This window comes from Streptomyces griseus subsp. griseus (assembly GCF_000720255.1).
GTDB classification, from domain to species: domain Bacteria; phylum Actinomycetota; class Actinomycetes; order Streptomycetales; family Streptomycetaceae; genus Streptomyces; species Streptomyces griseus_I.
On the sequence record NZ_JOJE01000021.1, the window covers coordinates 56,605 to 114,275 of the forward strand.

The 57,671-nt window shown below is 73.3% G+C and carries 38 protein-coding genes (2 of these 38 only partly in view); 21 read left to right on the plus strand and 17 right to left on the minus strand.

The genetic code is table 11. The features are described 5' to 3' along the window. The 4 genes in view from IG99_RS26860 to IG99_RS26875 are tightly spaced (at most 56 nt apart) and all read left to right on the plus strand, a layout consistent with a single transcriptional unit that may run on beyond the window. Positions 1–1,915, plus strand: partial view of a SpoIIE family protein phosphatase gene (locus IG99_RS26860; protein WP_037677951.1) — the 3' portion only. Its footprint begins 1,211 nt before the window's first position; the window shows 1,915 of its 3,126 coding nt (coding positions 1,212–3,126); its start codon lies beyond the left edge, outside the window; it ends in the stop codon at positions 1,913–1,915. A gap of 56 nt (positions 1,916–1,971) precedes the next feature. Further along, positions 1,972–3,486: a sugar ABC transporter ATP-binding protein gene (locus IG99_RS26865; protein ID WP_037677952.1), complete on the plus strand. Its 1,515-nt coding sequence runs from the start codon at positions 1,972–1,974 to the stop codon at positions 3,484–3,486. Next, positions 3,483–4,550, plus strand: a complete 1,068-nt coding sequence (locus IG99_RS26870; RefSeq protein ID WP_037677953.1) for an ABC transporter permease — start codon at positions 3,483–3,485, stop codon at positions 4,548–4,550. Before IG99_RS26865 ends, IG99_RS26870 begins: the two co-directional genes overlap by 4 nt. 50 nt (positions 4,551–4,600) lie before the next feature. Next, the gene (locus IG99_RS26875; RefSeq protein ID WP_037677954.1) at positions 4,601–5,764 is read left to right on the plus strand and encodes a substrate-binding domain-containing protein; all 1,164 of its coding nucleotides are present in this window, start codon (positions 4,601–4,603) and stop codon (positions 5,762–5,764) included. Between the two features lie 10 nt (positions 5,765–5,774). On the opposite strand, the gene IG99_RS26880 is transcribed toward IG99_RS26875, so the two are convergent. From IG99_RS26880 to IG99_RS44290, 3 genes are all read right to left on the minus strand, one after another. Further along, positions 5,775–8,297: a SpoIIE family protein phosphatase gene (locus IG99_RS26880; RefSeq protein ID WP_037677955.1), complete on the minus strand. Its 2,523-nt coding sequence runs from the start codon at positions 8,295–8,297 to the stop codon at positions 5,775–5,777. 80 nt (positions 8,298–8,377) lie between these two features. After that, complete coding sequence (locus tag IG99_RS26885; RefSeq protein WP_037677956.1) at positions 8,378–9,277, minus strand: amidohydrolase family protein; 900 nt, start codon at positions 9,275–9,277, stop codon at positions 8,378–8,380. Between the two features lie 215 nt (positions 9,278–9,492). Beyond that, the gene (locus tag IG99_RS44290) at positions 9,493–11,241 is read right to left on the minus strand and encodes an ROK family transcriptional regulator (protein ID WP_158973241.1); all 1,749 of its coding nucleotides are present in this window, start codon (positions 11,239–11,241) and stop codon (positions 9,493–9,495) included. A 242-nt stretch (positions 11,242–11,483) separates the two neighbouring features. Here IG99_RS44290 and IG99_RS26900 point away from each other — a divergent pair, with 242 nt between their 5' ends. The 6 genes from IG99_RS26900 to IG99_RS26925 all read left to right on the plus strand — a co-directional run bounded on the left by IG99_RS26900 (position 11,484) and on the right by IG99_RS26925 (position 20,139). Further along, on the plus strand, positions 11,484–12,818 hold the full coding sequence (locus IG99_RS26900) for an ABC transporter substrate-binding protein (RefSeq protein ID WP_158973242.1): 1,335 nt from the start codon (positions 11,484–11,486) through the stop codon (positions 12,816–12,818). Between the two features lie 21 nt (positions 12,819–12,839). Continuing rightward, positions 12,840–13,790, plus strand: coding sequence for a carbohydrate ABC transporter permease (locus IG99_RS26905; protein ID WP_037677959.1), 951 nt, complete (start codon positions 12,840–12,842; stop codon positions 13,788–13,790). After that, positions 13,787–14,611, plus strand: a complete 825-nt coding sequence (locus tag IG99_RS26910) for a carbohydrate ABC transporter permease (protein WP_037677960.1) — start codon at positions 13,787–13,789, stop codon at positions 14,609–14,611. The genes IG99_RS26905 and IG99_RS26910 overlap by 4 nt, the downstream gene beginning before the upstream one ends. Positions 14,612–14,624: 13 nt before the next feature. Further along, the gene (locus IG99_RS26915) at positions 14,625–15,641 is read left to right on the plus strand and encodes a Gfo/Idh/MocA family protein (RefSeq protein WP_037677962.1); all 1,017 of its coding nucleotides are present in this window, start codon (positions 14,625–14,627) and stop codon (positions 15,639–15,641) included. Then, positions 15,638–16,690, plus strand: a complete 1,053-nt coding sequence (locus tag IG99_RS26920; protein WP_051865909.1) for a Gfo/Idh/MocA family protein — start codon at positions 15,638–15,640, stop codon at positions 16,688–16,690. Before IG99_RS26915 ends, IG99_RS26920 begins: the two co-directional genes overlap by 4 nt. Positions 16,691–16,764: 74 nt before the next feature. Further along, positions 16,765–20,139 (plus strand): pyruvate carboxylase, encoded by a 3,375-nt coding sequence (locus IG99_RS26925; protein ID WP_037678031.1) that lies wholly within the window; start codon positions 16,765–16,767, stop codon positions 20,137–20,139. A gap of 224 nt (positions 20,140–20,363) precedes the next feature. Here IG99_RS26925 and IG99_RS26930 read toward each other — a convergent pair whose 3' ends face one another. From IG99_RS26930 to IG99_RS26945, 4 genes are read right to left on the minus strand one after another with little or no spacing between them, the layout of a single operon-like run. Next, entirely contained in the window at positions 20,364–21,569 is a 1,206-nt protein-coding gene (locus tag IG99_RS26930; protein WP_051865910.1) for an ATP-binding protein, read from the minus strand. A 50-nt stretch (positions 21,570–21,619) separates the two neighbouring features. Continuing rightward, the gene (locus tag IG99_RS26935; protein ID WP_037677963.1) at positions 21,620–21,895 is read right to left on the minus strand and encodes a hypothetical protein; all 276 of its coding nucleotides are present in this window, start codon (positions 21,893–21,895) and stop codon (positions 21,620–21,622) included. Positions 21,896–21,899: 4 nt separating this feature from the next. Next, complete coding sequence (locus tag IG99_RS26940) at positions 21,900–22,214, minus strand: hypothetical protein (RefSeq protein ID WP_037677964.1); 315 nt, start codon at positions 22,212–22,214, stop codon at positions 21,900–21,902. Between the two features lie 31 nt (positions 22,215–22,245). After that, positions 22,246–22,671 carry a hypothetical protein gene (locus IG99_RS26945; protein ID WP_037677966.1) on the minus strand — a complete coding sequence of 142 codons (426 nt, stop codon included), beginning with the start codon at positions 22,669–22,671 and terminating at the stop codon, positions 22,246–22,248. A gap of 265 nt (positions 22,672–22,936) precedes the next feature. Here IG99_RS26945 and IG99_RS44295 point away from each other — a divergent pair, with 265 nt between their 5' ends. Further along, on the plus strand, positions 22,937–24,136 hold the full coding sequence (locus IG99_RS44295; RefSeq protein ID WP_051865913.1) for a LuxR C-terminal-related transcriptional regulator: 1,200 nt from the start codon (positions 22,937–22,939) through the stop codon (positions 24,134–24,136). A gap of 171 nt (positions 24,137–24,307) precedes the next feature. Next, on the plus strand, positions 24,308–25,789 hold the full coding sequence (locus IG99_RS26955; RefSeq protein WP_037677967.1) for an MFS transporter: 1,482 nt from the start codon (positions 24,308–24,310) through the stop codon (positions 25,787–25,789). 17 nt (positions 25,790–25,806) lie between these two features. Here IG99_RS26955 and IG99_RS26960 read toward each other — a convergent pair whose 3' ends face one another. The 3 genes from IG99_RS26960 to IG99_RS26970 form a co-directional block, all read right to left on the minus strand. Further along, positions 25,807–28,608 (minus strand): ATP-binding protein, encoded by a 2,802-nt coding sequence (locus IG99_RS26960; protein WP_234311960.1) that lies wholly within the window; start codon positions 28,606–28,608, stop codon positions 25,807–25,809. 245 nt (positions 28,609–28,853) lie between these two features. Further along, positions 28,854–29,834 carry a (-)-alpha-amorphene synthase gene (locus tag IG99_RS26965; protein WP_234311961.1) on the minus strand — a complete coding sequence of 327 codons (981 nt, stop codon included), beginning with the start codon at positions 29,832–29,834 and terminating at the stop codon, positions 28,854–28,856. Between the two features lie 10 nt (positions 29,835–29,844). After that, positions 29,845–31,353 carry a cytochrome P450 gene (locus IG99_RS26970; RefSeq protein ID WP_078947921.1) on the minus strand — a complete coding sequence of 503 codons (1,509 nt, stop codon included), beginning with the start codon at positions 31,351–31,353 and terminating at the stop codon, positions 29,845–29,847. Between the two features lie 261 nt (positions 31,354–31,614). On the opposite strand from IG99_RS26970, the gene IG99_RS26975 reads away from it, so the two are divergent. From IG99_RS26975 to IG99_RS27000, 6 genes are all read left to right on the plus strand, one after another. Next, positions 31,615–32,577 carry an NAD-dependent epimerase/dehydratase family protein gene (locus IG99_RS26975; protein ID WP_037677972.1) on the plus strand — a complete coding sequence of 321 codons (963 nt, stop codon included), beginning with the start codon at positions 31,615–31,617 and terminating at the stop codon, positions 32,575–32,577. A gap of 206 nt (positions 32,578–32,783) precedes the next feature. Then, complete coding sequence (locus tag IG99_RS26980) at positions 32,784–34,445, plus strand: carbamoyltransferase family protein (RefSeq protein ID WP_037677974.1); 1,662 nt, start codon at positions 32,784–32,786, stop codon at positions 34,443–34,445. Next, positions 34,445–35,512, plus strand: a complete 1,068-nt coding sequence (locus tag IG99_RS26985; protein WP_078947922.1) for a glycosyltransferase family 2 protein — start codon at positions 34,445–34,447, stop codon at positions 35,510–35,512. Before IG99_RS26980 ends, IG99_RS26985 begins: the two co-directional genes overlap by 1 nt. A gap of 64 nt (positions 35,513–35,576) precedes the next feature. Beyond that, on the plus strand, positions 35,577–36,839 hold the full coding sequence (locus tag IG99_RS26990) for a glycosyltransferase (protein ID WP_051865914.1): 1,263 nt from the start codon (positions 35,577–35,579) through the stop codon (positions 36,837–36,839). 88 nt (positions 36,840–36,927) lie between these two features. Next, complete coding sequence (locus IG99_RS26995) at positions 36,928–37,557, plus strand: D-sedoheptulose-7-phosphate isomerase (protein ID WP_037677975.1); 630 nt, start codon at positions 36,928–36,930, stop codon at positions 37,555–37,557. Continuing rightward, positions 37,554–38,957 carry a PfkB family carbohydrate kinase gene (locus IG99_RS27000; protein WP_037677976.1) on the plus strand — a complete coding sequence of 468 codons (1,404 nt, stop codon included), beginning with the start codon at positions 37,554–37,556 and terminating at the stop codon, positions 38,955–38,957. Before IG99_RS26995 ends, IG99_RS27000 begins: the two co-directional genes overlap by 4 nt. A gap of 24 nt (positions 38,958–38,981) precedes the next feature. On the opposite strand, the gene IG99_RS27005 is transcribed toward IG99_RS27000, so the two are convergent. Continuing rightward, a complete protein-coding gene (locus IG99_RS27005) occupies positions 38,982–40,244 on the minus strand; it encodes an MFS transporter (protein ID WP_037677977.1) in 1,263 nt (420 codons plus the stop codon). Between the two features lie 423 nt (positions 40,245–40,667). On the opposite strand from IG99_RS27005, the gene IG99_RS27010 reads away from it, so the two are divergent. From IG99_RS27010 to IG99_RS27020, 3 genes are all read left to right on the plus strand, one after another. Beyond that, positions 40,668–40,859 carry a CsbD family protein gene (locus IG99_RS27010; RefSeq protein WP_037677979.1) on the plus strand — a complete coding sequence of 64 codons (192 nt, stop codon included), beginning with the start codon at positions 40,668–40,670 and terminating at the stop codon, positions 40,857–40,859. A gap of 197 nt (positions 40,860–41,056) precedes the next feature. Next, positions 41,057–42,799 carry a glycoside hydrolase family 15 protein gene (locus IG99_RS27015; RefSeq protein WP_037677981.1) on the plus strand — a complete coding sequence of 581 codons (1,743 nt, stop codon included), beginning with the start codon at positions 41,057–41,059 and terminating at the stop codon, positions 42,797–42,799. Positions 42,800–42,875: 76 nt separating this feature from the next. Continuing rightward, positions 42,876–43,895, plus strand: a complete 1,020-nt coding sequence (locus tag IG99_RS27020; RefSeq protein WP_037677982.1) for a sigma-70 family RNA polymerase sigma factor — start codon at positions 42,876–42,878, stop codon at positions 43,893–43,895. A gap of 27 nt (positions 43,896–43,922) precedes the next feature. On the opposite strand, the gene IG99_RS27025 is transcribed toward IG99_RS27020, so the two are convergent. From IG99_RS27025 to IG99_RS27050, 6 genes are all read right to left on the minus strand, one after another. Further along, positions 43,923–45,752, minus strand: coding sequence for a hypothetical protein (locus IG99_RS27025; RefSeq protein WP_037677984.1), 1,830 nt, complete (start codon positions 45,750–45,752; stop codon positions 43,923–43,925). Then, complete coding sequence (locus IG99_RS27030) at positions 45,749–49,372, minus strand: vWA domain-containing protein (RefSeq protein WP_051865916.1); 3,624 nt, start codon at positions 49,370–49,372, stop codon at positions 45,749–45,751. The genes IG99_RS27025 and IG99_RS27030 overlap by 4 nt, the downstream gene beginning before the upstream one ends. Before the next feature lie 4 nt (positions 49,373–49,376). Continuing rightward, the gene (locus IG99_RS27035) at positions 49,377–50,546 is read right to left on the minus strand and encodes an ATP-binding protein (protein ID WP_037677986.1); all 1,170 of its coding nucleotides are present in this window, start codon (positions 50,544–50,546) and stop codon (positions 49,377–49,379) included. 88 nt (positions 50,547–50,634) lie between these two features. Next, a complete protein-coding gene (locus tag IG99_RS27040; protein WP_037677988.1) occupies positions 50,635–55,662 on the minus strand; it encodes a hypothetical protein in 5,028 nt (1,675 codons plus the stop codon). Further along, positions 55,659–56,513 (minus strand): DUF4132 domain-containing protein, encoded by an 855-nt coding sequence (locus tag IG99_RS27045; RefSeq protein WP_037677989.1) that lies wholly within the window; start codon positions 56,511–56,513, stop codon positions 55,659–55,661. The genes IG99_RS27040 and IG99_RS27045 overlap by 4 nt, the downstream gene beginning before the upstream one ends. A gap of 118 nt (positions 56,514–56,631) precedes the next feature. After that, positions 56,632–57,671, minus strand: the 3' portion of a protein-coding gene (locus tag IG99_RS27050) for a serine/threonine-protein kinase (protein ID WP_037678039.1). 577 nt of this gene lie beyond the right edge of the window; 1,040 of the gene's 1,617 nt are visible here — the last part of the coding sequence; its start codon lies off the right edge, out of view — the gene reads right to left on this strand; its stop codon occupies positions 56,632–56,634.

Genomic DNA, 57,671 nt, shown 5'->3' on the forward strand with positions numbered 1-57,671 from the left:
GGTCGCCACCGTGCCCGGGCACCTCTCCACCGACGGCGTGCCGCCGTCCGGTCTGCCCGATCCCGCACCGGGCCAGGCCGTCACGGACGGCAGGAGCGGAAAGGGCGGCAAGCGGGGGAAGGGCGGTCGCGGCAACGGCAAACCACGCAGGACCGTCGCCACCGCCCCGCCCGACGCCACGACGGGCACCGCCCCGGACGCGCCGACCGGGGCGCGGGGGCTCGTGCTGGTGGGAGAGCCCCACGTGGGCGCGTACGCCCTGGACGCGCGCCGCCGCCTGGAGCTGCTGTCGGAGGCCGGCGCCCGCATCGGCACCACCCTGGACGTGCGCCGCACCGCCGAGGAACTCGCCGAGACCGCGGTCCCGCGACTGGCCGACTACGTCACCATCGACCTGTCCGAGGCCGTCCTGCGCGGCGACGAGCCCGTGCACCCGACCGACGACCTGCTCCGCACGGTGGTCCACGGCATCCGCGACGACCTTCCCTTCAGCCCCGTCGGCGCCCGGGTCGGCTTCGGCCCGTCGACACCTCAAGTGCGCAGCCTGGCCAGCGGGGAGGCGGTGCTGGAGCCGGATCTGAAGGCCGCCGCGGGCTGGCTCGCCCAGGACCCCGAGCACACCGACCGGCTGCTGGCCCACGTCCACTCGCTCATCGCGGTCCCCCTGGTCGCCCGTGGTGTCGTCCTGGGCGTCGTCGGCTTCTACCGCGCGCAGGACCCCACCCCCTTCGACGACGACGACCGGTCGCTGGCCCGGGAGCTCGCCGCGCGCGCCGCCCTGTCCGTCGACAACGCCCGCCGTTACACCCACGAACGCGCCATGGTGCTCGCCCTCCAGCGCAGCCTGCTCCCGCACGGCCTGCCCGAGCAGGACTCCGTCGAGGTGGCCCACCGCTATCTGCCCGCCGAGTCCGACGTGGGCGGCGACTGGTACGACGTCATCCCCCTCTCGGGAACCCGCGTCGGCCTCTTCGTCGGTGACGTCGTCGGCCACGGCATGCTCTCCGCCGCCACCATGGGCCGGCTGCGCACCGCCGCGCGCAGCTTCGCCGAGCTCGACTTCCCGCCGGACGAGGTCCTCGCCCACCTCGACAACGTCGTGGGACGCCTGGACCGGGAGGACCCCGCCGCTGGTCCCGGCATCGTCGGCGCGACCTGCCTGTACGCCGTCTACGACCCCACCTCGCAGCAGTGCACCATGGCCCGCGCCGGGCACCCGCCGCCCGCTGTGGTCCGCCCCGACGGCACCGTGTTCTTCCCCGACCTGCCCGCCGGGCCGCCGCTCGGCCTCGGGGGACTGCCCTTCGAGTCCCGCGACGTCGACCTCCCCGAGGGCAGCGAGCTGGTCCTCTACACGGACGGGCTGATCGAGGACCGGCACCGCGACGTCGACGTGGTCCTCGAACAACTGCGCGGAGCTCTGGCCCATCCGGGCCTCGCCCCCGAGGAGATCTGCGAGACGGTCCTGGACACCGTGGCACCCGCGCACCCCTGCGACGACATCGCCCTGCTCGTCGCCCGCACCCACGCCCTGGACCCGCGCCGGATCGCCACCTGGGACCTGCCCGCCGACCCCGCCCTGGTCAGCGAGGTCCGGGCCGGAGCCAACCGTCAGCTCGCCGAGTGGGGACTGGACGAGGCCGCGTTCGCGGCGGAGCTGATGCTGAGCGAGCTGGTCACCAACGCCATCCGGCACGGCGCCGGGCCCATCCGGGTACGGCTGCTGCACGACCGCACCTTGATCTGCGAGGTCTCCGACAGCAGCAACACCGCCCCGCACCTGCGCCGGGCGGCCAGCACCGACGAGGGCGGGCGCGGTCTGTTCCTCGTCGCGCAGCTGTCCCAGAGCTGGGGAACGCGCTACATCCCGGAGGGCAAGGTCATCTGGGCCGAGTGCGGACTGGACGGCGTATGACGCACAGAAGGCAAAATGTCCGGAAACATGTGATGTGACCTCTACTATCCCTCGTGATGAACGTCGGGAAGATCGAACCTCTGGTCCGCGTCCGAGGGCTCCGCAAACGGTTCGGCGGAACCCTCGCGCTGGCCGACGTCGACCTCGACGTCCACGCCGGCAGCGTCCTCGCCCTCCTCGGCCCCAACGGCGCCGGAAAGTCCACGCTCATCAAGATCCTCGCAGGCGTCCACCACGCCGACGCCGGACAGGTCACCGTCGCCGGGCACCCGCTCGGCAGCCACGCCGCCACCAGTGGCATGTCCTTCATCCACCAGGACCTCGGTCTCGTGGAGTGGATGACGGTCGCCGAGAACATCGCCCTGAGCACCGGATACCGGCGCCGCGCCGGACTGATCTCCTGGCGGCAGACCCGCGAGCACTGCGCCGACGCCCTGCGCACCGTCGCCGGACACCTCGACCCCGACGCGCCGATCGCCCGGCTCACCCCGGCCGAACGGTCGCTGGTCGCCATCGCCCGGGCCCTCGCGGCCCGGGCCCGCCTCATCGTCCTCGACGAACCGACCGCCCGCCTCCCCGCCGCCGACTGTGCCCGCCTCTTCCACGTCCTGCACGCCCTGCGCGACCGGGGACACGGCATCCTCTACGTCAGCCACCGCCTCGACGAGGTCTACGAGGTCGCCGACTCCTTCGCCGTCCTGCGCGACGGCCGGCTCGTCAGCCACGGCTCACTGGCGGACCACGACCCCGCCCGCCTCGTGCGCGACATCGTGGGCGAGGAACCCGCCGAGTACCACCCCACCACGGTCCCGGCCGAAGGGCCCGCCCTCCTCACCCTCGACCGCGTCCGGGTCCCCGGCACCGGACCGGTCAGCCTGGAACTCGGGGCGGGGGAGGCCCTGGGGCTGGTCGGCCTCTCGGGCGCGGGGCAGACGGAGCTGGGCCGCGCCCTCGCCGGTGCCCGCCCCCTCCTCGACGGAGAGGTCCTCCTCGGCGGCCGGCGCCACCGCCCCCGTACCGTCGCCGACGCCGTCCGTCTCGGGGTCGCCCTGGTGCCCGGCGACCGGCAGCGGGAGGGCTGCCTGGCCGAGCTGACCGTGCGGGAGAACCTGCTGGCCAACCCCCGTACCGGTGGCCCGCCCGCGGCGCGCTGGACCGGTCCCCGCCGGGAACGCGCCGTGGCCGCCGGCCTGATCGAACGCCTCGCGGTGCGCCCCCGCGACAGCGAGGCCGCCATCGCCACCCTGTCCGGCGGGAACCAGCAGAAGGTCATGATCGGCCGATGGCTCCAGGGCGGCCCGCGCGTGCTGATCCTCGAAGAGCCGACGGCCAGTGTGGACATCGGCGCCAAGGCGGCTGTCCACCGACTGCTCGACGAGGCACTGGCCGCGGGCCTGGCGGTCCTGCTCGTCTCCAGCGACTTCGATGAGGTCACCCGCGTGTGCCGACGGGCCCTGGTCTTCGTCCGCGGGTCCGTCACGGCCGAGCTGAGCGGCGCGGACCTCACCGTCGCCGGGCTCACCCGGGCGGCTTCGGCCATGCCCCCGGCCGGTGCCTCGGCGACCCCATGAGCGCCCCGCGACCGCGACGACGGGGCGTGCCACGCCGGTTCGACAACTTCGGCGGGCACCTCGTCGGCGCCTACGGCCTCCTTGCCCTCACCGCCCTGCTCTGGCTGGTCTTCTCCCTGGCCCTGCCGCGCACCTTCCCCACGCTCGACACCGTCGACTCGATCCTGTCCAACCAGTCCATCCCCGCCGTCCTCGCGCTCGCCGCCATGGTTCCCATCGTGACCGGCTCCTTCGACCTCTCCATCGGCTACGCCCTCGGCCTGGCGCACGTGATGGTGATGCAGCTCGTCGTGAACGAGGGCTGGCCCTGGCCGCCGGCCTGCGTCACCGTGATCGTCGGAGGAGCGGTCGTGGGCGTCCTCAACGGGGTCATCGTCGAGTTCGGCCGCATCGACTCCTTCATCGCCACCCTCGGCACCGGCAGCATGCTGTACGCCGTGACCGGCTGGGTCACCGACGGCGGCAGGATCGTCCCCGGCCCCCAGGGTCTCCCGGCCGCCTTCACCGACCTCTACGACTCCTCGTTCCTCGGCCTGCCCGTCCCCGCCTTCTACGTGCTCGCCCTCGCGGCCGTCCTCTGGGTCGTCCTGGAGCGGCTGCCGCTCGGCCGGTACCTCTACGTGATCGGCTCCAACCCGCGCGCCGCCGACCTCGTCGGCATCCCGACCCGCAGGTACACCGTCTACGCCTTCACCGCGTCGGGGCTGATCGTCGGCTTCGCCGGTGTACTGCTGGCGGCCCAGCAGCAGATCGGCAACCCGAGCGTCGGCCTCGACTACCTGCTGCCCGCCTTCGTCGGCGCCCTGCTCGGCTCCACCGCGATCCGACCCGGCCGGCCCAACGCCCTGGGCACCCTGGTCGCCGTCGCCGTCCTCGCCGTCGGCCTCACCGGCATCGGCCAGATGGGCGCCGACTTCTGGACGGTCCCGCTGTTCTACGGCGGCACCCTGCTCGTCGCTGTCGGCCTGGCCGGTTACGCCGCCCGCCGCAGACTGCGCACCGGCGCCGTCGCGGCCCGTGACTCGCCGCCCGCCGCCCCACCTGGGGACGGCACCCCCGCCTGACCCGCCATCTCGATGCCCCGTAGCTGCCCACCCCTCCGCGAGGAGCTCCCGTGCACGGCAACCGCACAGCCACCCCCGGCGCCCGCACCGTCCGGCTCGTCTCCTGCGCCCTGCTGGGCACGGTGACCGTCCTCACCGGCTGCGAACGCGGCTCGTCGAACGGCCCGGGGGAGTCGGCCACGGGCGCGAGCGGATGTCCCGCGGTCCACACGCGGGCCGAGGCCGCCGTGCGCCAGGCCGAGAAGACCGACATTCCCTGGGACGGGCCGACCAGCGGCCCGACGGCGGTGTCCGGCAAGAACCTCGTCTTCGTCGCCCAGACCATGACCAACCCCGGAGTCGCCGGAGCCGCGAGCGGGGTGAAGGAGGCCGCCCGGGTCATCGGCTGGACGGTCCGTGTGATCGACGGAGGGGGCACCCCGGCCGGCATTCAGGCGGCGATGAGCCAGGCCCTGACCCTCAAGCCCTCGGGCATCGTCATCGGCGGCTTCGACCCCGACTCGACCTCACGCCAGGTCGAGCGGGCCAACGCGGCGGGCATCCCGCTCGTCGGCTGGCACGCGGTCGCCGCCCCCGGCCCCAGCCGCCGGCCCGCGCTCTTCTCCAACGTCACCACCAAGGTCCAGGACGTGGCCGCGATCAGCGCGCAGTGGGTGATCGCGCAGTCCAACGGCAGGGCGGGGGTCGTGCTCTTCACCGACGCCTCCATCCCCTTCGCCCGGAACAAGGCGGAGCTGATCAGGAAGCAACTGCGCACCTGCTCCGGCATGAAGCTCCTCTCCTACGAGAACATCCCCATCCCGGACGCGAGCAGCCGCACCCCTCGGGAGGTCTCCTCCCTGCTCTCCCGCTTCGGGGACAGCTGGACCCACTCCGTCGCGATCAACGACCTGTACTTCGCCGATGCCGCCCCGGCCTTCCGCGCGGCCGGCCGCAAGGGCTCCGGGCCGCCCTACAACGTCGGCGCCGGTGACGGCGACCCCTCCGCCTTCCAGCGCATCGAGAGCCGGCAGTACCAGGCGGCCACCGTGCCCGAGCCGCTGTCCCTCCAGGGCTGGCAGATCGTGGACGAGTTCAACCGCGCCTTCTCCGGCCGTCCCGCCAGCGGCTACGTGGCACCGGTGCACGTGACCACCGCCGACAACAGCGGCGACAGCACGACATGGAACCCGACGGGGTACCGGGAGATGTACCGGAGGATCTGGGGCAAGTAGGCGGGCGGGTTCACGCCGGGGCGTACTCCGTGAGCAGCAGCGCGATGTCGTCCGCCCGGTCGGTGGAGCGGCGGGCCTCGCGCAGCAGGGAGTCGGCCAGGTCCTCCAGGTGGCTGTCGCCCATCCGGGTCAGCGCATCGCGGAGCCGGTCGAGGCCCGAGCCGATGTCGGAGTGGCGCCGCTCCACCAGCCCGTCGGTGTAGAGGGCGAGGACCGATCCGGGCGCGAGGCGCAGCTCGGACTCCGGGTAGGCGGCCGTCCGCTCGACACCGAGCAGCGGGCCGCCGGGGATGTCCAGGATCTCGGCGTGACCGTCGGGCTCGCGCAGCAGGGGCGGGCAGTGGCCGGCGCGGACGACGCGCACGACGCCCGAGCGGGGGTGGACACGGGCGTAGCAGAAGCTGGCGAGCAGGACCGGGTCGAGGTCCAGGTGGAGCCGGTTGGTGCCGGCGACGACCTCGGCGGGGCTGTGACCCGCGGTGACGAAGGCCCTTACCGCGCTGCGGAGTTGGCCCATCACGGCCGCGGCGGCGACATTGTGGCCCTCGACGTCCCCGACGATCAGCGCGACCTCGTCACCGGTGGGTATGACGTCGTACCAGTCACCGCCGATGTCCATTCCCCTGGTGCTCGGAAGATAACGCCCGGTGACGCGCAGCCCCGGCAGGGTGGGCAGCCGGTGCGGCAGCAGCCCGTTCTGCAGGCCGCGGGCGAGGGCGAACTCGGCGTCGTAGAGCCGGGCGCGTTCGAGGGCCTGGGCGATCAGGCCGCCCAGCGCGGTGAGGACGCCGCGCTCCTCCTCGGGGAAGCGGTGCACCTCGTCGAAGCCGAGCATGCAGGCGCCGACCGGCCGGTTGGAGGCGATCAGCGGCAGGAACGCCCAGGAATTGGAATGGGCGGCCAGGATCCCGGGATACGTCTGGACGAGCTGCTCCCGGGACTCCACGAACAGTGGTGCGCCGGAGGTCAGCGCGTCCGTCACCGGCAGCCGGGCGTGCAGCGGGGTGCCCTCGAACCCGGCGAGGAAGCGCTTGGAGTAGCCGCGCTGCGAGATCAGGTGCAGCCGCCCCTCCTCCACCACGGCGATCACCAGCTTCTGGCCCCCGAACGCGGGCAGCAACTGGTCGGCGACGGCATCGCACACCTCGTGCGCGGTGACCGCCTCGGTGAGAGCGCTGCCCAGCTGGAGCACGCGGTAGAGGGCGCCGAGGCGCGGGGTCACGGGCGGAGGGGACGAGGAGACCGGCGGCCCCTCCTCCGCGACGGGCGTACCGGGTCCCGTGTCGGCCGGCACCGGCTGTTTCACGGGCGCCGCCCATCCCGTCATGCCCTGCGCGCCCGGGTGCAGGGAGAAGACCAGCCACTCGTCGGGCGGGTGGCGTACCAGGAAGGAGACCGGTTGCTGGGAGACCACGGCGGCGCGGTAGCGGTCCTCGTACACCGGATCCGCCAGCCACGGCAGGACGTCCCAGGGGCGGTGGCCGAGCAGTTCCTCCTGGCGGACCCCCAGCAGGCTCTCCAAGCTGTGGTTGGCGTAGGACACCCGCCCGTCCGGGGTGAGCGCGAAGAAGCCGTCGGCGAGCCGCTCGATCGCCGCGACGGCGGCCATGCCGCTCCCCGAGTCGAGTACGGCGCCGACCAGGTGGGACGGGGCCCGCCGCTTGTGCGTCCCCCCGGGCACCCGCCCCCACAGCTCCACGAGGCGATGCCCCCCACCGCTGTCCTGGACGCGCAGACAGTGGGCGAGCACCCGTCCCTGCTCGACCGCGGCGCGGGCGGCCGACCGGAAGCCGGGCAGATCGGCCGGTTCGATCCTGGCCGCCAGGGTGTCCGCCCGTCCGTCGAACTCACGCGGCGGGATCGCGAAGATCGTGCACAGCTCGTCGTCGGCCGTGAGGTCTCCGGTATCCAGGTTCCAGTCGAACAGGCCCACCCGGATCACCGGAGCGGACGGCACCGGGACCATCATCGGGGCGGTCTCCTCGTCGTACTCGCCGAGCATCCGGCGCGCGCTCAGGTCGGCGAGGGTCGTGCCCAGCCGGTCGGCGACGGCGCGCAGCTGCCGGCGCTGTCCTCGTGACAGTCCCGTCCCGTGCGGCTCGGACGTCCACACCACGGCCAGCGTGCCGAAGGTCCGGCCGCCGGCTCGTACGGGGACGGAGGCGGAGCCGAACGCGTAGGGCACGGCGAGCGCGAGTTGCGGGAAGCGCCGCATCGTCTCCTCCACGCCGGCCAGGTGGACCATGCGGCCCGACCGGTACGCGTCCGCGACCGGGATACGGCTGTTCACCGGGATCCGGCGCCACCCGCCGAGCAGGGAGGGCGGCGTACCGCAGGCCGCGGTCAGCACGAGCGAGCGGCGGTCACCGGAGACCAGGAAGACGCTTCCGGCATGCGATCCGGTCGCCTCCACGGCCCGGATGACCGCGCTGACCAGTGCGTCGTCGCGCTCGGGCGCCGCGCCGGCTCGCGCGGCGTCGAACGGGTACGCGTGCGATGCCACAGCGTCGGCCGACACGTTGCCTTCGATCACCCTGGACGAGTTTGTCCCATCTTAATGTGGTTCGCCGTTCCCTGGGGGTGGGTCCATCGGACGGGGCGGGCTTGCGGGTGTCAGTCCTTCCCGGTGAGCAGCCGCCGGGGATTGGCTATGCGGAAGGCGTACGCCGCCGCTCCGCCCAGGCCGAAGCCGGGTTGCCCCGGCGGCTGCGCGTAGGGCCGGTCCGAGCCCTGGACGACGGCGTCCACACCGAGGGCGCGGACGACGGCGTCGACGGCGGTCGGGCCGTACGACGACGTCTCGACGAACACGTCAGGGTCCCCGGGACCGCCCCCGTCACCCCGGGCGGCGAACCGCTCACCGTGCAGCGGGGCGAGCCCGGCCAGCAGCGCGAAGCACACCCGCAGCCGTGGATGGCGTGGTCGGCCGAAGGCGCGGAAGGCGAACCAGGCGGCGTGCATCTGCTGGACGTAGGGGACCATCGCGGGCCACCAGGCCGGCCCCGTGGGTTCGGCCGCCGCGGGGCCCGGGTGGACGAACAGCGGGAGGTCACACTCTTCGAGCAGGTCGAGCAGTGGAGCGCACCGGGCGTAACCGGCCGCGTCGGCCAGGGCGTTCGCCGGGAGCTGGAGGCCGACGAAGCCTTGGTCGAGGACGGCCGCCGTGGCCCGGGCGTCGACGTCGCGTACGCAGGCCGCCGCCCAGGCGCCGAACGGCTCGGGCAGGGCGGCCGCGCCATCGTGGTAGGCGTCGAGCAGGGGGCGCGCCTCGGCCGGGGGCAGCCACTCCACGCCGATCGGGGCGGACAGCGAGACCAGCGCCCGTCCGAGTCCGTCGGTGGCGGCGAGTTCCGTGCGCCGTGCGACGTCGTGGTCGGCGGGCCGGATCTCGTAGGGCGGCTCGCCGTCCAGGAACAGCGTCCAGCCGTCCAGGCGGGGCGGTTCGCGGCGGGATCGCAGCGCCGCCACCAGCGAGGGGGTCCACAGATGCTGATGCACGTCCACGTTGGTCATGACGCTCCTCCCGCCGAGGCTGTCGCCTCTCCCATCAAGGCTCATGCCTCTCCCGCCGCGCCGCGCAGTCCGCTCCGGACGTCGTCGGATCCCAGCATGTCGCGGCTCACCCCCTCCCCGTCCACCCCGTTGAGTACTCGGGGTCGCCTGAGGGAGGTCATACGCGGCCCGCGCGGTGCCCGTACACGAGCTCGTCGACCGTGATCCCGTACCTCTCACCGCTGTGTAGGACCGGACTGGAGGGTGTTGAGGCTGGTGGGGCGCGTCCGCAGCACCACCTCGACCGAGGACAGCGCGAAGCGCACGGCACCGGTGAGGACGGCGTCGTCACCCAGCGCGGACAGGTGCCAGCGCGGTGGATCCACGAGGAGGCCGTCGGCGTGGCGCTGGGCCGCGGACAGCAGGGTCCGCGCCGCCGGGAGCAGGGCCGGATCGGGGAAGAGCCCCGTGCCGAGGACGACCAGGGAGGGGGCGAGGGCGAGCAGGACCGGGGCGAGCCCCTCGGCCAGCCGGCGGCCGTAGGCCTCGATCACGGCGACCGCATCGGGGTCGGCCGCTGCCGCGTCCCGGACGGTTTCGGCGGGCAGCGGGTCGAGGCCGGGGCGGTCGGTCGGTCCGCGGCCCGAGAACCGGATGAAGCCGATCTCGCCGGCCGCGCCTCGGTGCCCGCGGAGCAGCCGGCCACCGGTGATGACGCCGGAGCCGAGGCGTTCGCCGAGCAGCACGAAGATCATCTCGCCGGCCGAGGGACCGGGCACGGCCTCCCCAGGCGGCCGCCGGGGCGTGCCTTCGGCTGTTTCTACGGGCCCCCCGATCCCCGCGGGGGTGCCCCCGGCCCCCTTTTCGGCGTTTCCTCCGGCCGTTTGCCGGGCGGTGGTCCCGGGCCCGCGGGGCGTCTTGTCGGCGGTGCTCTCAGTCGCTTCGGGCGTCTGTGGGGCGGTAGTTCTGGGCCCGCTGGGTGTGTTGTCGGCGGTGCTCTCAGTCGCTTCGGGCGTCTGCCGGGCGGTGGTCCCGGGCCCGCTGGGTGTGTTGTCGGCGGTGCTCTCAGTCGCTTCGGGCGTCTGTGGGGCGGTAGTTCCGGGCCCGCTGGGTGTGTTGTCGGCGGTGCTCTCAGTCGCTTCGGGCGTCTGTGGGGCGGTAGTTCCGGGCCCGCTGGGCGGGTCGCCGGCGGTGCCCCCAGTCCCTCCGGGCGTGCCCCCGGCCGTTTCTGGGGGCCCTCCGATTCCCTCGGACGCGTCCCCCGTCATCCCCCCGGCAACCCCTCCGACCCCCCGCCACTGCTCCCCGAGCGCCGCCAGGTTGGCGTCGTTCTCCACGGCCACGGGGCAGCCGAGGAGGTCGCGCAGGATGGTGACGATGTCGACCTCGGTCCAGGTGCGGAGGTTGTCGGCCTGTCGGACGCGGGTGTTGCCCCGGTCGACCAGGCCGGGGGTGCCGACGGTGGCGGCCCAGACCCGGGCGACGCCCACGTCCGCCCGGGCCAGCGCGGCCGTGATCGCCGATGCCACGGTCCGCGCGCGGGCCGGCCCCGTGATGTCGGCGCGGACCGTGCGGCGCTCGACGGCGACCGGCTCGCCGTCGAGGTCGGCCAGACAGGCGGTGACGGACCGCGGCCGCACGTCGACGCCGACGACGAAGCCCGCGTGGGGCTGGAAACGGAAACGGCGGGCCGGGCGGCCGGGGGAGCGCTGGCCCCGGCTGGACGGCGTGGGGGCGACCTCGATCAGGCCCCGCTCGATGAGTTCCTCCGTGATCGCCTCCACCGTCGGCCGGGACAGGCGGGTCGCCCCGGCCAGCTCGGACAGCCGGGGGTGCGGGTCGGCGGAGCGGACGACCGCGAGCACGGCCGCGGCGTTGGTGGCCCGCAGGTCGGCCACGCCCACGACCGAGGGGACCGCCGACGGCGGGCCCGGCTCCGTGGCACCGCTGAGCGGCCAGAGCGCATCCGGTTCCGATGTGGTCAAGGGCCAACCTCCCGTACCGCCGCCCTGCTGTCGGGAACAGTCTGCCGTCTGCTCTTGACGCGCCATGGCCGGAACTCGATTATGAAACGCAACTGCTTTATTAAACACCCGGGGGCCCGCCTCGGCCCGCGCCCCGCGCCCGCTTTTCCCGGCTCCGCCCGCGCCCGCATCTCCATGGCACTCGCCCGCGCAGCCCCCGCAGCTCGTCGCAGCCCCCTCTCCCGCCGTTCCAGGAGTCCGCCATGAGACACCTTCCCGCTCCGCCCTCCAGACGCATGTTCCTCGCGGCCGCCGCCGGCTCCTCGCTGCTCGTCGCCTGCGGCAGCTCCCTCACCCCCGGCGCCAAGTCCTCCGCCGCGGCCGGCTCGTCCGCCGTCTCCACGACAGTCCCGACCGACAAGATCACCCTGGTGGTCGCGGACGCCGACGACACCACCATGACCCCCGGCCTGCTCGCGGCGTTCCGCGCCAAGTACCCCAACATCACTTTCAAGCGCCAGTACACCGGCTGGGACGACTACCTGAAGAGCATCAACACCACGATGTCGGCCGACTCCGCCCCCGACATCGCCCAGTTCGTCTCCGGCATGAACAACCTCGTCAAGGGACACCTGCTGCTCGACGTCGGCGGCTACGGCAAGGCGTACGGCTGGGCGGACAAGTTCCCGGGCCTGGACCAGATCACCCTCAGCGGCGACGGGAAGACGGCCGGCACCGGCGCGCTGTACGGCGTCCCCGGCGGGCTGTCGTTCGAGGGCGTCTACTACAACAAGGCCAAGGTGAAGCAACTGGGCCTGACCGTACCTCCCGCCACGGTGGCCGAGTTGGAGGACCTCTTCGCCCGGGCCAAGGCGGCCGGCGAGACCGCGCTCGTCGCCGGCAACCTCGACGGCGGCCTCAACCACCCCTTCAACGTGCTGTTGTCGGTGTACATGAAGCCGCAGGACCGGGAGGCCTGGGCGTTCGGCCGCAAGGGCGCCACCATCACCGGGCCCGAGGCGGTGACGGCCGCGACGACCCTCAAGCGCTGGGTCGACAAGGGCTACGTCACCCCCAAGGTCAACGGCACCAGCGACAACGACGCCACCGCCGCCTTCGCCAAGGGCCAGGGCGTCTTCCGGATCAGCGGCAACTGGGCCGCCGCCGCGGTCGCCAAGGGTCTCGGCGACGACGCCGGGCTGTTCAGCATGCCCCCCACCACCGAAGGCGGCCCCCTGCGCACCACCGGAGCCGGTGTCTACTACTGCGTTTCCAGCAGGTCGAAGAACGCGGCCGCCGCAGCCGCCTTCCTCGACTTCTGCGCCACCCGGCAGGCCGCCGCCGTCACCGCCGAGGCCGGCTTCATGGCACCCGACGCCACCTCGATGCCGCAGCAGAGCGGCCTCCTCGGAGACGTCCGCACCGGCTGGCAGTGGATCGTGAAGGACTCCGGGCTGCAGCCGTTCATCCAGAACGCCTCCACCCCGACGATGCCCGACACCCTCACCACACAGCTCCAGCTGCTCGCCGGCGGCAAGATCACCGTCGAGAAGTTCCTCGCGGCCCTCCAGGCCGACTTCGACCAGTTCCACTCCTGACCGGCCGAACGGTCCCGCCACATGACGACGACCACCACACCCCGACGAGCGGCACGCTCCGTCCGCGAGGACACCGGCCCACCGGCCGGTCCATGCACCGGCACCCGTCGACGCCGCCGTGCCGTGGCCCTGCTCTACGTCCTGCCGGCCCTGCTGCCGTACACCCTGTTCGCCGTCCTCCCGGCCCTGCACACCGCCTACCTCTCGCTGTTCGACTGGGACGGGGTGACGCTGCCGTCCTTCACCGGACTCGACAACTACCGCCGGGTGGCCACCGATCCCCAACTGCGGGCGGCGGCCTGGCACGCCGGCGCGCTCATCGTCTTCTTCTCCGTCCTGCCCATCGCCCTCGGCCTGGTGTCGGCGGCCCTGGTCGCCCGCCGCTCGGGCCGTCGGGGCACCTCGCTGATCCGCACGCTGCTGTTCCTTCCCCAGGTCGTGCCCCTGGTCGCGGTCGCCGTCATCTGGCGCTGGGTGTACGCCGAGGACGGCACCCTCAACCAGGCCCTGCGGGCCATCGGTCTCGGGCGGCTCACCGACGCCTGGCTGGGCAGTTTCACCTGGGCACTGCCGGCCGTGGGCCTGATCGGGACCTGGGTGGTGGCCGGGCTGTGCATGGTGCTGTTCCTGTCCGGGACCCAGCGCATCGATCAGGAGATCTACGAGGCCGCGCGGATGGACGGCGCGGGCCCCCTGCGCGAGTTCTGGTCCGTCACCGTCCCGCTGCTGCGGCCGGAGATGGCGGTCGCCCTGTCGATCACCGTGATCGCCGCCCTGTCCAGCTTCGACCTCATCTACATCACCACCGGCGGCGGCCCCGGCAACACCACCGTGGTGCCGGGGATCCTGATCTACCGGCTGGCCTTCGGCGGCGGTGCCGTGGGTCTGGCCGGCGCACTGGCGGTGGTGCTGACCGCCGTCATCTCGGTCGCCGTCGTCGTCATCAACCGGCTTGCGAAGGACCCCTCATGACGGCACGTCAGCAGCGTGGACTCGCCGGCCCCGTCGTCCTGACGGTCTTCGGCGCCGCCGTCCTCGTACCGTTCCTCTCCCTGCTCCTCGCCTCGCTCCAGCCCGCGGGGACACCGCTGACCGGGCTGGCGTGGCCGGACGGCGTGCACCTGGAGAACTTCGTCCACGCCTGGTCCGCCGCCGGGTTCGGCCCGCTGCTGCGCTCCAGCACCGTGATCGCGCTCGCCGTCGTCCCCGCCGCCGTGGTCTGCGCCACCCTGGCCGGTTACGCGCTGGCCACCATGGACGTCCCCGGCGGCGGCAAGCTCTACGGCTACCTCCTGCTCGGGCTCTCCATCCCGACCGAGGTCACCGTGATCCCGCTCTACTACGACCTGCGCGCCCTCGGCCTCACCAACACGGTGCCCGGCCTGGCCCTCGCCGAGATCGCCGCCTTCATGCCGTTCGGCGTCTTCTGGATGCGGGCCCACTTCGCCACCGTGCCGCGCAGCCTCATCGAGGCCGCCCGGCTCGACGGCGCCTCCTCCTGGACGACGCTGTGGCGCGTGCTCATGCCCAGCTCCCGCCCGGCCGTCACCACTCTCGGCGTCCTGTACTTCGTGTGGAGCTGGAACCAGTTCCTGCTCCCTCTGATCCTGATCCAGGACCCCTCGAAACGCACCGCCCCGGCCGGACTCGGCTTCTTCACCGGCCAGTACGACGTCGACGTCCCCCTGCTCGCCGCGGCCACGCTGATCGTGATCGCCCCGGTCGTTGCCGTCTACCTCTTCTTCCAGCGGCACTTCATCAATGGCGTGCTCAGCGGCGCCCTCAAGGGCTAGGAGACCCCACCCGATGACACACCTCGACGTCGCGCTGATCGGCGCGGGCGGTATCGCCCGGGCCCACCTGCCCGCATGGACCGCGCTCGGCGCCCGGGTCCGCGTCTACGCCCCCGACGGCCGGGCCCCCGCCCTCGCGGCGGAGTTCGGCCAGACCGCGGTCGCCTCACGCGAGGAGGCGATGGACGGTGCGACCGTCGTCGACGTCTGCACCCCCACCGACACCCACCACGAGATCACCCTGGCCGCCGTGGCCGCCGGCGCGCACGTCCTGTGCGAGAAGCCGCTGGCACTGCGGGCCGCCGACGCCGAGGACATGGCCGCCGCGGCCGCCGCCGCCGGACTCCGGCTCTACCCCGGACATGTCGTGCGCTTCTTCCCCGCCTACGCCATGCTGCACGCCCTGGTCACCGGCGGCGCACTCGGCCGGGTCGCGGTCGCCAGGTTCACCCGCACCGGCCGCTACCCGACCTGGAGCCCCTGGTTCGCCGAACCGGCCCGCTCCGGGGGCATCCTCGTCGACCAGATGATCCACGACATGGACATCGCCCGCTGGCTCTTCGGTGAGGTCGTCCGCGTCCACGCCCACCAGCGCGGCCACCTCACCGCCCCGGCGCCCGAGGACGCGGTCGCCACCGGTACCGCGGTGCTCACCCACACCACCGGCGTCATCACCCAGATCGTGGGCGTGTGGGCACCGCCCGCCACACCGTTCCGCACGACGTTCCACATCGCCGGCACCGGCGGCACGGTACGGCACGACTCGCTCGCCTCACCCGGCCTCAGAATCGTCGGCACGGCGGACGCGAACGCGGCGGCCGGCATCCCGGTGGGTGACTTCGGAGAGTCGCCGTACGCCACCCAGATACGGGAACTCGCCGACGCCTTCGCGGGCGGACCCGAACCACGCGTCGGCCCGGCCGACGGCGTGGCGGCCGTCCGTATCGCCGCGGCCGCCGCCGATTCGGCCCGCACCGGGCGGGCGGTCGAGCTCGTCACACCGCCCGCACCCGAAGGAGTGCCCGCATGAGGATCGCCGTCCTGTCCTTCGCCCACGTCCACGCCCAGACCTACGTCGAGCTGCTGCGCGACCGCGACGACGTCGAGCTGCTCACCGCCGACCCCGACGCCCCGCCGGACGACCCGGACCGCGGCGCCGCGCTCGCCGAACGGTTGGGCGTGCCGTACGTGGACGACTGGGACGCCGTCTTCGCCCTGCGCCCCGACGGAGCCATGGTGACCAGCGAGAACTCCCGGCACCGGGAGCTGGTCGAGCGGGCCGCGGCGGCGGGCGCCCACGTCCTGTGCGAGAAGCCGCTCGCCACCACGGAGACGGACGCACGGGCCATGATCGACGCGTGCGCCCGCGCCGGGGTCGGCCTCATGACCGCCTATCCGGTCCGCTTCGCGGCGGCCTTCGCCGCCCTCCACCGCGCCGTCGCGGACGGCTCCCTCGGCCCCCTGGTCAGCGTCCACGGCTCCAACAACGGCTGGAACCCCACCGCTTCCCGGCCCTGGTTCGGCGACCGGGAACTGGCCGGCGGGGGAGCGGTGATGGACCACACCGTGCACATCGCCGACCTGATGGACGTACTGCTTGACGGGGAGCAGGCCGAGGAGGTGTACGCCCAGGCCAACGACGTCCTCGGGCCGGACACGGAAACCGGTGTCGAGACGGCCGGGCTGGTCACCGTCCGCTACCCGGGCGGTGCCTTCGCCGCGATCGACTGCAGCTGGAGCCAGCCCGAGGACCACCCGACCTGGGGCGGCCTCGCCCTGACCTGCGTGGCCGAGCGGGGGATCGTCGAGTTCGACGCCTTCCCCCGGCTGCTCGGCGGCTTCGACTCCACCACCGCCCGATCCCGCTGGGAGCCCGGCGGCGACGATCTCGACGCGGCCATGCTGGAGGAGTTCCTCGACACCGTCCGCACCGGCCGCCGCCCCCGCCCCGACGGAGAGGCCGGATTGCGCGGCCTGCGGGTGGTTCTCGCGGCGTACACGTCCCTGCGAACCGGTCAGCCCGTCCGCCTGCCCGTCACACCGGACGACAATCCCGGACGGAAGCATCCCGCTGAGTGACTTGCCTCTCATGGCAAGGTGGGGACATAGCCGCGACCATGGTGTTCCTCACCAGCAGCCCGAAGGGACCGAGGATGCTCCGCAAGGTACTGGTCGCCAATCGCGGCGAGATCGCGATTCGCGCCTTCCGCGCCGGATACGAACTGGGCGCGAGGACCGTCGCGGTCTTCCCCCACGAGGACCGCAACTCGCTGCACCGGCTCAAGGCTGACGAGGCCTACGAGATCGGCGAGCCCGGGCACCCGGTGCGGGCGTATCTCTCCGTCGACGAGATCATCCGCGCGGCCCGGCTGGCCGGCGCCGACGCCGTCTACCCGGGCTACGGCTTCCTCTCCGAGAACCCCGAGCTGGCCCGGGCCTGCGAGGAGGCCGGCATCACGTTCGTCGGCCCGAGCGCGGACATCCTCGAACTGACGGGGAACAAGGCACGCGCCGTGGCCGCCGCCCGCGCCGCCGGCGTACCCGTGCTGGGCTCCTCGGCGCCCTCCGCCGACGTCGACGAGCTGATGCGGGCCGCCGACGACATCGGCTTCCCCGTATTCGTCAAGGCGGTCGCCGGCGGTGGTGGGCGCGGTATGCGCCGTGTCGAGGACCCCGCCCGGCTGCGCGAGTCCATCGAGGCCGCGGCGCGCGAGGCGGCCTCCGCGTTCGGCGACTCCACCGTCTTCCTGGAGAAGGCCGTCGTCGAGCCCCGCCACATCGAGGTGCAGATCCTCGCCGACGGCCACGGCAACGTGATGCACCTCTTCGAACGCGACTGTTCGGTGCAGCGCCGTCACCAGAAGGTGATCGAGCTGGCACCCGCGCCCAACCTCGACCCCGCCCTGCGCGAGCGGATCTGCGCCGACGCCGTCCGGTTCGCCCGGGAGATCGGCTACCGCAACGCGGGCACCGTGGAGTTCCTCCTCGACCGCGACGGCAACCACGTCTTCATCGAGATGAACCCGCGCATCCAGGTCGAGCACACGGTCACCGAGGAGGTCACCGACGTCGACCTCGTGCAGTCCCAGCTGCGCATCGCCGCCGGTGAGACCCTCGCCGACCTCGGCCTGTCCCAGGAGACGGTCACCCTGCGCGGCGCCGCGCTCCAGTGCCGTATCACCACCGAGGACCCCGCCAACGGCTTCCGCCCGGACACCGGCCGCATCAGCGCCTACCGCTCGCCCGGCGGCTCCGGAATCCGCCTCGACGGCGGCACCACCCACGCCGGTACGGAGATCAGCGCGCACTTCGACTCCATGCTGGTCAAGCTCTCCTGCCGGGGCCGGGACTTCCCCACTGCGGTCCGGCGCGCCCGGCGTGCCGTCGCCGAGTTCCGCATCCGTGGTGTGGCCACCAACATCCCGTTCCTCCAGGCCGTTCTCGACGACCCGGACTTCCAGGCGGGGAACGTCACCACGTCGTTCATCGAGCAGCGCCCGCACCTGCTCACCGCACGCCACTCCGCCGACCGCGGCACCAAGCTGCTCACCTACCTCGCCGACGTGACGGTCAACAAGCCCCACGGCGAGCGGCCCCAGCTGATCGACCCGAGCACCAAGCTGCCCCGGCCCACCGTCACCGAGCCGGCCGCCGGGTCCAAGCAGAAGCTCACCGAACTCGGCCCGGAGGGCTTCGCCCGCTGGCTGCGCGAGGCACCGACCATCGGCGTCACCGACACCACGTTCCGCGACGCCCACCAGTCGCTGCTCGCGACCCGCGTGCGCACCAAGGACATGCTCGCCGTCGCCCCGGTCGTCGCGCGCACCCTGCCCGAGCTGCTCTCCCTGGAGTGCTGGGGCGGCGCCACCTACGACGTCGCCCTGCGCTTCCTCGCCGAGGACCCCTGGGAGCGCCTGGCCGCCCTGCGCGCCGCCGTGCCGAACATCTGCCTGCAGATGCTGCTGCGCGGCCGCAACACCGTCGGCTACACGCCCTACCCGACCGAGGTGACCGACGCCTTCGTGCAGGAGGCCGCGGACACCGGCATCGACATCTTCCGCATCTTCGACGCGCTCAACGACGTCGGCCAGATGCGTCCCGCCATCGAGGCCGTACGGGCCACCGGCACCGCGATCGCCGAGGTCGCCCTCTGCTACACCTCCGACCTGTCGAACCCGGCGGAGCAGCTGTACACCCTGGACTACTACCTGCGCCTGGCCGAGCAGATCGTCGAGGCGGGCGCCCACGTCCTGGCCGTCAAGGACATGGCCGGACTGCTGCGCGCCCCGGCCGCCGCCAAGCTGGTCTCCGCCCTGCGCCGCGAGTTCGACCTGCCGGTGCACCTGCACACCCACGACACGGCCGGCGGCCAGCTCGCCACCTACCTCGCCGCGATCCAGGCCGGCGCCGACGCCGTGGACGGCGCGGTGGCCTCGATGGCCGGGACGACCTCGCAGCCCTCGCTGTCCGCGATCGTCGCCGCGACCGACTACTCCGACCGGCCCACCGGTCTCGACCTGCGCGCCGTCGGCGACCTGGAGCCGTACTGGGAGAGCGTCCGCAAGATCTACGCCCCCTTCGAGGCGGGCCTCGCCTCACCGACCGGACGCGTCTACGACCACGAGATCCCCGGCGGCCAGCTCTCCAACCTGCGCACCCAGGCCGTTGCGCTCGGCCTCGGCGACCGGTTCGAGGACATCGAGGCCATGTACGCCGCCGCCGACCGCATCCTCGGACACCTGGTGAAGGTCACCCCCTCGTCCAAGGTGGTCGGCGACCTCGCCCTGCACCTGGTCGGCGCCGGGGTCGCGCCCCAGGAGTTCGAGGCGACGCCGGACAAGTTCGACATCCCCGACTCCGTCATCGGCTTCCTGCGCGGCGAGCTCGGCACCCCGCCCGGCGGCTGGCCCGAGCCGTTCCGCAGCAAGGCGCTCCAGGGCCGTGCCGACGCCAAGCCCGTGACGCAGCTGACCGCCGAGGACCGGACGGGCCTGGAGAAGGACCGCCGCGCGACCCTCAACCGCCTGCTGTTCCCCGGCCCCACGCGGGAATTCGAGACCCATCGCCAGACCTACGGCGACACCAGCGTCCTGGACAGCAAGGACTTCTTCTACGGCCTCAGGCCCGGAACCGAGTACGCCGTCGACCTCGAACCCGGCGTGCGGCTCCTCATGGGCCTCGAAGCCGTCGGAGAGGCCGACGAGCGGGGCATGCGCACCGTGATGTCCACCCTGAACGGCCAGCTCCGGCCGATCCAGGTCCGCGACGTCGCCGCGTCCTCCGACATCCCGGTGACCGAGAAGGCCGACCGCTCCGACCCCGGCCATGTCGCCGCGCCGTTCGCCGGAGTGGTGACCCTCGCGGTCGCCGACGGCGACGAGGTGGACGCCGGTGCCACGGTGGCCACCATCGAGGCGATGAAGATGGAGGCCGCGATCACCGCGCCCAAGGCGGGTCGCGTCTCCCGGCTGGCGATCAACAGGATCCAGCAGGTGGAGGGCGGAGACCTCCTCGTCGTGATCGGGTGAGGCGAGGCCGGGTGCGGCGGTTGCACGTCGAAGACGTGCGGGCCGCTGCTCCCCTCCCGGGGACGCAGACCGCCGAACAGGCGCCGGGCGACGGTGAACGACGTCCGCGTCGTCAGTAGAACCGCCGCACGGACCGCGGCACCTGAAGAACCGCGGCGGACAGCCGGGACCGTCCCGCGGTCCGCCGCCGGGCGGCCCGGAGTACCGCCAGTTCGCGCGTGCGGTCATCTCCTCGTCTCACCCCCGTCCGTGTCGTCGTCCGGCACCGGCCCGGCCTCGGCGAGGGCCTGGGTGGCCTTCTCTGCGAGCGCGTCGTCGGCCGTCACCGGCTGTGGCGGAGCCGGATCCGTGGCCCGGCGGATCCTGGACGCCTTGATCCGGTCCACGGCGGCGAGCAGATGGGCGCGGGTGACCTGGCCGTGCCCGGTCCGGGCCGCGTCGGTGGCGGCGTCGATCACCGCTCGACGGATCTCCCGGCCGCTCAGCTCGTCCAGATCGGCCAGTTCCTCCACGTCCACGTCGAGGCCGAGCGGCAGTTCGGCCGGCAGGTGGTTGCGCCAGATCATCCGGCGGGCCGCGCGGTCGGGCGCGGGGAAGCGGATGTGCCGGACACGGCTGTCGAAGGCGCGGTCGTACCCGGTCACCAGGTTGGTGGCGAACACAACGATGCCGTCGAAACCGTCGAGCGACATGACGAGTTCGCTGCGCATGGCGTTGACGGCGTGTTCGGAACCCTGGCTGGTGCTCTCGAACCGCTGGGACATCAACGCGTCGGCCTCGTCGACGAAGAGCACCGCGTCCTGCGCCCGCGCCGCGTGGAAGAGCGCGTCCAGGTTCTTCGGCCCCTCCCCGTGGTACTTGCTCTCCAGCTGCGAGTACTTGGTGTGCAGGATCGGCTTGCCCAGGCGGTCGGCGATCGCGTGGGCCGCCAGTGTCTTGCCGGTGCCCGGATCGCCGTGCAGGTTGATCGCGGCGCTCGGGTTCGGCTCGATGCTGCGCAGGTTCCAGGTGTCGAACAGCAACGGCCGCAGCGTCACGCTCTCCACGGCCAGCAGCAGGTCGTCCATGACCTCGTCGGGAAGCACCAGGAAGTCGAAGGAGTAGCGGGGCGGTACGGCGGTGAAGTAGGAGGCGCGCTCCTCCACCGACAGCACGTCGGGATCGAGGGGACTGCCGTCGCCGCCGCCCCGGTGCGCCGGGTGCGGTGCCGGCAGGTCGGTCACCGTCAGCGAGAAGCCGCCTCGGCCGTGCCGCCCCCGGAAATGGTCGGCGGCCGAGATGAGCCGCGTGCGCAGCATCGCCGCGTCCACGGCCGACGCCTCCGCGGGAATGCCTGTCACGGCGAACCCCGGGTCCTGGGCGTGGAGTTGCTCCTGGAACAGGGTGTTCGGCGGTGCGGTGCCGTTCCCGTGCCGTTCGGCCGTCGTCATGGCCCCCCTCTTTCTCTGCGGTTGGTGAGTCGTTCGTTGACGAGCGGACGTCAGACGTTCACGCGGATCCGGTTGGCGCTGCCGAAGGCCGTCGCCAGGTCGCTGTCCAGGGAGCCGGTCCGCCAGCTCCTGCGACCGGTCTCGGTGCCGGAGGAGGACAGGCCGACCGCCACGACGTTGATCTTTCCGTCGGACAGTGCCTGACGGATCAGGTCGGCCTGCACCGCTCCGGTACCGCTCAGCCAGGAGCGCACGGCGGACCAGGACAGGGCGGCCGCGGCGCCGGCTCCCGCGAGCAGCAGCAGGGCCAGGGTGATGGGGTCCATGACGTCAGCTCCACACGGCCACGGGGCTGCCGGTGTGGGCCTGCCGCACCTGGCCGTCCGCGGAGTCGGTCTTGACCTTGCGCGCCTCGGAGAAGGTGCCCTTGGACTGGTCGAAGATGCCCTGCACGTAGTTGACGCGGCCGCTGCTGAGTTCCTGGGCGACGGTCACGGCGAGCGCGTCGGGGTTCGTCTGGATGGCCGCCGCCCGGTCCCGGAACCAGTCGATCAGGAATTCCATGGTCAGGAAGGCGACGTAGATGGCGCCACCGATGACGCCCCCGAGGGCGAGCATGACGGCAATGCTGAACGGGTCGAGCATGGTCGTTCCCTTCTGTTCGGTGCTTGCGTGGTCAGCTGAGGAGCAGGGCGTCGTGGGCGCCGAACGCCTCGGCCAGCTCCTCGTCGAGCCGGTCGGCGAGGTACGACCGGGTCGGGGCGCCGCGGCCGCCGTCGAGGAGCGGCTGCCCCTGCGCGTCGAGGTAGACCAGGTGGACGAGGTAGCCGTCGCCCTCGGCGCGCCGTACGGCGGCACCCGCGGTGGCGTCCGGCACGCTCCCCTTGTTGTCGACGAAGAACGTCACCACCTGTTCGAGCGTGAGCGTGTCGATCCTGGGCGGGCGTCCCTCGCGCAGCGCCGACCAGACCTGACCGAGCTCGTCGTTCTTCGCCCGCAGCCGCTGCACACCCTGTTCGAGGGCCGCGATCATCAGTCCTCCGAATACCGCGGTGGAGGACCGCTCGTCCGAGCCGCGGCCCTTGGAGGGCCGGTTCGCCATGGGTCGTTTCATCGGGTCTCTCGTCTCCCGTTCCGTCTCTGGAATGGCTCTGGCCAGAAGCGGTCGGGGCGGCGCCCCTCCGGAGTCCCCCGTACTCCGGACGGGAGCCGTCGTCGCATTACCCGACCGCTCTCATCCAGGTGGTCGAAGTATGCACATCTGTCCCAGAGGTGCCGCACGTCCGTCCAGCCCGGATCCACCACGCTAGAGACGTGTTTGCGGCATTTCCATCCCAGATGCCTGGGAGACTTCGTAGCCTGATCCGGTGAGCACACTGCCCCTCCCCGACCGGCACTCCGGTCGCTCCGGCCCGCGTTCCTCCCCGACCCCCGGCTCCCTCGGCGACGTGCTGAACCGCGGTCTGCGCGGCCCCGGACGATTAGGCGCGCTCGACGTGCTGAAGACCGCCGGTGCGACCCTGACCGACTCAGTGCCCGCCGACGTGTGGTGCGCGGTCATGCTCGACCCGGCCACGTTCCTGGACACCGGCGGCCAGCACGAACACGGCTTCCCGCAGCGCGTCATGCCGCGGCTGTTCGAGATCGAGCACACCGAGCAGGCCGGGGTCGACAACATCCGCGCCCTGGCCCGCCGTCCCGCCCCGGCCAGCCTGCTGAGCCGGTCCACCGGCGGCCGGCTCGACGACAACGTCTACTACCGCGACATCCTCCGCCCCGAGGGGCTCGCCGACGAACTGCGTGTCCTGCTGCGCGACGGTCCCCGAACCTGGGGGCTGCTGGTGCTCTGCCGGGAAGAGGGGTCGCCCCCGTTCAGCCCCGCCGACGTCGAGCGCGCGGCCACCATCAGCTCGCCGGCAGCGGTGGCGCTGCGCAGGTCGCTGCTGCTGGCCGGCATCGACCGGGGCGACGTACCGGACGCGCCGGGCCTGGTCGCCCTCGACGAGGGCCTCGGCATCCGCCTGTGCACCTCCACCGCCGACCACTGGCTCGGCCTGATCCAGGAGGACCATCCGGCGCCGGGACGGTCGTATCCGCTGTGCCTGGAGGCCATCGCCAGCAAGGCCCGCGCCTGTGGGCCGGGCGTGCAGGTGAGTTCCCGCGCCCTGAGCCGCTCCGGGCACTGGATCACCCTCAACGCCTGGCGCGAGGAGCCGGCCGGCGCCGACGGCGAGACCCTCACCTACGTCTCCCTGAGCCTGAGCAGGCCCGGCGAGCTGGCCGCCATCGTCCTCGACGCGTACGGGCTGACACCCCGCGAGCGCGAGGTCGCTCAGCAGGTCCTGCTCGGCCGGTCGACCGCGGAGGTGGCCGCGGCGCTCCACATCACCGACTGGACCGTCCAGGACCATCTGCGCAAGGTGTTCGACAAGGCAGGCGTACGCAGCCGTCGTGAGCTCACCGCCGAGCTCTTCCTCCGCTACTACCTGCCCTACCTGGACAGCCCCCCGCTGACCACGGACGGCCGCATGCGGGGCGACGACCACGACGGCCAGGGCGCCCGGTGATCGACTGGTGACGCCCGGAGGGCGGGCGTACGGTCGAACGGTGGACCGTGACCATCACTGATCCCTCGCGAGGGTTGGACCCCCGAGAGTGCGAGCGCGATGACCAGCAGCCCAAAGCCGACTTCCTCACCCGAGACCACCACCCGGGAACCGGGCGGTGGCGGAAACGCCATGGCGCTGCTGGTCATCGCGTCGTGTCAGCTCATGGTGGTCCTGGACATCACCATCGTGAACATCGCGCTGCCCGACATCCAGCGCTCCCTCGACTTCTCCACCACCAGCCTGTCCTGGGTGGTCAACGCGTACACCCTCACGTTCGGAGGGCTGCTGCTGCTCGGCGGCCGTACCGGCGACATCCTGGGCAGGCGGCGCGTCTTCATCTTCGGCGTCCTGCTGTTCGTGCTCGCCTCCCTCCTCGGCGGGCTCGCCCAGAACGAGGCCCAACTCCTCGGTGCGCGCGCCCTCCAGGGCGTCGGCGGCGCCATCGCGTCCCCCACGGCCCTGTCCCTGATCAGCACGACGTTCCGCGAAGGCCCGGACCGCAACCGGGCCTTCGGGGTCTTCGCCGCGGTCTCGGCGGGCGGCGGCGCGATCGGCCTGCTCGCGGGCGGTGTGCTCGTCGAGTGGCTGAACTGGCGGTGGGTGCTCTTCGTCAACGTCCCCATCGGCCTGCTCATCGCCTTCGCCACACCCCGCTACATCAAGGAGTCCGAACGCCATCCGGGCCGATTCGACATCACCGGTGCGCTGACCTCCACGGTGGGCATGGTGCTGCTGGTCTACGGTTTCATCAGAGCCGCCCAGGAGGGCTGGCGGGACGCCCTGACGCTGGCGTCGTTCGGCGCGGCCGTCGTTGTCCTGGCGGTGTTCATCCTGGTGGAGCGGCGCTCCCGGCAGCCGATCACCCCACTGCACATGTTCGCAGACCGCAACCGAGCGGGCACCTACGGCATCATGCTGTGCCTCGCCGCCGCGATCTTCGGCATGTTCTTCTTCCTCACGCTCTTCGTGCAGAACGTCCTCAACTTCAGTCCGCTCCTGGCCGGGCTGGCGTTTCTGCCGGTGAGCGCGGTCATCGCGATCGGCGCGGGGCTGGCCTCACGGTTCCTGCCCACCTTCGGTCCCAAGCCGTTCATGGTGGTCGGCGCGATCCTCGCGGCGGCGGGACTGTCGTGGCTGACGCTGACCGACGTCCACTCCACCTACGTCGGCAGCGTTCTCGGGCCGATGCTCGTGTTCAGCCTGGGCATGGGCATGGAGTTCGTGTCGCTCACCCTGATGGCCCTGTCCAACGTCCGTACCGAGGAGACCGGCGCGGCCTCGGGCCTCCTCAACGCCACGCAACAGGTCGGCGGCTCGCTCGGGCTGTCCATCCTGGTCACCCTGTACGGCACGGCCAGCACCAACGAGGCGGAGAAGCAGATCCCGCTCTTCCTGCAGCAGGCCACCCCCGCCGAACGCCTCCAGTTCCGACGCACCGGGCTGCTCCCGCCGCCCTGGGGCGACGAGATCCTCACCGCCGGGGTCTCGGCCGCCTTCATCATGGCGGCGATCTTCACCGCGCTCGCCGCCCTCATAGCCGTCGTGGTCATCCAGGTCCGCCCCTCCGATCTGGAACGCCTCAAGGGAGGGGCCGGCCCCGGCCCGGTCTGAAACCGGGCCGGGCAGGGTCACGGCGGGGAGCAGGGGTACGCCGCCAGGGCGTCGGCGAGGCCGGCGGCGTCCGTGCCGATCTTGCGGTAGACGGAGGAGAGCAGCTGCCGGACCCCCTGTTCGGTGAGGTGCAGGCCCTTGGCGACCACCGCGAGCGGATGGCCCTGCGCGGTCATCTCGGCGGCCCGGCGTTCGTGCGCGGTGAGTGTGTCCGTCTGCGGATACCGCAGGGGCAGCGGCCGCAGCCCCGCCGCCGAGAGCTCCTCCCTGGCCCGTGAGGCCAGGGTCTCCGCACCGCAGTGCACGGCGCTCTCCAGCCCCTGGTACAGCCGGTCGGCCGCCTCCTGCACCCGGCCGTTGCGCGACAGAGCGGCACCGTAACCGACCAGCGCGCGGGCCAGCTCGTACGAGGCCGGCGACTGCTCCAGATGCTCCACCGCCTCCGCGTGCAGGTCCAGCGCCGCCGGCCCGCCGGTCACCTCCGCCTCCGTGTGCAGCGCCTGACCGATCATGGAGGCCGCCCCGAAGTCCCTGGCCCGTTTGGCGGCGTCCCGGGCCAGCGTGGCCGCGCGCTCGGGATCCGTCGGCGCGAGGGCGGACGCCAGGTCCAGCTGCCAGGGACACCAGGAGGGATTCCGCCAGGCCCGCGCCTCCAGACGCTCACCGACGGCCGACAGCAGCTGCTCCGCCTCCGCGTGCCTGCCCTCCGCCAGCAGCAGCTCGGCGTACACCGTGCGGGGGTCGGGGTAGATCACGGCGTTCGGCACCATCGTGCCGTACCGGTAGGTGTCGGCGAGCTGACGCGCCTCGCCCACCCGGCCCCGGGCCACCAGAGTCTGAATGAGAGTGCCGATGGCGAACCACTGAGCCGGGACGGCGCCTTCGACGCGGTCGGCGATGCTGAGTCCCTCCTCGGCCCAGTGCTCCGCCTCGGCGAGGCAGCCGCGGCGGTAGCGGATGTAGCCGTAGAGGGTTTGGCCCAGGGCCAGGTGGGAGCCGCGCCAGCCCTTGTCCTGGCACTCCGCCATCCCCTCCTTGAACAGTTCCTCGGCCCGCCGGGGCTGGTCGCAGTACATGAAGGCGAGGGCGACCGAGACAGGTACCTCGAAGCCTCGGTTCTCGTCGGTCCAGCTCATCCCGCCGCGCAGGGCGTCCTCCGTACACGTCAGGACGGTCTGCCGCGGCTCACCCCGTACCAGTGCGTCCCAGGCCCGCAGCCCGAGGATGTAACGCTCCTCCAGCCCGCGTCGAGGCAACTGCTCGGCCAGCCGCGCCAGTGTGCGGGAGCGGGCGGGGGAGTCCGGCTCGTCGGTGCGGAACGCGCTCCACACGAAGTGATCGGCCTGCATGCGCAGTTTGGCGCGTCGGTTGGCAGCCTTCTTCACCTCGTCGGCCGTCACCGCAGCGGCCTCGGCGAGCTGGTCCGTGTGCGCCAGGGCCTGGGCGAGCCGGTAGACGATGGCGGCGCGCAGGTCGGGGTCGACGTCGGGCTCCGACAAGGCCTCCCGGAGGTGGCGGATCGTGGCCGTTGGCTCGATCAAAAAGGTGGCGCAGGCGAGTTCGTGCAGGATGGCCGCGCGGTGCTCGGGCGGGGGCGGCTCCTGCAGTGCTCGGTTCAACAGACGCCGGGCCGGCTCCGGCGCTCCGGCACGCAGGTTCTCGCGGGCTGCCGCACGGAGGCATTCGACCACCTCGGGCCTTCCGTCGCAGGGAACCTGCAACAGATGACGGGCCGTGGCCGCAGGACCGATCCCTGCGGCGCGGAGAGCCTCGGCGGCCCTGTTGTGCATGCCGACGCGGAGGTAGGACGGGATGTCCCGGGAGATCGTCGTGGCGATCAGCGGATGGGTGAACTCCAGCTCCTCGCCCGGCCCCTGGGCATCGGTCAGGATCCGGTCCGCGCGCAGTTGCTCCACGGCCTCGGCGGCGTCCTCGCTGCTGACCACCGCGATGGTGGCCGTGAGTTCCGATGAGATGGACTCACCCAGTACGGCGGCGGCCCACGCGAAGTGGCGGATGGGAGTCCTGAGTCGCTTCAGGTACTCGAGCAGTCCGGGTCCCTTGACCGCCGTCGCGAGTTCCCTCATGAGGGGCAACTCGTGCCGCCTCCCCGCCACATGACGTTCGCCGAGCCGGATGGCCAGTTCGACGGCCTCGTACGGATTGCCGCATGTGGCCTTCCAGGATTCGCGGCAGAACTCGTCCTCGGCCTGCGCACCCACCTTGTTCCTGATGATCTGCGCCACGGCGTTACTGCTGAGCGGCTCCAGGGTGTAAGGGCGGTTCCCCTGGAGTTCGACCAGGTTGCGCAGGGCCGTCGGGTTCGGCGAGTGCTCGTCGGGCCGGTAGGCGGCGACGATGAGGAGCGGGAGGTCCGCCGCCCGCGGCGCGAAGGAGGCCAGCCATCCGAGGGACTCGGCATCGGCCCAGTGCAGGTCGTCCAGAAGGACCACGACGGGCGCCTTCAGCACCGTCAGGCGCGTCATGACCCAGTCGAGGCCGTCACGGACCCCGGTCGGGTCCGGCACGTGGGCGGCGTCCGCCGCCTCCAGACCCAGGGCCGTGGCCACGATGTCGTACCAACTGCCCAGGAACGTGCGGAGCTCCGGCTCGTCCATCGCGGCCAGGGTCGGTTGCATGAGCTGACGGACCAGGCGGAACGCCAGCTCTTGCTCCGTCTCGCCGCCCTTGGCGGAGAGCACTGTGAACCCCTGTGCGGCGGCACGCGTACGTGCCGCCGCGATGAGGGTGGTCTTGCCCAGCCCGGCCGAACCGGTGAAGGTGAGGGGGCCGCCGTACGACTCGCGTGGCACACCCACGACGGCACCCTGCAGGGATGACAACGCGGAATCGAGAGCGGCAGTTCCGTCTGACGTTCGAGCAACCGCAGCCCACGTGCCATGTGCGCTACCGCTTCCTGTCGTTGATATTCAGGCCGGGCGCCGAGCGTATGCGCTCCGGCGGGTCGATAGCCGTATTAGGGCACAACAGCGACAGGGAAGGGTGAATTATCCGCAGGAACGTGGTGCTCGCGCGGTCGGCGAGTACTATGTCGCACCTTTCCTCAGAGGAGAGCGGGGGTGGTCGCGGTGTCCCCGTACCGGGGCACCGTGCGGGACCAGAAGTAGCATCCGCGTATCCAGCCGGCCATGCCTTCCACGTAACCGACTCCGGCAGGGCTCAATTCGGGCTTGACGTCCTCATAGAGGTTCTCGAACTCCCTGATGGTGCAGTTGATCTGCTGGATCGCCAGCATGATCGCCATCGACAGGGAGCACCGGTGCGCACGCTGATAGGCGAGGGCAAGGTTGATCATTCCCCCTGTCCGTTGCTCCTTCACGGCGGAGAAGAGGTCGGGGATCCACACCGCCGCGTCGGCGGACAGTCGCCGCAGGCGCCGCATGGCCGGGTGATGGAGCTCCTCCGCGTGCAGCCCGCCGGCCTGCGCGGCCTCGCACAGCGGAAAGAACGGCTCGACGCCCGCGATCAGTGAACGGATCGACTCGCACAACCCCGTCCGCACAGCCCCCGTACCCTCCTGTGCCACCGCCTCGTACAACAGCCCGTGCACGTACTCACGGCTGTTCCACGCCCAGCGTGCCGCCTGGGCGGGTGTGCAGCGGTTCTGGACCTGGTCGTACAGGTCGGTCAGGGCCGCGCCGAGGGGTGTGCTGGGGGGTTCGCCGTCCCGGAGGATCGCGACGCTCTCGCACAGCATGGGCAGCAGGTGGGCCGCGCCCTGCCGGCCGACCTCCTCCGCGCGGTCGTCGAAGACGAACTGGTAGGCGATCTGGTTGGCGACGATCTGGAGCAGTTCGGCGTCCAAGGTCGGGCTGTTGTACGCGGCGAGTTCGGCGGGCCGGGTACGGGCGATCATCCTCGCCACCCCCGGCTCGTCGGTCAGCCCCCAGCGCCGTAACCACGTCTCCACGCCCGCCGCGGCCTCGGCCGCGTGGCGATTGCACTGGAACGGGAAGGGCATGTAGAGATCGGCGTCGATCAGATCCCTGAGACTGCCGGCCGAAAGTGCGCTTCGCGGGGTCACCGCGATTTCCTCATGCGTCGTCGACACCGCTGCCACCTGCCGTTCGGGAGTCCTGCCCGTGTCGTGCCGCGGTTGCTCGTTCGGTGAAGGAACGTGCGGGGGATGCCGCCCCGGACGGCGCCTGGGCACGTGGTTCGCAGGTCATGACCAGCGAACGCGGGCCCAACGTGGCGGCGGGGCGCAGCTGTTCGGTGTGTCCGGGCCGATGGCGCAGCCGCCATCGGCCGGCGATGGTCGCCAGGGCCACCGTGGCCTCCGCGACGGCGAACCGGTCGCCGATGCATTTGCGGCCGCCCGCGGAGAACGGGATCATCGCGCGCTGCGGGACGGCGGCGGCCTGGTCCGGCAGCCAGCGGTCGGGGAGGAAGCGGTCGGGGTCGGGGAACGAGGCGGGGTCGTGCTGGAGGAGATAGGGGCTGTAGAGAACCGTGGTGCCCGCCGGGAGACGGCGCCCGGCCAGAACCGTGTCCTTCGTGGTCAGGCGCATGAACAGCCAGCCGGGCGGGCGGTGGCGCAGCGTCTCGGTGACGACGCACCGGGTGTAGGTGAGGCGCGGCAGGTCCTCGGGACCGGGAAGCCGTCCGCCGAGTACCGCGTCGACCTCGTCGTGCAGCCGGCGCTCCGCCTGCGGATGCCGCGCCAGCAGGTCGAAGGCCGACGTGAGGCAGAGGGCGTTGCTCTCGGCTCCGGTGAGCAGGAACGTGACGAGCTGGTCATGCACCTCCTGATCGCTGATGGCGGCGGTCGGGGTCCCGGGATCGGGGCGCGTGGCGGCCAGCAGGATCCCCAGCAGGTCGTTCAGGTCCTCACCTTCGCCTCGGTGCGGGTCGGTCCGCCGGTTCCGTCGGCGCTCCGCGACGACCGCGTCGACGATCGCGTGGACCCGCTCCACGGCGCGGCGATAGCGCCGGTTCGCGGGCGTCGGTGCCCGGAACAGGGCGTCGACCGGCACGGCCGTGCGGACGAACAGCCCGCGGACGATGATGGAAAGGCAGTCCCGCACCTCCGCGGCGGTCGCCCGGTCGAGGGAGTCGGAGAACAGGACGTGGCTGATCACCCGCGTCGTCAGGGCCAGCATCTCCGCGCTGACGTCCACCTGTGCGCCGGCCCGCCACCCCTGCGCCGTCGACCGGGCTTCCCGGCTCATCAGTGCGGTGTGCTCGGCGACGCGGGAGGCACGGAAGTCGGGCTGCAGCAGCCTGCGTTGCCGTCGGTATCCGTCATGGCGGCAGGTGACGAGGCCGTTGCCCATCAGCGGGCGCAGCCTGTCGTAGAGCGGGCCCCCCTTGTCGAAGGTGCGCGTGTCCATGAGCAGGTGGTGCACCAGCTCCGGGTGACAGGCCATCCAGGCGCGCAGGGGACCCAGACGTAACTCGACCAGATCGCCGTGATCCGGCAAGGAATTCAGAAAAGCCAGCGGGCGACGGAACAAAGCGATACCGTGACCGATGAAGGGGAATATGCCTGGTGCAGTACCCACGGTCCAGGCTCGGTCTGTTTCAGGCGCGGTACCGTTCATCGAATACCACCTGCCTCAGTCGACACGCGAAATCGGTGGCTGTTCCACCGACTCGCGTTTGAGTCATGTACTGCCCAGTTCAACCCCTCTTGGGTTGTGTAAATCATCTCTACGCCGGGGCGCACGGGAGCACGAAGAGGCATTTTCGCAATCCGCCTACTCTCCGTGAGTCACCCGGATGCCGTATGCGGCCATGCCCGCGACGGCCGGACGACGGACGCTGAGCGAGAGCCAGACGTCGCCGACCGAGGAGAGATCCGGATGACCACCAGCAGCAGCCGGAACTGGAAGCACGCCGTCGTCACGGGTGGCGCGGGATTCGTCGGCTCCCACCTGTGCGCGGCCCTGCTCGACTCGGGCGCGGACGTCACCTGCGTGGACGACTTCAGCACCGGGCGGCCCGAGAACGTGACGGCGCTGCTCGAACGCCCCGGATTCCGGCTGGTGCAGGCCAACGTCGCCGAGGAGCTGCCCGTCGCCAGACCGCCCGACGTCGTCCTGCACTTCGCCTCACCGGCGTCGCCCGCGGACTATCTGCGGCTCCCCCTGCACACCATGGAGACCGGCAGCCTCGGTACCCGCAACGCCCTGGAGCTCGCCCGCGCCTGCGAGGCCCGCTTCGTCCTGGCCTCCACGTCCGAGATCTACGGCGACCCGCTGCAGAACCCGCAGGACGAGCGCTACTGGGGCAACGTGAACCCGGTCGGCCCGCGCAGCGTGTACGACGAGGCCAAACGCTTCGGCGAGGCGCTGACCACCGCCCACGCCGACACGCACGGCACCGACACCTGCATCGTGCGGCTCTTCAACACCTACGGCCCCCGCATGCGCGGCCACGACGGCCGTGCCGTGCCGACCTTCGTCCGCCAAGCGCTGGCCGGCGAGCCCCTCACGGTGACCGGAGACGGGCACCAGACCCGGTCGGTGTGCCACGTCGACGACACCGTGCGCGGCATCCTCGCGGCGGCGGCCCACGGCATGCGCGGCCCCGTCAACATCGGCAACCCCCACGAGATCACCATGCTCGACCTGGCGCGGCTCGTCATCGCACTCAGCGGCTCCGACTCCGAGATCCGCTTCATCGAACGGCCGGTGGACGACCCGGCCGTGCGCTGCCCGGACATCACCCTCGCTCACGACAAGCTCGGCTGGGAGCCACGGGTGAGCGCCGAGGAGGGCCTGCGCCGCACGATCGCCTGGTTCCGCGAGGAAGGCGAGGGCTGAGCGGCCGTCGCCGGGGTCCAGTGCCGGCTCTCTGCCGCATCTACGCACGAGCCGTCGCCCCGGCCGTCTGCCGAGCCGACTCCCGAGCCCGTCGCTCCCAGCAGCCCGGCCCCTATGCCCCACGGCCCCCAGGCCTCGGCGTCCCACCCCTGTCTCCTCCCTCGCGCTCACCTCCCGCCCCGACCTCGCGAAAGGCCTGGCATCCCATGCGCATCCTCGGAATCAACGCCGTCTTCCACGACCCCGCCGCCGCGCTGGTGATCGACGGGCAGACCGTCGCCGCCGCGGAGGAGGAACGGTTCTCGCGGCGCAAGCACGGGAAGCGACCGGTGCCGTTCTCCGCCTGGGAGCTGCCCGAGCAGGCCGCCGCCTGGTGCCTGAAGCGGGCGGGTCTGCGCCCGGGGGACCTCGACGCCGTCACGTACTCCTTCGACCCCGCGCTCGCCCGGCCCGCCGAGGACATGGGCCTCGACGACCCCTGGGACGACCTGCGCACCGTCTACGCCCGTGAGGCGCCCGCCTTCCTCCAGGCCGCGCTGCCCGGACTGGACCCCGGAACGGTCCGCTTCGTCCCGCACCACATGGCCCACGCCGCGTCCGGCGCCTTCGCCGCACCGGACGCCGGGGACTCCTCCGTGCTGGTCCTCGACGGACGCGGCGAACGCGCCTCGCACCTCGCCGCGCGCCGCGTGGGCGACCGGCTGGAGCCGCTGTACGCGCAGGAACTGCCGCACTCCCTCGGCCTCGTCTACGAGGAACTCACCGAGCACCTCGGTTTCCTGCGCTCCTCCGACGAGTTCAAGGTGATGGCGCTCGCCGCGCACGGCACCCCGCGCATGGTGTCCGAACTGCGCCGCCATGTGCGGCCCACCGGCGACGGCGGCTTCCGGGCCACCGGGGTGCCCTGGCGCGACCTCTGCCCGCCGCGCGGCCCGGAGGAGCCGTGGACCCGGGACCACGCGGACCTCGCCGCCAGCGCCCAGGCCGTACTGGAGGAGACGCTGCTCGACCTCGTGCGCTGGCTGCACGGCCGTACCCACGACCGTGTCCTCACCCTCGCCGGGGGCGTCGCCCTCAACTGCGTCGCCAACTCCCGCATAGCCCGGGAAGGGCCGTTCTCCCGGGTGTGGGTGCAGCCCGCCGCCGGTGACGCCGGCACCGCCCTCGGTGGCGCCCTGCTGGTGTCCGCCGCAGCGGGCGACGAGCCGGAGCCGATGACCGGCGCCGACCTCGGCCGGGACTGGACCGACGCCGAGTTGGGAGCCTGGCTGAAGACCGCCGCCGTACCCTTCGAACGCCCGCCGGACATCGCCACCACGGTGGCCCGGGCCCTCGCCGACAACGGCATCGTCGCCTGGTTCCAGGGCCGCTCCGAATACGGTCCCAGGGCGCTCGGCCACCGCTCCCTCCTCGCCCACCCCGGCCACGCGGGCAACCTGGAGCGGCTCAACGACGTCAAGGGGCGCGAACAGTTCCGGCCGGTCGCGCCGATGGTGCTCGCCCACCGTGCCGCCGAGATCTTCGACGGGCCACTGCCCAGCCCGTACATGCTCTTCGTCCACGACGTGGCACCGGCCTGGAGGGACCGGATCCCCGCCGTCGTCCACGTCGACGGCACCGCGCGCATCCAGACCGTGGACCCGGGCCGCGAACCTCTCGTCGCCCGCATGCTCGGCGAGTTCGAGCGGCTCACCGGGCTTCCCGTGGTCGTCAACACCAGCCTCAACACGGCGGGGCGGCCGATGGTCGACGACCCGCGCGACGCCCTGGAGTGCTTCGGCTCCTCGCCCGTCGACCTGCTGGCCATCGGTCCGTACGCGATCCGCCGCGGGGACGTGTTCCGCGCCGACGACGGCGGGAGCCTGTGATGTCCCCGCACCGGGGCGGCGCCTGGTACGCCGTGGTGATACCGACGCTGGGGCGGCCCAGTCTCGCCATCTGCCTGCGTGCCCTCGCCGAGTCGAGCGGGCCGGGTCCGGTACGGGTCGTCCTCGTCGACGACCGCCGCCAGTCCAGGGGAGCGCCCCTGGCCGCCGCCGTCCCCCGGGCCCTGCGCTCCCGCACCACCGTCGTGCACGGCGGCGGCCGCGGACCCGCCGCCGCACGCAACGCCGGCTGGCGGGCAGCCGGACACGTGCCCTGGATCGTCTTCCTCGACGACGACGTCGTCCCCGGCCCCACCTGGGCCGACGACCTCGCCCTCGACCTCGCGGAGGTCACGGACGACACCGCCGGCAGCACCGCCCGGATCGTGGTCCCGCTGCCTGCGGACCGGTGCCCGACCGACTGGGAACGCAACACCGCCGGACTCGCCACCGCCCGCTGGATCACCGCCGACATGGCCTACCGGCGGGAGGCGCTCGAGGCCGTCGGAGGGTTCGACGAACGCTTCCGCCGGGCCTTCCGGGAGGACGCCGACCTCGCGCTGCGCGTTCTCGACGCCGGCTGGACCCTGACCGAGGGCGGCCGCACCACGACCCACCCCGTGCGCCCGGCCGACCGCTGGATCTCCGTACGCCTGCAGGCGGGCAACGCCGACGACGTGCTGATGACCCGGCTGCACGGCCGTGACTGGTGGCACCGGGCGGACGCGACACGGGGGCGCCTGCCCGGCCACCTCGCCGTCACGACGGCCGGGGCGGCCGCTCTCGCCTGCGCCGTGCTCCGCAGGCCCGGCGCCGCCGCGGCCTGCGCGGCGACCTGGCTCGCCGGAACCGCCGAATTCGCCCTGGCCCGCGTCCGGCCGGGACCACGGACCCGCGACGAGATCGTCACCATGATCCTCACCAGCGCCCTCGTCCCGCCGGCCGCGACCTGGCACTGGCTGCGCGGCCTGCTCACCCACCCGCTCCACCCACCCCGCCCTATCGGCGACGGCCACCGCACCCACCCACGGGACGAGAGCGAGCGGACGACACGGGGAGCGGCCGTATGAAGAACCGACATCTGCAAGGACCCCACGATCACGAACGTGTCCGCGTGACCACGGAGGCCGGCTCATGATCTCGTCCATCGGCTCCCTCCCGACCGGCCCGGCCGCTCCCGGCGTCCTCGAGATCGCGCTGGTCTCCGAGCACGCCAGCCCGCTCGCCGCGCTCGGCGAGGTCGACGCAGGAGGGCAGAACGTCCACGTCGCCTGCCTCGCGGGCGCGCTCGCCGACCGGGGCCACCGCGTGACCGTCTACACCCGCCGCGACACACCCGATCTGCCCGACCGGGTGCCGCTGCGCGAGGGCGTCCAGGTGCACCATGTGCCCGCGGGACCGCCCGAGCAGCTGCCCAAGGACGAACTCCCGCCCCACATGCCGGAGTTCGGCCGCTACCTGGCCCGTATCTGGCGGACCAGACCTCCCGACCTGGTGCACTCGCACTTCTGGATGTCGGGCCTCGCCGCGCTGCGCGCCGCCCGTGAGACCGGGCTGCCGCTGGTGCACACGTACCACGCGCTCGGCACGGTGAAGCGACGGCACCAGCAGCTCGCCGACACCAGCCCGCCCCAGCGCATCGCCTGCGAGACCGAGGTCGGCCTGGGCTGCGACCGGATCGTCGCCACCTGCCGGGACGAGGTCGCCGAACTGACCCGGATGGGCATCCCCACCGAGAAGGTGACCGTCGTACCGTGCGGAGTCGACACCGACCGCTTCACCCCGCGCGGCCCCGTGGCACCGCGCGGCACCCACCCCTACCGGCTGCTCCAGTGCGGCCGCCTGGTCCCGCGCAAGGGCGGGGCGGTCTCCGTCGCCGCGCTCACCCTGCTGCCCGGGGCCGAACTCGTCGTGGTCGGCGGCCCCCGGCCGCACCTCCTCGACGACGATCCCGAGGTACGACGGCTGCGCGCCCTCGCCCACGAGGCCGGCGTCGCCCACCGCGTCCACTTCACGGGCGGTCTCCCCAGCGACCGGATACCGGCGCTGCTGCGCTCCGCCGACGTCGTCGTGTGCCCCGCCGACTACGAACCCTTCGGCATCGTCCCGCTGGAGGCCATGGCCTGCGGCAGACCGGTCGTCGCCAGTGCCGTCGGCGGCCAGCTGGACACCGTCGCCGACCCCGGCACCGGACGCCTGGTGCCGCCGCGCGACCCCGAGGCGCTCGCCCGCGCGGTCGGTGACCTCCTCGCAGACCCGGCGGCCCGCGAGGCCTGCGGGGTGGCCGGCCGCCGCCGGGTCCTCAGCCGCTACGGCTGGGCACAGGTGGCGGCGGCCACCGAGACGGCGTACTGCGAGGTCCTGGACGAGGAGGAGGCGGCAACAGGAGCGGGGTGACGCATCCCGATGACCCGATCCGGTTCGCTCGACTTCCCGAAGGAGGTGCGGGCCCCGCCGTCCCGACGAGGCGGTACTCCCGACGACCATGACCGAACACCCTGCGCTCGAAGCCGCACACCTGCACTGCCGGTCCCTGGAACAGGCCCTCGGCCGGTTCCGCCGGTCGGGCCTCGGCCGGATCACCGAATGGGGCGCACACCTCGCCACCGTCCTCACCGGCGGCGGCCGGCTGCTGGCCGCGGGGAACGGCGGCAGCGCAGCCCAGGCCCAGCACCTCACCGCCGAACTCGTCGGGCGCTACCGCCGTGAGCGGCCCGCCTACGCCGCCATCGCCCTGCACGCCGAGACCTCCAGCGTGACCGCCATCGGCAACGACTACGGCTTCGACCACGTGTACGCCCGCCAGGTCACCGCCCACGGCCGCGCCGGAGACGTCCTCGTCCTGCTGTCCACCTCCGGCCGCAGCTCCAACCTGATCGCGGCGGCCGTGACGGCCCGCTCGGCCGGACTGCGGGTGTGGGCGCTCACCGGACGGGGGCCCAACCCGCTCGTCGACGCCGCCCACGAGTCGCTGTGCATCGACGCGGACAGTACGGCGACCGTGCAGGAGGCCCACCTCGTCGCCGTCCACCTGCTGTGCGAGGCCTTCGACACGTCCGTGACGACGCCCGTCGCGCGCCGCGGCACCGCCGCATCGCCCGGGAGGGCGTCATGACCGGCCCCAAGCCGCTCGCGGTCGTCGGGGACGTCCTGCTCGACGAGGACATCGAGGGCGTCGCCACCCGGCTGGCGCCCGACGCCCCGGCCCCCGTCGTCGACGTCACGAGCAACCGGCGCCACCCCGGCGGAGCCGGACTCGCGGCCGCCCTCGCGGCCCGCGGCGGCCGTGAGGTGGTCCTGGTGACCGCACTCGGCGACGACCCGGCCAGCGAAGCCGTACGGCGTGACCTCCAAGGCAGGGTGCGCCTGCTGGAGATACCGCTCAACGGAACCCTGCCGGTGAAGACCCGGGTACTGGCGGGCGGCCGCCCGGTGGTCCGTATCGACCGGGGCGGTGGCACACCCGGCGAACCCGACGACGCCGTACGGGAGGCGCTCGAAGGGGCCCGAGCCGTCCTGGTCGCCGACTACGGCCGGCACACCGCCGAGGCGGTACGTCCGCACCTGGAGGCCGTGGTCCGCCGTACGCCCCTGATCTGGGACCCGCATCCCCAGGGCGACCCGCCGGTGTCGGGAGCGCGGCTCGTCACCCCGAACGCGGCCGAGGCGCGCGCCCTGTGCCGGGGCGACGGCACCTCCCTCGGTGCGTACGCCGAACGCGGTGCCGAGCTCGCGGAACGCTGGCGCGCGGCGGGCGTCGCCATCACGCTCGGCGACCGCGGCGTCCTGCTGACCAGGCCGGGCGCCGCCACACCGATGCTCGTGCCCAGCCCCTACCAGGCCACCGGGGACCCCTGCGGCGCGGGCGACTGCTTCGCCGCCACGACGGCGGCGGCGCTGGCGGACGGCCTCCTGCCGGAGGAGGCGCTGCAGCGGGCCGTCGCCGAGGCCGCCGCGTTCGTCGCGACGGGCGGAGCGGGGAACGAGGACCTGTGGCGCACCGAGGCACCGCCGCGTCCGGCGGACGCCCCCGGCACCGACCCGTTCGAGCTCGCCGAGGCCGTACGCGCCCGGGGCGGCACCGTGGTGGCCACCGGCGGCTGCTTCGACCTCGTCCACGCCGGCCACGTCGGCCTTCTCGACAGCGCCCGGCGCATCGGCGACTGCCTCATCGTCTGCCTCAACTCCGACGCCTCCGTCGCCCGCCGCAAGGGCCCCGGCCGCCCCCTCAACCCGGTCACCGACCGCGCCCGTGTGCTCGCCGCCCTCGGCAGCGTCGACGCCGTCGCGGTCTTCGACGAGGACACCCCGGAAGCCGTCCTGACCCGCCTGCGCCCGGACGTCTGGGTCAAGGGCGGCGACTACTCCGTCCAGGACCTCCCCGAAGCAGCCGTACTGCGCACCTGGCACGGCCAGGCCGTGGTCCTGCCCTACCTCGACGGCCACTCCACGACCCTCCTCACCCACCGCGCGGCGAGGGCGGCGACGGGGGGAGCGCGGGCGGGTGCGGGGTGAGGAGGCCGACCTCGCCGCAGCCCGCTACGCCGCCGCTCCCAGAGCCTCCCGTTCCGTCACATCGCCCTCGGGAGGCCGGATGCTCACGGGCGCGGCGACGCGGCGTTCACGGAGGAGGAAGCCCGCCGCGATGGAACCCGCGATGATCAGCCCGCCGGCGACGAGCGCGCCACGGGCACCGACGAGTTCCATGAGGAGACCCAGGGCGGGAGGCCCGCCGAGGCTCCACACCGTGCCGACGCTGCCCCAGACTCCCAGCACCCGACCCCGCAGATGCGGCGGCGGATCGGTCTGGAGGACCGCCGTCCCGGCGGTGTCGGAGACGGACTCGACCACCGCCATCGGCAGCACCAGCACCATCAGCACGGCCAACGAAGGCGACAGACCCGCCACCACCTGGAGCAACGCCCCCGCGGCCGCCAGCACCCCCACCAGCCGCACCGACGGCCGGCGCAGCCGCGCCCCCAGCACCGCGCCCAGGATCCCGCCGACGGCGAGAACCGTGGAGACGGTCCCGAACGACCCGGCGCCCCCGGCCAGCGGCCCCGTGACCAGCACAGCGAGCGTCAGCCCGTAGTTACGCCCGAAGACCGCGCTGATCCCGGTCACACCGGCGAGCGCGACCAGCCGCGGCCGCCGTACGAAGAAGGCCACTCCCTGCCGTACGGTCATCCCGTCGCCCGGCCCGCTCTCGCGTCCCGCCGCCTGTGAGGACGGGGGGACGTCGCTCTCGGACGCCCCCGGCGCCGCCCGCAGGAACGGGATCACCGAGGCCACGAACAGGAACGACAGCCCGTTTCCGAAGTAGGCCGCCGAGGTCCCCAGGAACCCCGCGGCCACCCCCGCCAGCGCGGTACCGGCCAGCCGCCCCGCACTGTGCACCAGCGCGCCCACCCCGATCGCGGAGGGAACGTCCGCGGCCGGCACGAGATCGTTGCCCAGCAACGCACACGCCGGCCCGTCGACGGTGGCGATCGTGCCGGTCACGGCCGCCAGCACCATCAGCGTGGTCATGTCGAGCCGGTCCACCGCCACCAGCACCGCGGTCACGAACGCGATCGCACCGAGCAGCGCCTGACTGACCGCGGCGGTCACCTTGCGCGGCCAGCGGTCGACCGCCGCACCGCCCAGCACGCTCACGAGCAGCGCGGGCGCCGCCTGCACCGAAATGGACAGGCCGGTCACCGCGGCGGACCCGGTGATCTGCAGGACCAGCAGGTTCTGCACCGTGAGCTGCATCCACGTACCGGCGTTCGACACGAGGTTCGCCACGGACCACCAGCGCATGCTGCGGTAGCGCAGCGAACGCCATGGCGAGCGGGAGGCGCCCCGGGCGGGCGCGGAGGCGGGCAGGGCGGGAGCAGGAGAGGAAGTCACAGAGCGTTACTCGGAGAGGAGTCGGAGGACGCAGTCGGCGGAGTCTGTCGTCGGAGTCCGGCAGCGCTGTGCGGCCACTCCACCAGCCGTGATACGGCGCGCCCCATCGTGGCAGAACGGACCCCGAGCCGACGCCCCAGCGGCCTCGTAGGGCCGTCGCACCGGCATCAAAGTCCCACCCCCGCAATGGATTTGCGATGGCAAGTGGGGTTGATCACAGGGGCCCACACCAACTGCCTTGACTACAGTGCGTGATGGTTCAACGCGCGGTCGTTCCGACTCCCGTTTACGTTGGGCGGGCAAGCGACTCACCCAACCCCCCAAGGAGGAGTCATGGCCCGCAAGGGTGGCACGGACAAGATGAAGGGCAAGGCCAAGGAGATGGTCGGCAAGGTGACCGGCGACCGCGAGAAGCAGGCCGAGGGCCGGCTCGACCAGGCGCGCGGCGAAGCCAAGAACATCCGCGGAAAGGCCGAGGAGCACGCCCGGGAGACGGCCCGCTCCACGAAGCGCGACCGCACCTGACCCAGGGCGCCCAGCGGACCGCCGGGCGGCGAGACGAGCCGGGGGACCACCCGGCACCGCTCCCGCGTCCGGCGGTTCCCGCTGTCCAGGCGTGACCGTAGAAGCGTCTCCCTCGCCCCTGTTGTCCTCCGCGATCTCCGGGTACCCGTAGCTCCCCAAGGCCCAGTGCGCCGCACCCGGAGGGAAGGCCGACAGCCATGAGCACACCCTTTCAGCCACACGCGCTGCACGACTACGCGCTACTGGCCGACGGGGAGCGCGGCGCGCTGATCGGACCGGACGGCGCCATCGGCTGGCTGTGCGCCCCCACCTGGCACGACGACGCCCTCTTCGCCTCCCTCATCGGCGGCCGCGGCGGCTACGCCATCACCCCGAGGGGCCGGTACGTCTTCGGCGGCTACTACGAAGAAGGCACCCTCATCTGGCGCAGCCGCTGGGTCACCGACAGCGGCGTCATCGAGTGCCGGGAGGCCCTGGCCTTCCCAGGAGATCCCGACCGCCTCGTCCTCCTCCGCCAGGTGCACGCCGTCGACGGCCCCGCCCACCTGGCCGTCGTCCTCGACCCGCACGCCGGGTACGGCCGGGAGCCCCTCACCTCCGTCCGCCGGGACGAGGACGGCGTATGGCGCCTGCGCACCGGCGACCTCAGGCTGCGCTGGCAGGGAGCGGGCTCCGCCGTCGTGGGCGAACAGGGCCTGACCGCCGATCTCACGCTGCAGCCCGGCGAGCGCCGCGACCTGGTCCTCGAATGTTCCAGGACCGAGCTGCCGCACGAGGGACCGCGTCCCGACCGGGCGTGGGCCGCCACCGAGGCCGCGTGGCGGGCCGCGGTCCCCGGTCTGGAGAACACCATCGCCGTCGCCGACGCGCGCCGGTCGTACGCCGTGCTGCGCGGCCTCACCGCCAGGGGCGGCGGCATGGTCGCGGCGGCCACCACCAGCCTGCCCGAGCGCGCCGAGGAGGGCCGCAACTACGACTACCGGTACGTGTGGATCCGCGACCAGAGCTATGCGGGTCAGGCGGCCGCGGCCGCCGGGGCGCACGAGCTGCTGGACGACGCCGTACGGTTCGTCTCCGCCCGCCTGCTCCAGGACGGACCGCGCCTCGTCCCCGCGTACACCGTCCACGGCAGCCCGGTACCCGAACAACGTGACCTCGACCTGCCCGGCTACCCCGGCGGGTTCGACCGCGTCGGCAACTGGGTGAACCGGCAGTTCCAGCTCGACTGCTTCGGCGAGGCCCTGCAGCTGTTCGCCGCCGCCGCCCGCCACGACCGCCTCGACGCCGACCACTGGAAGGCCGCCGACCTCGCGGTGCGTGCCGTCGCCGAGCGGTGGCGCGAGCCGGACGCCGGCATCTGGGAACTCGACGACCGATGGTGGACGCACAGCAGGCTGGCCTGCGTCGCCGGCCTGCGGGAGCTGGCCGCCGCCGCCCCCCGCCACCCGCTCGCGGATACCTGCGCGAGCCTGGCCGACACCGTCCTCACCGCCACCGGGAGCACCTGTGTCCACCCCGACGGGCACTGGCAGCGCAGCCCCGAGGACCCCACGGTCGACGCCGCCCTCCTGCTGCCCTCCGTGCGGGGCCTGTCGGGCGCCGGGGACGCCCGCACCCGCGCCACTCTCGACGCCTGCCGCCGCGAACTGACCCAGGACCACTTCATCTACCGCTTCCGCCACGACCACAGGCCCCTGGAGGAGGCCGAGGGCGCGTTCGTGATGTGCGGGTTCGTCATGGCCCTCGCCGAGCACCAGCAGGGCCGGGCCGTCGAGGCGCACCGCTGGTTCGAACGCAACCGCGGTGCCTGCGGGGCCTCCGGCCTGTACGCCGAGGAGTTCGACGTCGCCCAGCGGCAACTGCGCGGCAACCTCCCGCAGGCCTTCGTCCACGCGCTGCTCCTCGAGGGCGCCGTACGACTCGGCGAGCGGACACCTTAGACGCCTGACCGGTTCGCCCGGTGTTCCCCGGGTACCCGTGCTCTTTGGCACGAGGAGGGGACGGAGGAACACAGGCATGTCTCCCCTGGCACAGGCAGTCTCCGCGGGCCCCTGGGAGGACCGGCGCGCGTCCGCCCGCACGGCGCGGCTGCGCAGCCGGATACCCGAGCCCGACGAGGAACCGGATCTACTGGGCCAGTACCTGTCCCAGATCGCGGCGACACCGCTGCTCACCGCGGAGGACGAGGTGCGGCTCGCGCAGCGCATCGAGGTGGGCGTGCACGCCGTGGCGGAACTCGAACAGGCCGAAGCAGGCGAACGGGCCCTGCCGCCGGAGCGCCGCCGGGACCTCGAACGCGCCACCCACGACGGGCTGGCGGCCAAGGACCACATGGTCCGCGCCAACCTGCGGCTCGTCGTGTCGATGGCCAAGCGGCACGCCCATCGCGGGCTGCCGCTGCTCGACGTCATCCAGGAGGGGAACCTGGGGTTGATCCGGGCGGTGGAGAAGTTCGACCACACCAAGGGCTTCAAGTTCTCCACGTACGCCACCTGGTGGATCCGCCAGGCCATCGAGCGCGGCCTCGCCGCACACGCCCGCACGGTGCGCCTGCCCCTGCACGTCGTGGAGCAGTTGCAGAAGCTCGCCAAGATCGAACGCCGGCTGCAGCTGGGACTGGATCGCGAGCCCTCCGCCGAAGAGGTGGCGGCGGAGAGCGGCCTCCCCCTGGAGAAGGTCGCCTGGCTGCGCCGCGTCGGACGGGACGCGGTCAGCCTGGACACACCGGTGGACGACACCGGCGAGACCGTCGTCGGCGACCTCATCGCCGACACGGAGGTACTCCAGGCCCCGGAGGTCGCCGAGTACCAGGCCCTCGCGGAGGAACTGCACGAGGCCGTCGGCACCCTCGCGCCCCGCGAGGCCATGATCCTCAGCCTGCGCTACGGCCTGCACGACGGCCGGCCGCGCACCCTCAAGGAGGTGGCCCAGCAGGTGGGCCTGACCCGCGAGCGTGTCCGCCAGCTGGAGAAGGAGTCGCTGGCGCGGCTGCGGGCGCCGGACACCCGGGAGCGCCTGCTGGCCTGGGCGAGCTGACCCCCGCCACCCTCGCCCGCACCCGCCTCACACAGCGAGCGGCGACGACCGCCCCGGGTCCGCACCCCACGCGGCCGCGCACAGCGCACGGTCGACGTCGTCGGTGTAGAGCGCGGCGGCCAGCCAGGCTCGGACGAACTGGTCGGTGTCCGCGGGCAGGAGCCGCCCGAAGGTGTCCCGGGCACGGTCCGCGGCAGCGGCGTGCAGCTCGTCGAGGAGATCGCCGGCCGTCGCCAGGCCGTACGCACGGAGGCGCCGACCGTCATGCGCCCCACTCCCGGGAAAGGCCAGCACCCGACGTCCCCCGGAGACCGACTGATGGACGCGACGGCGCAGGAGATGCAGCGGGGCCTCGTCCGGGGTGGGCGGCGCCACGGCTGAGGGCAGCCGCCCCGGCGTGGGCAGGTCCGCGTGCAGGAGTCGGTCGAGGCCCAGGTCGAGGCGGCCCTCCGGATCGGAAGGATGGCTGATGGCCAGGAGCAGCGCCCGGGGGAGCGGGCCCGGGGTGAGACGGGCGACGACACGAAGCCGGGTGCCCGCCGCGCCCGCGAGCAGCCGGAGGTTGTCGCGGTGGGGCAACGCCGGATCGTCGTGGGCGGCGGCCAGTCGCACGGTCACGCCGGCACAGTCGGCGAGCAGGCAGTCGCCCGCCGCCTCGCGGACGGTGCCGAGGAGCGTGACGTCGAGGAAGAGCAGTCCATGGCCACCGTCAGTGCGGTCGCGGCTCAGGGCGGCGGACGCCTGCTCTGCGACGGGCATGGCCCACAGCCGGTCGAGTGGCTCGCTCCGCCATGAGGCCCCGGATGCCCGTACCGCCCGTACGCCCGCCCCTGCCCCCAGACGCCCCGTCGGGGACACGGTGGCGCCGGACACGGCGAGTCCGGCGCGCGACAGCTCACGGTGGGTCAGGGTGGTGTCACCGATGCGGACGGCGCGGTCGGCCGCCCCCACGGCCCGGGCCGAGCCGCCCGGAGCCACGTCGGGGACCGTGTAGAGACGGCCGTCGGCGTCGGCGGCCCAGGTGACGGCGCCCGCGTAACCGGTCGCCGTGAGTACGGGCTCGGAGAACAGTCCATAGAGACGTAGCGAACCGTCCGGGACGTACGGCTGCCGTGCGGTGCCACGCAGGGCGGCCAGCTCCGGGCCGGTCGCGTACGGGAGACGGTGGGCGTTGGCCAGGAGGTCGCGCAGCGCCGTGACCAGGTCGGCGAGTCGGTACGCCGGGTCCGCGGACCGGGCCGCCCTGAGCCCCGTCACCACGGACACCGCCGACGCGGCCGCTCGGGGCAGCCCGGCGAGCCGTGCGGTGTGCGCCGCGCGCAGCAGCTCCGCCTGGAGGACGGCCCCGGCCCCGTCGACACCGGCTTCGAACACGGCGGCCCCGGCGTCGTGAACGGCTCCGGCGGCGGTGCGTTGGGCGGGGGTGGGGGCGTCGCCGGGTGGGGCGGTGTCGCCCGCGGTGCTGCCGCCGGTGCGGGCTTCGGTGCGGGCGGCGGTTTTGCGATGGGTGTCCGTCCCGGCGGCGGTTTCGGCACGGGTGTCCGTCCCGGCGTCGGTGATCAGTGCGACGTCGGCCACCGGGGCCGCCGAGGCCGCCGCGGCGCGGTGCAGACAGCCGGGGGCGAGGAGACAGCCGCAGCGGATCGCGTCCGCGCTGGTCACGACACCACCGGGGGCACGCAGTTCCAGGTCGGTGTCGTCATCCACGGCGATGCGCGCGGTGTCACCGTCGAGGACCACCGGCCGGGCCGTCAGCTTGGCGACGCCCGCGTCCAGCCGTTTGCGGAGCCGGGGAGACAGCGCCCCCACGAGTTCGGCGGTCACGGCCGGCGCGACCGGAGGAAGCTGCGGAGTCATGCGATCTTCTCCCCTACCCAGCGGGCGAGTTCGAGCGGGCTGAGAGCGGCGACGGGCATACCGGCTGCGACGAGCTGTCCGGCGACGCCCGTCGAGTACCGGGGGCGGCCCGCGTCGTCGAGGCTCGCGCACCCCAGGACATGGCAGCCGGAACCCGCCAGGGCGCGGACCTCGGCGAGCAGTCCGCCGAGCGGATAACCCTCCTCGAAGTCGCTGACCACCACCACGAGGGTCCGGGACGGCACGGTGACGAGCTCGCGGGCGTGGCGCAGGCCCGCGGCGATGTGGGTGCCACCGCCCACACTGACTTCCAGCAGCAGGGACAGCGGGTCGTCGACGTGGCCTGTGAGGTCGATGACCTCGGTGGAGAAGGCCAGGAAGTGCGTGGACAGCGTCGGCACTCCTGCCAGTACCGACGCGGTGAGGGCGGCCCAGACCGTGGACGCCTCCATGGACCCCGACACGTCGGTCACCAGGATCAGCCGCCAGTCGGCGGCGCGCCGGGCGCGCGTACGGAAGACCGGGTGCTCCGGTACGACCTGGACCGTACCGTCCGGGCCCCGGCGAGCGGTCGCCAGATTGGCCCGCAGGGTGCGGGCCAGATCGAGGCCGCCGCCCGGACGCCGGCTGGGGCGCGGCAGGGCGGTGCCGTGCAGCGCGGGGCGCAGCCGGGTGGCCAGTTCCCGGGTCAGGGCGTCGACCAGGCGCCGCACCAGCGGACGCAGCGCGGCCAGCCGTGCCTCGGGCAGACCACCCGCGTGCCCCAGCACCGTGCGCAGCAGATCGACGGAGGGCCGCACGCTGTCCGGGTCAAGCTCGGCGAGCACGTCCCTGCGCCCCGACGCGGCGGCCGCCGCCAACACCTCCTCCCGGACACCGGGCCCGAACAGCGCCGCCAGTTCCTCCGACCACTCCCGCACCCCGGGATACGGTGCCTCCCGGCCACCCCCACTCCCACCGCCGGGCCCGGGCAGCTCACCCCTGCTGCCCTCACCGCGGCCACTGCCGTACAACTCGTCCAGTGCGGTGGCCATCGCGGCAGCGGACCGAGGCAGCCGATCGGCCCGGCGACCGAGGAGGAGGCGCCAGCGGTCGGCGGGGGAGAGGTGGTGGTCCTTGGCCCCCGCCGCGCCGGAGCCCTCGCCGGAGCCGGAGCCGGAGCCGAAGCCGGCGGGGTCGGTGTTCTGTTCGGTGGGGCTGGACACGGTTTCGGCGTCCTCCTGGCGCCCGCGCGACGGCAGAAGTCCCAGCCGCTCAAGGGTCTCCCGGGCGGCGAGGTCCGCCCGGGTCCAGACGGCGAGGGCGGCGGGGTCGACGCCGCCCGTGTCGGAGAGGGGGCGGGCGGGGGAGAGGCGCTCCTCGACCGCGGCGAGGAGACGGTCACGGGCGGCCGGGCTGAGCGTGTCGAAGCCACCCCGCAGCGCGGGGAGCTGTTCGAGGAAGGCCCGGTCGGGCAGCTCGGACACCCGGCGGAGCAGCGGTTCCAGCGCGGGGGCCGCCGCCTCCAGAAGCGGGCCCGCGGCGGTGAGCAGCCCGGTGAGGCGGGCAGTGAGAGCGGACCGGGACTCGGCGGACCGGGCCCCGTCGACCCAGGACGCGACCCGACCGCCGAACACCTCGGCGTCCTCGTGCCCGAGGAGGACCCGTACGGCTCCGGCCGCACCCCGCATCAGCGGTGAGCCGTCGACGGCCAGTCGCGCCAGGGCGTCGGTGAGCCGCAGACCGCCCTGGAGGTCGGCGCGGTGCGCGAGTTCGAGCAGGGCGTGGGCGTCGGCCGGATCCTCGGAGCCCATGAGGCCGTCCACTTGGCGCACCGCGGCTGCGGTGAGCAGCTCGGCCACCGCGGCAGCCCTGTCGGTGCGCTCCGCGTCCGCACCCAGCCCGGCGATGTGTCCGGCCCTCACCCGGTCCAACAGCTCGAGCCCGACGAGGAGTTCGGACAGCGTGCCGGACGGCGGCAGTACCTCGGTGACATCGGCGAGCCGTTCGTCCGCGAGTTCGGGCAGACCGCACTCGGCCGCCTCCTGAAGCCCCCGCAGAGCCTGCGCCGCCGTAGGGCCGCCCTCGTCCTCATCAACGCGCCGCCGCGCACGCAACGCGCCCTCGGCAGCCTGGGCGGGGGTGACTCCCCGCACGCCGGCCGTGGTCAGCATGGCCGCCGTGGCGGGCGTCCAGCGGACCTCCCAGCGTGAGGTGAGGGCTTCCGTGCCACCCGCGCCGACAACCTCCTTGGCCTCCCCGTACGGCACTCCGCACACCGTCAGCCTGCGCAGGAGCAGTTCACGCCGCCGGTCGAGATCGGAACGCAGCGGATCGAGGCGCAGATCCCGGCTCGCGTCGGAACCGCGGTCGCCCGGCCCCGGCAGCCCCAGCTCCGCCACCTCCGCCTCGACCGCCGGGGCGAGACCGCTCCGAGGGGCGCCCGGCGCGGGCCGGCCGCCGCGCGTGCCGACGAGCACCCGCTCCATCGCCCGCGCGACGGCCCGCCCCCGCCCGTACGGCTCGCCCTGCGCCAGCACCGTCTGTACGGCCTCGACCAACTCGCCCCGCCCGGCCGCAGGCAACCCGCGCAGCCGTGCCAGATCTCCGGCGAGGCGGGTGATCTCGCGCGCGTCGGCGGGACCGGACGGATGGCCGAGAACCCGCAGTTCCGCGCACACCCGCACGGCCGCCCGAGTCAGCGCCTCCTCCAGCGCGGCCGGATCGCCCGCCGCCTCCAGCACCATGTGCTGCCACTCCGGATCCCGGATCCCCGCCGGGTAACCGGACCGCTCGTCCAGCAGCGCGTAGGCGTACGGAATGAGCGAGGTCGTCCACACCGTCCGACCGGCGCCGTCGGTGACCTCGCAGGGGTCGGACGCGTCGGCCGGCCCCTGCCCCGCATCCCCCGCGAGAGCCGGAGCATGGAACGCCCCCACCACCACGGCGGCCCGCTCCCCGTTCGCCGTGGCGTCGGACAGCCGTGCCCGCATCCACCGCTCCCGTCGCAGATCCAGCTCCGGCACTCCCCCCGACGCGGCCGCGTCCTCCCGCAGCGCCCACCCCGTGAGCAGCGCCGCCCGCCGCAGCGCCTCGACCGGAGAGCCCGGGGCGGCCGCTTCGACGAGCCGGTCCCACAGATCCTCACCCGGACGCCCCGTGAGCCGGGCCCGCAGCGCGTCCGACAGCCGGGGAACCTCGGGCACCCGGCCCGGCGCCCGCCGTTCCTCTCCCCAGGCCCGGTCGGCGAGCGGCAGATCGCAGGCGATCACCGGCACCCCACGCCGAGCCGCCCACCGTACGGCCGCGAGCTCGGGTGAGAAGTCGGCGAAGGGATAGAAGGCGGGGCCGCCCGCCCCGTCGGCCCCCGCGGCGCCGGGGGCGGCGGCGAGGGCGACCGGCGCCCGGGTCTCCTCGTGGGCGAGCCAGGGCAGCCACTCCTGCATCTCCGCGGGGAGCTCGACGAGCAGCACGTCCGGCTCCGCCTCGTCCAGCAGCGCGGGCACGGCCGCGGCCAGGGAGGGCGCGTGGTGCCGTACGCCGATGAGGTAGGGCCCCGTCGCCGGGTCGGTGAGCAGGGCGACGGCTTCCTCGGGGGAGAGGCCGGGGGAGAGGCCGACGGAGAGGGCGGGGTGGGACACGACCTCAGCCCTCCAGGACCGTGCGCAGGTCCCACAGGGTGCGCCAGGTGGCGGAGCCCTGTTCGGCGCGGCGGCGGACGGGTCCGTCCCAGTAACCGCGCAGCCGGGCCGCGTCGGCGGGGTCGTCCTTGCGTACGACGCCGAGGAGGTGGCCGGGCAGCAGCCCGAGCACATCGCGGTCGCCGGGGAAGTACGCCGCCGCGAGCCCCAGCGCGCCCGCGACGGCGACGGCCTCCGCGGTGCTCATCACGGTCGAGGGCCGCTCCACCTCCCAGCCCTCCGTGGACCTGCCCTCCCGCAGATCGCGGAACGCGGTGACGAGAGCCTCCAGCACGGCGTCGTCGACCCGGAACGCCGCCCCGGCCCGCTCGACGGCGGCCCGCGCCTGGCTGCGCACCAGCGCGGTCTCGGCGTCGAGGTCCCCGATGGGGCCGACGGTCTCGAAGTTGAAGCGGCGCTTGAGCGCGGCGGACATCTCCGAGACGCCCTTGTCGCGCAGGTTGGCCGTCGCGATGAGGTTGAAGCCGGGCGCGGCGTGCGCCAGGGCGTCGTCCGTGCCCGCCAGCTCGGGGACGGCGATCCGCCGCTCCGAGAGGAGGGAGACCAGGGAGTCCTGCACCTCGGGCAGACAGCGGGTGACCTCCTCGACCCGGGCGATCGCTCCCCGGCCCATGGCGGTGAGCACCGGTGAGGGCACGAGTGCCTGCCGACTGGGGCCCTGGGCCAGCAACAGGGCGTAGTTCCAGCCGTACTTGAGCTGGTCCTCGGTGGTGCCGGCCGTGCCCTGCACGACCAGGCCGCTGGTGCCGCACACCGCGGTCGACAGCAGCTCGGACAGCACCGACTTGGCGGTGCCGGGCTCGCCGACGAGCAGCAGACCGCGCTCACCGGCAAGGGTGACGACACACCGCTCCACCAGCGCCCGGTCGCCGACGAACTTGCCCTGAACCACCATGCGGCGCGGCACGCCCTCGGGTACCTCCGCGTCGTCGGGCAGCCGGAGGGCCTGGCCGTCGCTGCCCATGACGAACGTGACGACGGCACGCGGCGTCAGCCGCCACGCGGGTGGACGCGGCCCGCCGTCGTACGTGGCGAGGAAGGCGAGCTCGGTGGCGTACCGCTCCTCGGGCGGCACGATCTGACGCACGGCGTCGGGAACGAGAGCGCTGGTCATCGGCGGCCCTTCGGGATGTCACTGGTACGGGTCATGGACGGAGGCCGTTCGGGGCGGTGCGTGTGCCGGCACCTCATGGACGGAAACCTCATCGGCGGCGCCCCTTCAGGGTGGCCCGGGTGGTGAGCTCCTCGTATGCGGGTGCGTCACCGGTCCGGACGCGGTCCCACGCGCGGGCGAACAGCTCGGCGACCGGGAGGAGGGGGACGGGGCGCGAGGAGCCGGTGACCGGGTAGAGGCCTTCCTTCCAGGTCTCCACGGGCAGCGCGGGAGCCCTGAGTTCGCGCCAGCCGCAGGGCAGGAAGAGGGTGCGCCCGGCGCGGGGCCGTCTGGCCTCGACGACCAGGTCGGTCGCGGCGAGTTCGGCGCGGGCCTTCTTCAGACGGGCGGGCTTCCAGCCGGTCCAGCGGGCGCAGTTGCGGTCCGTGGGATCCGGAAGGGCCAGCAGTTGCAGGTAGAGCACCGCGGCGTCCTCGCTCAGACCGTGGGCCGCGGCGACCTCGCCGACGAGCGCGGGCGCGCCGACCGTGGGGTCCTGGGCGTGGCCGACGGCCCCCTCGGAGCCGGCCTCGGCGGAGAGGGCCCGGGCGAGGTCGTCGCCGAGGATGGTCCCCAGGGCCCGCAGCCCGCTGCCGCGCAGGGGACCGACGAGCCCCTCCACCAGCCCCAACGCGGCGTCCTCGGGACCGGTGAGGGCGGCCGGTCGGACCAGGACGGTCTCGTTGTCACCGTGCCAGGGGCGCAGCACGAACGCCTCGCCGACGTGCGTCAGACCGTCCGCGTCGGCACCCCCGGTCGCGGGCAGCCCGTAGGCTTTGCGGATCTCGGCGGCGGTCGGCCCGCCCTTCTCCGTCCACGCCACGTCCAGGTCGAGCAGCAGCCCCGGGTCGGCGACGCGCCGACGCAGCGCGGCGAGGCCGTCCGGCAGGGCGGCGCGCAGGGGGTGGCCGAAGGGCAGCGCGTAGGCGAGCGCGGCCAGGGCACCCACGGCGGCGGTCAGGTCGTACCGTCCGGGCAGGGCCCGCGGGTCCTCAGGAACGAGGTTGCCGTCCTTGTCGGGCCGTTGGACCGTGGTGCGGCTGATCCAGGGCGTGCGCCCGGGGTTGAGCACGGCCTCCGCGGACGCTGCCTGCACACCGGCGAGGTCACCGGCGACGTCCTCGGGCAGCCGTACGAACGAGCCGAGGCGCTCGGCCCACACCAAGCCCGCCGCCTGGGTGTCCGGCCCGTTCGTCCACAGATCTGCGGGGTCCTCGGGCAGCAGCGCCTCGATGAGCGCGGCCCGGTCCGCCGTGCCGAGCGAGCCCAGCAGGCCGTCGCCGAACTCCAGCTGCCGCGCCTTCAGCCCGATCCCGGCGAGTACCTCCGGGCGGGGGTCCTGGGGCCGGGCGGCGAGCAGCACGGACGCCTGGACCGGGCCGAGCGCGCCTCCGGTCGCAGCGGCAAGCGCCTCCGGCGCCTCGGACCGCCACGGGACGGGGCCCTTGTCCCGCACGAGCCCGGTGATCGCGGCGAGCCGCTCGGCGGAGAACGCCGACGCGTGCCTGACCTCCTTCTCCAGCGTGAAGTGCGCGACTGCGCCGAACGCACCGGAGGGGTCGTGGTCGAGGGCGAGCCAGACGATCCGGTCCCGTACGGTGTCGATGCGCTGGCAGCCGAGCACGACCACCGTCCGGCCCTCGCGGCGCAGCACCTGACCGGCCCGCTCCTGCTTGCTGTGCGGCTCGCCCAGCATGATCGTGCGCAGTCCCGCCCCGGGCGAGGCGAGCGGCCCCTCGCCGACCGCCTCGAGCAGCAGGAGCAGCGCCTCCCGCGACTCGTCGGAGAGCGTCGGAGAGGCGGCGCGGTAGGCGAGGGGCGGCAGTGTCTCCAAGAGGTCCGGCCAGACCATGCCGATCCCGGGGACGGTGTGCTCCTCGCTCCGCCATCCGTCGCCGAGGGCCGCCAGCCGCGCGCGGTCGGGCAGCGGCTTGCCGTCGGCGGGCTCACCCGACAGCACGTGGTTCACGGCCCGGATCTGACGGAGCACGCTCCACTGGGGGTCACCGCCCCACCAGCCACCGAGGTTGACGAGGCCGCCGACCGCCGCGCGCAGCGTACCGTCGTCACCGTGCGCGGGACGGTAGTCCGCGAACATCCCCTCCGTCCGCCGACGAAGGGACTGTGTGCGCTCCACGGGCGGTGCCGCGAAGGCGGCGGCCGACTCGGCGACCCGGAGGGCCGAGCGGACGAGCGTGCTGACGCCGATGAGCAGCCGGTCGTCGGTGAGCCCGGGCAGCGCCCCGGCCACGGCGAGCCGGACGACCTCGTCCGCGGGCGGCACGACGGGCTTCCCGGCGGCTGCCGCCTCGGCTGCCGCTTCGGTCCCGTCCGCCGCCGTCAGTTTCGCCTGCCGCTCCGCCAGGGCGAGCGCGGCGGCGTGCAGCACTTCGGCCGCCTGCTCGTCGGTCAGCCCGCGCAGCAGCGCTGACGTCCGCTCGTCGCGCGGGCGCAGCGCGTGCCAGAAGGCGACCGGCGGTACGAGCTCGGTGCCGGCCGCGTACTCGCCGCCCCGCTCGCCGGGTGTCACCCGGCCGAGCTCACCGGTGCCCGAGGCGTCGTCGGCCGCGAACAGGACGACCTGCCGGTACATCTGAGCGGCCACGGGCTCGGCACCGCCGGGCATCCGCAGAGCACCGAGCGGAACAGCGGGCGTGCGGCCCGGGACGATCGGCAGGGAGACGGTCCGGCCGTCCGGCGTCCCGGTCGTCGTACGCGCCTCGACTCCCGTCCCCTCCGTGCGCACCCAGCGGCCGAGGACCGTGCCGTCGGTGCCGAACGGGCTGTCCTCCAGGCCCGGTTGAAGCGGCAGGACCTCGCAGTCGTCCTGCGCCAGGGGCGCGTCGTCGCGGATGCCCGACCGCAGGAAGGCGGGCAGGGAGGCGCGCCCGTGCGTGCCCGTGCCGGGGTCGTACTCCAGCCATACCGACTGCCGGCCCTGTCGGCCCAGGCGCCACAGCGTGGTGCCGTCACCGATGACGGGGCGGCCGGGTGGCAGGACGGTGTCTCCGGCGCGCAGGGTGCGCCCGCCGGTGGCGCGGCCGCCGCCGGGCAGCGGGACGGAGGGGGTGCCCGCGTCACGGTTGTTCCACCAGTAGGCCAGTTGCTCGCCGCCGAGGACGAACACCTCGGACGGCCGGGCGGACCAGTAGCCGTACTGTGTGCCGTCGTGCCGCCACACCACCAGCAGCTCACCGTCGGTGTAGCGGAAACTCGGGCGTGTCCAGCGGTCCAGCTGGACGGGTATGCGCAGGTCGTGGTCGAGGAGCATCTTGTCCGGGCCGACGACGACCACCTTGTGCCCGCGCGCGAGGATCAGTGCGGGCCAGGCCTCGGCCAGGGTCAGTTCGTTGTCTCGAGGGTCGCGTGTCTCGTTGTCCAGCAGGCGCAGCGCCTCGTCGAGTGCGGGCCAGCCCAGCTCGTCCAGGATGCCCGCGCGCAGGGTCCGGCCGAGCAACGGCGCTACCTCGTGCGCGGCGACCCGGGCGACGGCCTCGGAGTTGACCTTCGCGGCGACCGGCCGGAAGGGACGCAGTCGCTGCAGTGCCGCCCCGGCCGCGGGCAGACCGGCCGCGCGGGTGAGCTCCTCGGCCGCGTCGTCCAGCCACTCGCGCAGCACCTCGCTGAGCACGGGATGCGCGGCGACCGCCTCCAGCAGCTCGGTCGCCGCCCGGTCCCGGCCCAGGGTGCCGACCGCCCGGTGCAGCAGGGGCCGGAACCGCGGATCCGCCGCGACGGCCGTCAGATCCCGTCGGCCGGGCCGGGTGTCCCGCAGCCACCGATCGAGGGCCAGGTGTACGTCGGTCCCGGCGTCCGGCTCCACGAGGGGGACGTCCTCGGCCACGCACAGGTCCAGCAGGTCGAGGTCGGCGCCCGCGTGCCACCGGCCCGCGAAGAGGTCGACGTGCCGGCCTTCCGCCCGCAGCCGCGGCGCCATCCTCTCCACCAGCGCGAGCGTGGCGGGCGACCGCCCCGACACGGCGGCACCGTGCTTTCGGAAACTGGCCCACCGACTCAGCCACCCCGCGGCATCGGCACCACTGGCCGTACCGGCATCGGCCCCTTCACCCCCGTCGATCAACAAGTGCTCCGCCCCGCTCTCCGCCAGCAGCGTCAGCCAGAACTCGTCGTTGTCGACGTCACCGCCGAGGCCCGCGGGCATGATCTCCAGCAGCCGGGCCCGTACGGACGGGCGCTGGTCGGCGAGGGCGGGAAGGGTGGCGCGGTAGGCGGTCCAGAACGAGGCCGGCGCCCGGACGGAGGCGGGGGAGGAGATCAGGTCGGCGACGAGGGCGCACTCCTCGGTGACCCGGTTCAGACCGGCGGCCTTGATCAGCCCGCGCGCGTCCTGCGGCAGCGAGGCGTACGGGGGCATGCCCGCAGCGCAGCGCTCCACCGTCAGCTGCCGGAACTGGCCCCATGCGGCGGCGGGATCGAGGCGGCCGGCGAGGTCCTTGACGTGCTGCTTGAGCGCCTTGACGGTCAGCGCCCCGGCGAAGGCGAACTCCAGGAACACGGCCCGCTGCCGCTCCTCGTCGACGGCGAGGGCGTGCACACGTTCGGCGTCGCGGGCCTTGCCGAAGAAGGCGGCGGCGTACGTCGTGTTCTCGTACTGGAGGAAGACGCGGGCGGCCTGCTCGTAGAAGGTCGGCAGGAAGTGCGGCACCGCGCGGCCGAGGCGTTCGCCGAGCTCCTCGAAGCCCTCCTTGGCCGTGCCCGGGCGGGACTTGGCCTGCCGCGCGAGCCGCTCGACATCCTTGACCAGGGCCAGCGCGTGGTGTCCGTTCGCGGGGTCGTTGACCAGGGCCCAGGCCGGGAATCCCAGCGTCTCCCGACGGACCTGGCCGACCTCGGGTGTCTCCGGCTCCCGGCCGAGGCCGAGGAAGTCCAGGGCGAGATCCTCCGCCTCGCCGAGCGTGCCCGGCACCAGCCGCACGACAGGCCGGTCGTCCAGCGCGGGATGGGTGTAGGTGCGCACGGTGAGGGTGTCGGCGTCCTCACGGGTGGTGGTGCCCGGGGGAAGGACGGCGCCGGCGTCGAGCAACGCGGCCGCGGTGGTGTCGTCGTACGTCGTCATGCCGCCCGCTCCTCGTCCTCGATGTCGCGTCCGGCGTACAGCGCGGCCGCCATGCGCACGCCCTCCGACCAGGCCACCGGCCCGACCTGACCGAGCCTCAGCACCCGGCCCGCGGTGTCGGTCCACATCAGGGGGCCGGTCTCGGTCTCCTCGTAGCTGTCGTAGTCGCCGATCCACACCCGGGCCTCGACGCCGACGCCGTTCTCCCGGACCGAGCAGACGGCGTTCCCGCCGCGCACGCGGTAGCCGAGTTGGGTGGTCCTGCCGTGCAGGAAACGCAGTTCCTTGAACGCGCCGCCCGCGTACTCCTCGACCGCGGTGCCCTCCGTGTCGAGATCGGCGGGGCGGTGCCAGACCTCGCGGAAGAGCTGCTGGGCGCGCTGCTCGACGCCGAGTTCGACGGCGAACTCGCGCAATTCCTCCAGGTCGTCGAGGAGAACGGGGTGGGGGAGGCGGACGAGTTCGGGGGCGATGCGCACGGTGTCTCCGTCGAGGTCGACGAGACCGAGGCCGCGCTCGAGGTCGGCGTCCCGGAGGAATCCCGCGATCTCGCCGTCGGCTCCACTGACCACGAGGTCGCGCAGCGCGCTCTGCCAGGCGGGATCCGGCCACACCCGGGCGAGCACCGCGAGGGGCACCGGAAGGGAGCGCACCATCCACCGCTCCACGTCGCTGAGGCACTGCCGTTCGTGCCGTTCCAGCCACTCGGCGAGCTGACGCAGCCCCACCACAACGGGGTCATCGGCGAGTTTGGCCGGAACCGACGTCAGCCGTCGCCCGGCGGCGTTGCGGCACACCACCTTTCCGCTGTCGAGGGCGATCTCGTAATCGCCCGCCGTCACCCACCCCATACGTGCCTCCCCGCACCGCAGTGATCAAGTGACGGGAACTCTAGGGCAGCCCACTGACAACGCCTCCCACGCCTGTGGCCTGGTGCTCGGCGGCGTGGACGGCGACGCGGACGCCGGGTCAGTCACCGAGTCTTGCGAACCCGTCCCTGACGTTGTCGAAGACGGGCCGGTACCTGTCCCAGTCGGCGTCGGGCGCCGACAGGTAGACGTCGTACTCCCGGCCGCCCTCCCGGCCGAAGCCGAGGTCGATGGCGCGAAACAGTCGGGCCTTGCCGTGGAAGGTGAACTCCCACACCGCGGCCGGCTGCCCCTGGAACCGCGTCTCCTGCATGCGCAGCCGTCGGTAGGTCGGGTAGTTGACCTTGGTGTTCGTCTCGATGTCCGTGAAGTGCGCCATCGGGTTCGAACCGGCCGGGTCGACCATGCCGATGGTGATCCCGGCCAGCCCCGTCGGGTCGGTGTAGACGACCTCGTCGGCGGCCCGCCGGGTGGCCTTCCACCCCTCGGGCACGGGGAAGGAGATGTCGAGCCCCTCCTCCCTGACCGACCGGTATCCCTCAGGCAGGGGAGAGGGCGAGGCCGATGCGGTGGTGCGGCCGGGTGAGTGCGTCGCGGCACTGGGCGCGTGCTCATCCGGGTCCGACTGGTTCTGGATCACGCCGACGCCCGCCGCGGCAGCCGCCACGACGGCCACGACCGGCACGAGCACCCGCCCCCTCCGACGGCCGCGCCGTCGCTCCGGCCCCGTGTCAGCGGACGACCACACCGGCGCCTCGGGCTCCCCACCCGGGGACCGCCTCGAAGGCCGGCCGGAGGACTGCCCCACCGTGGTGCCCGAGGCCCGGTCCGGACCCGACGACGTGTCCGGACCCGACGACGAGTCCGTCGACCAGTCCGGCGCCAGTGCCGCCGTCTGTGCCGAGGACCGTGCGGCCCGCAGCGCCCGCTCGGTCTGCTCCGCCGTCGGACGCTCCTCGGGCTCCTTGAAGAGCAGCGCCTCGATCAGCGGTTCCAGCGGCCCCGCCCGCTTCATCGGCTCCATCGGGTCGACGACGATGGCGTACGCCGTCTCCACGGCCGTGTCCCGGCGGAACGGCGGACGTCCCTCCACCGCCTGGTACAGCGTCGCGCCCAGGGCCCACAGGTCCGACGCCGGCC

Excerpts from the sequence above, each read along its gene's own strand:
- IG99_RS26865 (WP_037677952.1), top strand. The coding sequence starts at position 1,972 with ATGAACGTCGGGAAGATCGAACCTCTGGTCCGCGTCCGAGGGCTCCGC.
- IG99_RS26870 (WP_037677953.1), top strand. The coding sequence starts at position 3,483 with ATGAGCGCCCCGCGACCGCGACGACGGGGCGTGCCACGCCGGTTCGAC.
- IG99_RS26885 (WP_037677956.1), bottom strand. The coding sequence starts at position 9,277 with ATGACCAACGTGGACGTGCATCAGCATCTGTGGACCCCCTCGCTGGTG.
- IG99_RS26900 (WP_158973242.1), top strand. The coding sequence starts at position 11,484 with ATGAGACACCTTCCCGCTCCGCCCTCCAGACGCATGTTCCTCGCGGCC.
- IG99_RS26905 (WP_037677959.1), top strand. The coding sequence starts at position 12,840 with ATGACGACGACCACCACACCCCGACGAGCGGCACGCTCCGTCCGCGAG.
- IG99_RS26910 (WP_037677960.1), top strand. The coding sequence starts at position 13,787 with ATGACGGCACGTCAGCAGCGTGGACTCGCCGGCCCCGTCGTCCTGACG.
- IG99_RS26915 (WP_037677962.1), top strand. The coding sequence starts at position 14,625 with ATGACACACCTCGACGTCGCGCTGATCGGCGCGGGCGGTATCGCCCGG.
- IG99_RS26920 (WP_051865909.1), top strand. The coding sequence starts at position 15,638 with ATGAGGATCGCCGTCCTGTCCTTCGCCCACGTCCACGCCCAGACCTAC.
- IG99_RS26925 (WP_037678031.1), top strand. The coding sequence starts at position 16,765 with ATGCTCCGCAAGGTACTGGTCGCCAATCGCGGCGAGATCGCGATTCGC.
- IG99_RS26930 (WP_051865910.1), bottom strand. The coding sequence starts at position 21,569 with ATGACGACGGCCGAACGGCACGGGAACGGCACCGCACCGCCGAACACC.
- IG99_RS26935 (WP_037677963.1), bottom strand. The coding sequence starts at position 21,895 with ATGGACCCCATCACCCTGGCCCTGCTGCTGCTCGCGGGAGCCGGCGCC.
- IG99_RS26940 (WP_037677964.1), bottom strand. The coding sequence starts at position 22,214 with ATGCTCGACCCGTTCAGCATTGCCGTCATGCTCGCCCTCGGGGGCGTC.
- IG99_RS26945 (WP_037677966.1), bottom strand. The coding sequence starts at position 22,671 with ATGGCGAACCGGCCCTCCAAGGGCCGCGGCTCGGACGAGCGGTCCTCC.
- IG99_RS26955 (WP_037677967.1), top strand. The coding sequence starts at position 24,308 with ATGGCGCTGCTGGTCATCGCGTCGTGTCAGCTCATGGTGGTCCTGGAC.
- IG99_RS26970 (WP_078947921.1), bottom strand. The coding sequence starts at position 31,353 with ATGAACGGTACCGCGCCTGAAACAGACCGAGCCTGGACCGTGGGTACT.
- IG99_RS26975 (WP_037677972.1), top strand. The coding sequence starts at position 31,615 with ATGACCACCAGCAGCAGCCGGAACTGGAAGCACGCCGTCGTCACGGGT.
- IG99_RS26980 (WP_037677974.1), top strand. The coding sequence starts at position 32,784 with ATGCGCATCCTCGGAATCAACGCCGTCTTCCACGACCCCGCCGCCGCG.
- IG99_RS26985 (WP_078947922.1), top strand. The coding sequence starts at position 34,445 with ATGTCCCCGCACCGGGGCGGCGCCTGGTACGCCGTGGTGATACCGACG.
- IG99_RS26990 (WP_051865914.1), top strand. The coding sequence starts at position 35,577 with ATGATCTCGTCCATCGGCTCCCTCCCGACCGGCCCGGCCGCTCCCGGC.
- IG99_RS26995 (WP_037677975.1), top strand. The coding sequence starts at position 36,928 with ATGACCGAACACCCTGCGCTCGAAGCCGCACACCTGCACTGCCGGTCC.
- IG99_RS27000 (WP_037677976.1), top strand. The coding sequence starts at position 37,554 with ATGACCGGCCCCAAGCCGCTCGCGGTCGTCGGGGACGTCCTGCTCGAC.
- IG99_RS27005 (WP_037677977.1), bottom strand. The coding sequence starts at position 40,244 with ATGCGCTGGTGGTCCGTGGCGAACCTCGTGTCGAACGCCGGTACGTGG.
- IG99_RS27010 (WP_037677979.1), top strand. The coding sequence starts at position 40,668 with ATGGCCCGCAAGGGTGGCACGGACAAGATGAAGGGCAAGGCCAAGGAG.
- IG99_RS27015 (WP_037677981.1), top strand. The coding sequence starts at position 41,057 with ATGAGCACACCCTTTCAGCCACACGCGCTGCACGACTACGCGCTACTG.
- IG99_RS27020 (WP_037677982.1), top strand. The coding sequence starts at position 42,876 with ATGTCTCCCCTGGCACAGGCAGTCTCCGCGGGCCCCTGGGAGGACCGG.
- IG99_RS27025 (WP_037677984.1), bottom strand. The coding sequence starts at position 45,752 with ATGACTCCGCAGCTTCCTCCGGTCGCGCCGGCCGTGACCGCCGAACTC.
- IG99_RS27035 (WP_037677986.1), bottom strand. The coding sequence starts at position 50,546 with ATGACCAGCGCTCTCGTTCCCGACGCCGTGCGTCAGATCGTGCCGCCC.
- IG99_RS27040 (WP_037677988.1), bottom strand. The coding sequence starts at position 55,662 with ATGACGACGTACGACGACACCACCGCGGCCGCGTTGCTCGACGCCGGC.
- IG99_RS27045 (WP_037677989.1), bottom strand. The coding sequence starts at position 56,513 with ATGGGGTGGGTGACGGCGGGCGATTACGAGATCGCCCTCGACAGCGGA.